Source organism: Methylomonas sp. LL1 (genome assembly GCF_015711015.1).
Lineage (GTDB): Bacteria > Pseudomonadota > Gammaproteobacteria > Methylococcales > Methylomonadaceae > Methylomonas.
Window position 1 is genome coordinate 4,379,990 of the sequence record NZ_CP064653.1, and the last position, 57,290, is coordinate 4,437,279.

The following is a 57,290-nucleotide window of genomic DNA, read 5'->3' on the forward strand; positions in this document are numbered from 1 at the left end:
ACGGTTTCGTGCGGGTCAACGAAGAGAAAATGTCCAAATCATTGGGTAATTTTTTCACCGTGCGCGAGGTGTTGAAGCAATTCCGGCCGGAAGTGATCCGTTTCTTCATCCTGTCCAGCCATTACCGTAGCCCGTTGAATTATTCCGACGAACAACTGGACGATGCCGGTGCGGCACTGACCCGTTTGTATACCGCGTTAAGAGGCGTGGGGATTACCGATGTGGCTATCGATGCAGAATTCAAACAGCGCTTCGAGCAGGCGATGGATGACGATTTCAATACGCCGGTGGCGTTAGCGGTGTTGTTCGATGTGGCTCGAGAATTGAATAAAGCCGAAGATAAGCAGATTTTGGCGGCAACTCTGAAACAGTTGGCGACGATCCTAGGTTTGTTGCAGGACGACCCTGACAGCTTTCTGAAGGGTGGGGCAAGCACCGATGGTCTGACCGAAGTCGAAATCGAACGATTGATCGAAGCCAGAAAAGCCGCAAAAGCCAACAAAGACTGGTCTCAGGCGGACAGCATACGGGATCAATTAAAAGCCCAAGGCATCTTATTGGAAGATATTGCTGGCGGCCTGACTAGCTGGCGCCGCGAGAATTAAAGGCACAGTATGACTGAAATCAAAGACAAATCGGTGGAAACCTTCCTCGGTGAACTGGCCAGCAAACAAGCCACGCCCGGCGGCGGTAGCGCGGCGGCGGTGATGGGGGCTCAGGCAGCTGCCTTGGTCAGCATGGTCTGCAATCTGACCCTGGGCAAACCCAAATACGCGGCAGTCGAAGCCGACATGCAAGCCTTGTTGGCCGAATCCGAAGCCTTGCGAGTGACATTGATCGGCATGATCAAGGCCGATGTCGACGTATTCGATAAGTTGATGGCCTGCTACGGTTTACCGAAAGCCAGCGATGAGGAAAAAGCCCAACGTAGCGCCCAAATCCAGTGGGTATTGCGGGAAGCCACCGAAGTGCCGCTGGCTTGCGCCAAAGCCTGCGCCAAGGCCGTCGAATTAAGCCGGGTGGCGGCGGAAAAAGGCAACTTGGGCGTGATCAGCGACGCTGGTGTGGCGGTGATGGCGGCTTACGCCGGTTTGAAAAGCGCGGCCTTGAACGTGCATATCAATGCGGCCAGTTTAAAGGACCGTGAATTTGCCGAAGCTAAATTGGCGGAATTGCAAGCCATCATGCAAAACGCCGATACGGAAGCGGAAGCGATTTATCAAATCGTCCAAGGCAAGTTGTAAACAGGCCATGGGTTTGGCGTATACTGATAAGCAACACTCGGCGTAAAGGTTAGCCGCTTATCGGCATCCGCCGATTGCAACCTATTCATCTGGCTGTTCCGGTTTCAGTTTTTCCAAGATACCCTGAGCATCGATTAAAGCCACTTGACTGATCTCGCTGCCGGTCATACTGGCGGCGACACAGACGGAAAAGGCGCTATCCAGCGCGCTTACCACTTCGCCCAAACCTCGGCACAAGTATTGGTTGCAGACGTTCGAGCGGATGTTTCTCGGCAAGCAACAGCCGTTCTCGGCATGGTAGATACAGCTGTTTTCGTGGCTGATTTCGGGCAGGTAAGACAGGTAGGTTTCGACGATGCTATCTTCATTTAGGTCGGGAGCTTCCCGTTGCCTGCGGACTATGGTGGCGGGCTCCAGCCAAGCCGCATTGCCTCCGGTATTGCAGCAGTGGCCGCCGCATAGTCCGCAAATGCTCCCAAGCACCGGGAGGGTGGCTTGGCCCGGTGAAACTCCGCTGGTCGTGGCGCGGGTTTCCGTGGCTATCGATTCGTCCGCCTCCCGTTGTTCCCGTGCCTGTCTTACAACCTGCTCCAGATGCCGGCGGTGGGCTTGGATGCGTTTGCGGCTAAGTGGAATCAGGCTCTGCTGGTTGCGAGGCAGTAGCGCGATGGCCGCATTTGGAGGCCATGATTCAGGCAGTGACTCACGAACCCGCTGCAAAGTCGATTGGCGTCTCAGATCTTCCTGGTAAGCGACATCCTTGCGCCGGCATTCCGGGGCGTCGCATAAGCCGCGCCTGACTTGTAAAACGGTCAGCTTAACGCCACAGCCACGGCATCTGCCGGGTTTTATCATCGGTTGAGGCGCAAACTGAATGACCATAGGCTGTTCAGGCGCGCGCAGCTCCGGAATTGAGCGTTGATTACCGCTTAGCCATGATGGTCGACATGGTTTACCAGCGCGGCCAGCGCACTGGTGTAATCCGGTTCGTCGGCGATTTCACTGACCAATTCGGTGTAAGTGACTTGATCGTTTTCGTCGATGATCACGATGGCTCGCGCGGTCAGGCCGGCCAAAATGCTGTCCAGCAGCTCGACGCCGTAATCATGGGCGAAGCTGGAACGGAAGCTGGATAGGGCCGTGATATGTTTGATGCCTTCGATTTCGCAAAAACGGGCCTGGGCGAAGGGCAGGTCGGCGGAGATGGTTAACACCACGGTATTGTGTAGATGCGCGGCCTTTTCGTTGAACTTGCGGGTTGAGGTGGCGCAAGTCGGCGTGTCCAGGCTGGGTACGATATTCATCACCTTGCGTTTGCCGGCGAACTCGGCCAGACCGACGTCCTGCATTTTACGGTTAGTCAGTTTGAAGTCGGGGGCTTTACTGCCGATAGCCGGCAGATCTCCAACGGTACTGATCGGTTTGCCTTGGAAAGTGATGGTTGCCATAACGATGCTCCTGAGTGGGTATGATTTTTAGGCACAAGGCATAAGTTGAGTTAGCATTTACCGAATCGCTATAATTTTTCGCCTTTCGCCGTTCTTATTTTTTCCGTTTGCTGAAATCGATCAATCGTTTGCGCTTTTTGACCTGCCGATCGCTCAACTTGTTTTTCTGGCCGTGGAAAGGATTTTCCGGCGACTTGAATATCAGCCTGACCGGCGTGCCTTTCAGTTGCAACTGTTCTCGGTAATAGTTCATCAGGAAGCGTTTGTAAGCGCCCGGCAGGGAGTCGGTTTGCACGCCATGGATTACCACTACCGGCGGATTTCGACCGCCCTGGTGGGCGTATTTCAGCTTGATGCGGCGGCCGCCGACCAAGGGTGGTTGGTGCGAGGAAACGGCATCGTTCAAGATTCGGGTCAATACCGGTGTCGACATGTCTATCATTGCTGAATCGTACAGGCTATGCACCACGTCGAACAACTTACCGACGCCGCTACCGTGCAAGGCTGAAATCGGATGTTTCTCGGCAAAGTCCAGAAAAGTCAGTTTAATTTCGATCTGTTTTTTGACGAAGGCCCGGTGTTCGGCATCCAGGCCGTCCCATTTGTTCAGGCCAATAATCAAGGCCCGGCCGGCTTCCAGCACCAAGCCCAGAATATGGGCGTCCTGATCGGTGACGCCTTCGCGGGCGTCGATCAAATAAATCACCACATGGGCTTTTTCGATGGCTTGCAGCGATTTGATGATGCTGAATTTTTCCACCGTCAACGATACCTTGGCGCGGCGGCGCATACCGGCGGTGTCGATCAGGGTGAATTTTTGGCCGTTACGTTCGAACGGGATATAAATACTGTCGCGGGTGGTGCCGGCTTCATCGAATACCACCACCCGTTCCTCGCCCAGCAGGCGGTTGACCAGGGTCGATTTGCCGACATTGGGACGGCCGACGATGGCGATGGCGATGCCGGGATCCTGTTCTTCAAATTCATCTTCAACCGCTGGTATCAGGTCGTCGATACGGCCCAGCAGTTCATGCACATTACGGCCATGGGTGGCGGCAATTGGCACTGGTTCGCCCAGCGCCAGACTGTAAAAATCGTGGGTGACGGTGTTGCTGTCGATACCGTCGATTTTATTCACCACCAGCACCACCGGTTTGCCCAGTTTGCGTAGCATGTCGGCAATGGCTTCGTCGGAGGCGTTGATGCCGTCGCGGGCATCCACCATGAAAAACACCACGTCGGCTTCCTGCAAGGCGATCTCGACCTGCTTCTTGGCGAAAACGTCGATACCTTCCAGGTCGTCGGTGATGCCGCCGGTGTCGACCACCAGGCAATCGCGTTCACCGCGCTTGACTCGGCCGTATTGGCGGTCGCGGGTCAGGCCGGGATAGTCGGCGACCAACGCCTCGCGGCTGCGGGTCAGATAATTGAACAGGGTGGATTTGCCGACATTGGGTCGGCCAACCAAGGCGATGACTGGTAGCATAAGTTATCTCGCTTTCAAGGCCGCGAGGGTGCCGTCTTTTGCGTAAATGTACACGGTGCCGTCGACGATAACCGGTTTGGCTTCGATCGGCGAACTAGTGAGCTGAGTGCGACCGAGCTGCCTGCCGTCGCTGGTGGATAGCCAATGCACATAGCCTTCAAAATCGCCGACCACGACATAATTGTCGTAGGCCACGGCGGCGGTGAGCTGGCGGTTGTGTAGGTCTTTTTGTTTCCACAACGAGGCGCCGTTGCGTTGATCGAGTTGCGACACCTCACTATGAGTGTCGCTGAGATACAAGTATCGCCAATCGGTGCTGATGCCGGTATAGGATGAAATGTCCGGGTTACGCCAGATCACGTCGCCGTCCACTTCCGACACCGACGAAGTGCCGCCCTGGAAGCTGGAAATATAGATGGCGCCACGGCTAGCCACCGGATCGACGTCCAAATCCACCAGACGTTCGACTTCGGAGCGGCCCGTCGGCATGGCGATGGTGGCTTCCCACAGGCTCTTGCCGTCGCTGAGTTGCAGGGCTTGCATCTTGCCATTGGCCGAACCGATGATAACGGTGTCTTCGATCACAACCGGGGCGCCGGCTCCGCGTATGCTCAAGGCCGGTACGCTGCCTTCGGAGAGCCATAACTGGCTGCCGTCTGCTTCGCGCAAGGCTATGACCTTGCCGTCAGTGGTGCGGACGATGACCATGCCCTTGGCAGCCACCGGTACGGCTTGCACTTCGCTGGGTACCAGTGAAATCCACTTTTGTTCGCCGCTGGCAATATCGTAGGCGACCACTTCACCGGAGGTGCAACCCATGATCACGGTTTGCCTGCCCAGACCGGGGCCGGCGGAAAATTCGTATTCGCTTTCGGACTCCCAAACCAGGTCGCCGTTAACGGTGTTGCGAGCTTGCAGCGTGCCTTGGCGATCGGCGGCGAAGATTCTGTCGTTTTGAACGGCGGGTATCAGTTTCAAAAACTGCTTGTCGGCGCCGTTGCCGACCGATTCCTTCCACAGCACGTCGATCTGCACTTCTGCGGTGTATTCGGTTAAAAGCGCGGGCGGATCGGCGGTATCGTCCTCGCCGAATATCGTATCCGACAGTCCCGAGATCAAATCGCGTCCCGCATCCAGCCCCGCGCAACCCGAGAGCAAGGGCAGGCAGGTCAGTAACATCCATAGTGCGCGAAATTTTTTGGGCTCGGTTATCAGCATGATGGTGGTTTGAATGGCGATGATTATTTCGCGGCTTCCGGGTTAAAGCCCGGTGTGGCAATGTCGTCCAGTTTGAACTGGGTCAATGGCGTTGCCTGTCCGCTTCGGATGGCGCTTTGATAGGCGTTGCGGGCTTCGTCCAGCCTGTCCATCGCCACGTACAAATCGCCTTCCAGTTCGTCATAACTGGCGGCGAAGCCTTCGGCGCTGGCCGGGTCGACTTCTGCAATCAGTTTCAAGCCGGGTTCGTATTGACCGCTTGCCAGCATCAGCTGAATCAAGCGTAGGCGGGCAACATGCTGTAATTCCTGACTACCCGGATTCTGCAGTTGTTGCTCCAGAATGGCTTTTGCCGCTTCCAGATCGCCCTGTTGTACTTTGCTTTTGGCTTTTTGCAGCGCCGCGAAATGGCTATAAGCCAAGGAACCGTGCTCGACGGCCAGTTGATCCGCCAATTTATCGACGGAGGCGTTATCGTTGTTGGCGCCGCCGACCAGCAACTGCTGATACATTTGCGAGGCTTGGCTGCGTTGTTCCAATTGATGGTTTTGCCAGAAATTCCAGCCGGCCACCAGTACGACGGCGGTTGCCACGCCGGCAATCAGCGAGCTGTTATTGGCTTCCCACCATTTTTTTAACTGTTCGACTTGTTCTTCTTCGGTATCGTAAATTGCCACGGTATGTCTCGCTTAGTTTTTATGCAAAAGAGGTTTGTCGGCGTGCCATTGCTTTAGCGTTCGCAATAAATCGTCATGGCTCAAGCTGATTTGTTCTTGTTCGATACGTAACGATTTTAACGCCACTTCGCCGCGTTGGGCTTCTTCATCGCCTATGATAATCGCAAACGCGGCGCCTGACTTATCGGCTTTTTTAAATTGGCTTTTGAAACTGCCGCCACCGCAATGGACTTGGAGTTTCAAGCCGTCTATCGCATCACGTATTTGTTCGCTCAACAGCAGACCGGCTTTTTCGGCCGCCTCGCCGACGCGTATCATGTAGACATCGACAACTGGTTCGATGGCTACCGTATCGAGTTGTTCGACCAGTGCCAGTATCCGTTCCATGCCCATCGCAAAACCGATCGCGTGATTGGCCTTGCCGCCCAGTTGTTCGATCAGGCCGTCGTAGCGGCCGCCGGCGCAGATGGTGCCTTGTGAACCGAGTTCGTCGGTGACCCATTCGAACACGGTTTTGCCGTAATAATCCAGGCCGCGCACCAAGCGGGTATTCAATTCATAGCAGACGCCCAGATCGTCCAGCATGGTTTTCAAGCTGTCGAAGTGCCGCAGGCTGTCTTCGCCCAGATGATCCAGCAGCACCGGCGCCTCGCTCAGCATCAGTTGCATGTCCGGGTTTTTGCTGTCCAGGATGCGCAGCGGATTGGTCTCCAGGCGGCGTAAACTGTCGTCGTCCAGCACATCGATGTGCTGTTTGAAATACTCGACCAGTTTTTCCCGGTAGGCGGCGCGTTCCTCGGTGGTGCCGAGCGAATTCAATTGCAGTTCGACTTTATCGCGTATGCCGAGTTTTTTCCAAAGCCGGTCGGTCAGCAGGATCATCTCAGCATCGACGTCGGGGCCGGGCATGCCGTAGGTTTCCACTCCTAGTTGATAAAACTGGCGGTAGCGGCCTTTTTGCGGGCGTTCGTGCCTGAACATCGGCCCGTAATACCATAACCGGTGGCTTTGGTTATGCAGCAGGCCGTGTTCCAGGCAGGCCCGCAGACAGCCGGCCGTGCCTTCCGGGCGCAGGGTCAATGAGTCGCCGTTGCGGTCGTCGAAGGTGTACATTTCCTTTTCGACGATGTCGGTGACTTCGCCGATCGAACGTTTGAACAGTTCGGTTTTTTCCACGATAGGCAGGCGGATTTCCTGGTAACCGTAAGCGGCCAGGACTTGTCGGGCATGTTGTTCCAGCCACTGCCAGTACGGGGATTGTTCGGGCAGAATGTCATGCATTCCGCGGATGGCTTGGATAGCCTGTTGTTGTTTTGCCATAAATGTTTATCGATGCCGGATTATTTGCTGATCGCGGTTTTGACTTGTAGCGCCTCTTTGGAGGTCGGAAAAGCGGTGAGTAATTGTTCTTTGTAACTGTCGGCGCCCTGTTGGTTACCCAGCGAGCGTTCCGTTTGAAAAGCAAACCATAATGTCTCCGGGCTGTGTTTGGCAACCGCCAGATAACGTTCCAAAAACGCGCGCGCCGACATGAACTGCTGTTTGTTATAACTGATTTTGATCATTTCCAGCAGGGCCGGCGAATATTCCGGGTTGCCCTGTAAGGCTCGGCGGAAATACTCCTCGCCTTGCACTACGTCATTTTGTTGTATCAGACAGATGCCGATATTGCTCAACGCCAGCCAGGGCCGTTTGTTCATCGGCGCATCCAACGATTCCCGCAGCATCGCCATGCCTTGTTCATGTTTACCGCGTTCGCATAAAAAACGGCCGTAGTTGTTTTTGATACTGAAATTGTCGGGGGCTTTACCGATGGCCGATTGATAATAATCGGTGGCCTGTTCGTCGTCCTTCATGCGCTCGTAAAACACCGCCAGCGCATTCAGGGTTTCAGGGTTGCCGGAATCCAGGTCATAGGCTATTTCCAACTTTTCCTGGGCGACGTCCAGCATGCCCATATCCAGATAACGTACGCCCATTTGCAAATTAAGCGTGGCTTTTTCACTATTGCTCATGCTGCTGCCGCCGAAGTCGGGTATGAATGCGCAGGCACCAGCTAAGGCGCAGGTGGCGGCAAAAACGAGCAGGCGCGCGCCATGCTTAAATAGCATGGGGGGCTGTCCTTGCCGCTTGCAATTTTAGATGGCGGCGGCTTTTATCCCGTACTTGACCGACCAACTGACCGCAGGCGGCGTCTATATCTTCGCCGCGGGTCTTGCGGATGGTGGTGACGATGCCGGCGTTATGCAGCACATCCCGAAATTTAAGGATGGCCACGTTTTTTGAGCAGCGGTATTGCGATTGCGGGAAAGGATTGAAAGGAATCAGATTCACTTTGGAAGGCACGTTTTTCAGCAGTTTTACCAAGGTTTTGGCGTCTTCCTCACTGTCATTGATACCGTCCAGCATCACATATTCAAACGTGATGTGCTTACGCGGGCCGTTTTGGGCATAAGCGCGGCAGGCGTCCATCAATTCCGCCAGCGGATATTTGATGTTGATCGGTACCAATTGATTACGTAATTCATCATTGGGGGCGTGCAGGGATACCGCCATGCTGACATCGCAAACTTCGTTCAGGCGGTTCATGGCCGGTACCACGCCGGAGGTGCTGATGGTGACCCGGCGTTTGGACAGGCCGTAGGCAAAATCGTCCATCATCAGATTCATCGCCGCGACGACATTGTCGAAATTCAATAACGGTTCGCCCATGCCCATCATCACCACATTGGTGATGCGGCGTTCGCTACCCAGGCGTTGCTGGGCCAGATACAACTGGCCGATGACTTCGGCCGTGCTCAAATTGCGGTTAAAACCTTGCTGGGCGGTGGAGCAAAAGCTACAGGCCAAGGCGCAGCCGACTTGCGAGGAAATGCAAAGCGTGGCCCGGCGTTCTTCCGGGATGTAAACGGTTTCCACCTTGTTGCCGCAATGGGTTTGCATGGCCCATTTGCAGGTACCGTCGGAGGCCAATTGTTCGGCGACGATTTCCGGTGGTTGGATGCAGCAGTTTTCCTTGAGATAGCCGCGCAAGGATTTGCTCAGATTGGTCATTTCGTCGAAGTCGACCACGCCTTCCTGATAGATCCATTTCAGCAGCTGGGTGGCGCGAAACGGTTTTTCGCCCAGACCGACAAAAAAGGTCTGCAGACCTTTCCTGTCGAAATCCAGCAGATTGATCAGCGCCGGTTTAACGGATGCGGTCGCAGAGTTCATCGGCGGAGAAGAAGTAAGCGATTTCCCGAGCAGCGGATTCTGGGGAATCCGAGCCGTGCACGGCATTTTCGTCGATGCTGACCGCGAAGTCGGCGCGAATGGTGCCGGCCGCAGCTTCTTTAGGATTGGTTGCGCCCATCAGTTCGCGGTTTTTCAGGACCGCATTTTCGCCTTCCAAGACTTGGACAACGACGGGGCCGGAAATCATGAAGCTGACCAAGTCTTTGAAGAAACCGCGTTCTTTATGCTCGGCATAAAAGCCTTCGGCTTGTTCTTGGCTCAGTTGCAGCATTTTGGATGCGACTACGCGCAAACCATTTTTTTCGAAGCGGCTGACAATTTCTCCAATCACGTTTTTAGCGACAGCGTCGGGCTTGATGATAGAGAAAGTACGTTCAATTGCCATTTTTTAAAACTCCAGTTGAGGTTAATGATAAAAATTTACTGAATTATAACCTGTTTAGATCGACAGTTTTTCGACCCGGCGGTTGTCGCCGTAAAACCAGTTCACCAGCATGCGGGTGCCGGTAATGGCGGTGAACATAGAGGTCAGGATACCCAGGCATAATACCACCGCGAAACCCTTGACCGGGCCGGTGCCGAAGCCGAATAGCAACAGCGCGACCAACAAGGTGGTGACGTTGGAGTCCAAAATAGTGGCGAAGGCTTTTTCATAGCCGACGAAAATACTGGCTTGCGGGCTGTTGCCGTTGCGTAGTTCCTCGCGTATGCGTTCGTTGATCAAGACGTTGGCATCCACCGCCATACCCACGGTCAACACGATACCGGCCATGCCCGGCAGGGTCAGGGTGGCTTGCAACAGCGACAGAATGGCGATCAACAGCACTACGTTGAAGATCAGCGCAAAGTTGGCGATCAAGCCGAAGGCGCGGTAATAGATGATCATGAACACCACCACTAGCAGGAAGCCGACTTGAATCGAGGTCATGCCTTGATCGATATTTTCCTGGCCCAAGCTAGGTCCGACGGTGCGCTCCTCGACGATTTCAACCGGGGCCGCCAACGCGCCGGCTCTCAGCAATAGCGCCAAGGTGCGAGCTTCCTGAGGACTATCCAGGCCGGTGGTTTGAAAGCGTTTGCTGAAAGAATCGCGGATGGTGGCGACGCTGATGACTTTTTCAACTTTTTCTTTATGTTGAACTTTTTTGCCGTCGACCACCTTGGTTTCCGATTTGTATTCGATGAATACCACAGCCATCGGCTTACCGATGTTTTCCTGGGTAAACTTACCCATTTTTTTGGCGCCAACGCCGTCCAGCGTGATGAATACCGCTGCTTGGCCGTCCTGGTCCAGGCCGGAAGAGGCATCGGTGATTTGGTCTCCGGTGACTATCACCGAACGTTTCAACAGTACCGGAGCACCGTTTTTATCCTTGTATAAACGGCTGCCGACCGGCACATGGCCTTCAATGGCCGACTTGACGTCATGTTCGACATCCACCATGCGATATTCCAGGGTGGCGGTGGTGCCCAGCAGTTCCTTGGCGCGCGCGGTGTCCTGCACGCCGGGTAATTGCACCACGATACGGCTGCTGCCTTGTTGCTGGATGATAGGTTCCGCTACACCCAGTTCATTGACCCGGTTGCGCAACGTGGTGATGTTTTGGTCCAGCGCGGATTTTTTGATCGCAAATATTTCGCGTTCGGGCAGTGTCAGCAAAAATTCATTGGGCCCGGTTTCGGTCAGGTCCAGATTATGGAAGTCCTTGTTCAGCACTTCGGCCGCCGCCACACGGGCTTCCTCGTTTGGCACAACGATTTTAATACCGTCGGCTTCCTTGCTGACAGATTGATAGCGGACCTTGGCGTCTCTGAAAGCGCTACGGATGTCATTGCCATAACGCTCATCGGCTTGTTTCAACGCGGTATCCATGTCGACTTCCAGCGTGAAATGCACGCCACCGCGCAAATCCAGGCCCAGATACATCGGTTCCGCGCCGAGTATGCCGAGCCAGGCGGGAGTAGCCGGCGCCAGATTCAGCGCAACAGTAGCGCGTTCGGACATTTTGTCGCGCAGCATGTCCGCCGCTTTCATCTGCTCGTCGGTATTGTTAAAACGCGCCAGAATTTTGCCGTCCTTGAATTCGAACGATTTCAGCGTATAACCGGCGGCTTTGATGCTGGCGGCGACTTCGTCGGCTTGACTTTGTTGCAGCGGAGTGGCGTTGCTGGAAGCAAGTTGTACTGCCGGATCGTTACCGTAAAGATTGGGTAAGGCATAAAGAATGCCGAAAATCAGAACGGTCAGGACTAGAATATTTTTCCAGAGCGGGAAATGATTTTGCATGGGTTTCCGTTAAAAGCAGTGACAGCCTTGCTGCGACTAAGGATCGGGGGTTCGATTGTTATGCGGGTTCGTGAAAAAACTTAAACTTTCGGTTTTTTGTTTAAGGTTTTATAAGTGCCCTTAGGCATCATGTTGGCGATGGCATGGCGTTGAACCTGAATAAAGCTGTTGTCGGCCACTTCCAATTTGACGAAGTTGTCGTCCAGTTCCGCCACTTTACCCAGAATGCCACCGGTGGTGACCACTTCCGAGCCTTTGTCTAGCGCCGCCAACATTTGTTTTTGTTCCTTGTTGCGTTTGGATTGGGGGCGAATAAACAGAAAGTAGAAAAATATCAGAATACCTAATGGGAACAGCATGCCTTCAAAACCGGGTTGAGTGGCTGCTGGCGCGGCTTGCGCCATGGCATCAGAGATAAAAAAGCTCATTGTCATCCTCTTAAAATTATTATCGTCGTGTTGTAATTCGATTCCGGTACCTAACCGGACAGCGTGGCATTATGCCACACTAGAAGTGCTAAACGCATTTCCGGTTGATTTTGCAAGTGTTATCCAGCATAACGTCCAATGTTTTCGCCCAATTTTACCGGTTTACCGGCAACAAAATCATCGTTCCAGGCGGTTTGGTTTTGACCAAACAACACGATGATAGTCGAGCCCATGTTAAAGCGGCCCATTTCCGCGCCTTTTTCCAGTACCGGGGCATCGGCTTGGTAATGCCAGGTTCTTGGTTCGCCAATGCTGGGCGGTGTCACCACGCCATGCCAGACGGTTTCGACGCTGGATACGAAAATCGCGCCGACCAGTACCAGCGCCATCGGTCCGGCTTCGGTATCGAAAATACAGGCGACGCGCTCGTTGCGTGCAAACAGGTTCGGCACGCCATCCACGGTGGCGGCGTTGACGCTGAATAAACGGCCCGGAATATGCACCATTTCCCTCAGGGTACCGGTTAGCGGCATATGCAGGCGGTGATAATCCTTGGGCGAAAGATAGATGGTGGCGAAGGAGCCGTTTTTAAAGGCCTGGGCGCGCTCGGCATCCCCGCCCAATAATTCCAGCGCCGTATAATCGTGGCCCTTGGCTTGAAAAATCCTGCCGTCTTCGATAGGGCCGGCCTGGCTGACTACACCGTCCGCCGGGCAGGCAAGCGCATCGAGGGCGGGGGCGATCGGGCGAGCGCCGTCTTTTAATTCGCGGGTAAAAAAATCATTGAAGCTGGAATAGTGATCCAAATTCTGGAATTTGGCCTCGTTCATGTCGACGCCGTATAGACGAATGATTAATTTGATGAACAGATTTTTCCATGCCGGGTTTTGGCAATGGGTCAGTTTGGACATCAATCCCGACAGAAAATGATGGGGCAGGACGTATTGGGGTAGAACGGTAAAAATATGTTTCAAGGTCATGATTCGGAGTCGGGAGTTTTTCCGCTGATAAAGTAGGCAAAGGCGATGACTTCGGCGACGGCGATATACAACTGCTGCGGAATTTCATCGCCGAGCGGCACTTGCGCCAGTATTCTGGCCAGTTCCGGCTCGTTTTGCAGCGGGACGCCGTGCTTTTCGGCAATCGCCAGAATTTGTTGAGCGGTCAACCCTTCACCCTTGGCGGTGACTTTCGGCGCATTTTTGCCGTCGTATTTCAGCGCGACGGCAATGTCGGCGTTATAGTAGGTTTTGCCGCTCACGGTCGCTTAGGGCAGGTTGACCAGTTCTGGCGGCTGCCAGGCCGGATTACGGTGCTCGGCAATCACGGTGGTGTAAATGCCGCCACGTACGTTGAACTCGGCCCGCAAGCGCATGAAGTTGGGTGAAATCGCCGCGACGATATGGTCGAGGATTTCGTTGGTGACGGCTTCGTGAAACGCGCCGCGTTCGCGGAAAGTCCACATGTACAGTTTCAACGACTTCAATTCGACACACAAATGGTTTGGAACATATTCGATTACCAATTTGGCAAAGTCAGGCTGGCCGGTCATCGGACACAAGCAGGTGAATTCCGGAATGTCGATCCGGATGGTGAAATCGCGCGCGGGTCTGGGATTTTCGAACGTAGTCAGGTCGGAACTGGGTTTTGTGGTCATTGCTAATTTGTGGTTAAGGTGAATAGTTTAAGCCGGCCCGGTTTTAAACCCAAAGCCGCTGGAGATGAATTTTAACAGCTAACAAACCGGAAAAAATTAAAGTTTAACTTCAAGGGCTTGCAAGGCTGTGGCGGATTTGTGCGCCAGGTATGTTTTTTAAAATCTTTTGGCAATCATGCCTTGCTAAATTGGAGTAGAATCAAGCCATTAATTTGAAATGTCTGACTAACCAAGAGGAGTCGACCATGGACATCAACAGTGTAAATTTAAAGCAAAATAGGATAGCCAACCAGCCCGCGCCAGCCAGTCCCAAGACGGTCGGAACCGACAAACCTGACGACCGGAAGGGCACGGATAGTAGCGCGGCTAGCGACAGCGTCGAGCTATCCAGTGAATCACTCAGGCTAGCGAGTTCTACAGGCGTAAAAGACATGAATAATCAAATTCCCGATCAACAACAGGCTCGGAAGTTGGTGGATCAAATGGTGACGAGTATCCGGAGTCAGCCGAATCAAGCACAAAATGCCTTCGGAACTATGTCACAAGCCCAGGTCGGCGCGTTATTGGCTTAATTTTGGGGCTAATCAAGAGCCGTCAATCGACGCTACAGGTAATTTCTCCTAATTGATCAGTCAATATCAGCATCCCGAAAAGGAACCATTCGAATGCGGGACTTTCATAACAGCCAGGGCACTAATTTCCAGGTGCCCTGGCTGTATTCGATATAAGCCTCGGCAAATTTCTGTTTTAACATCCGCTCTTCCAGTTCGATTCGAGAATTAAAAGCCAGGAAAGTCGGCAGGCTGGTGCAGGCCACGGCCATGACATCGCCCATCGCCAATCCCGCCGCCGCCAAGGCCAGCAATAAACCGGTATAAGCCGGATGCCGAACCCAGCGATAAGGGCCGTTCGTGATAAGTTTGTGCTGCCGTTGGATAGTGACGTGGCTAGTGAAAAAACGTCCAAGTTGCGCAATTGCCCAGTATCTGAGACTTAATCCGCCGGCGAACAGCAGCATCGCCAACAGCTGTCTGGGCAAATAGCGAATCGGGATCGGCAGCCAGGCCAGTTGTTTAAACCAGAACGCAAAACCCAGGCCGGCCAAAACACTTAACCATAACAGCCATTGCGAACGCCGTTCGCCGGACACGATAGTCTTGTGGTTTGGTCGCAAGTTGCGCGCCAGCCGGATTTCCGCAATCACCCAAAGCAGACAAAGTATTAGCCAAATGATGCGTACCGATGTCATGAATTGCCCTCCGGCACGGGTTGATTTGATGGGCAGGCGGTCGTGGCCGCTGCTCGTGTAAAATACCTCAATTTGCCGGTTGTCATGGAAAAAATCATCGAACTGAAACAGGTTTACAAAGCTTATCCGCAGGCCGGCGGTTTGCAAACGGTGTTGCATGACATCAACTTGGATATTTTCCCCGGCGAGTTCGTCGCCATAGTCGGCCCTTCCGGCAACGGCAAATCGACCCTGCTGAATCTACTGACCGGTATCGATCATCCTAGCCAAGGCGAAGTCGTCGTCAATGGGGCGGCCTTGCAAAAATTAAGCAACGAAAAGCTGACCTTGTGGCGCGGCGCCAATGTCGGCATCGTGTTTCAATTCTTTCAGTTGCTGCCGGCCCTGAGTCTGTTGCAAAACATTGTGCTGCCGATGGATTTTCTCGGCAAACTGAATAAACGCCAGCGCCGGGATCGTGCCCTGCAACTATTGGAGCGGGTAGGGCTAGGCGATGAAGCGCATCGTCTGCCCAGCCAGGTGTCAGGCGGCCAGCAACAGCGGGCCGCAATTGCCCGCGCCTTGGCCAACGATCCGCCGTTGATCGTGGCCGACGAACCCACCGGCAATCTGGATGCCGCCACCGCCGAATCGGTGTTCGATTTGTTTGCTCATTTGCGCGATCAGGGCAAAACCCTGGTGATGGTCACCCATAACGAGGCTTTGGCCGATGCCGCCAGCCGCAAGTTGGAAATCCGTTCCGGCCGCATTCATGCCGACACCTCGCCGGCTTTCACCGATCCGGCGGGCATTTGAATACGCTGTGGCATAAAGTCCGGGCCGACTTATGGCTGTCGAAATCCCGCAGCCTATTGGCCATCGCCAGTATCGCCATCGGCGTATTTTGCGTCGGTACCTTGTTCGGCATGATCGATCTGCAATTAAGCAAGATGGACGCCGCCCACCGGCAATCGCAACCCTCGCATATCAATCTGATATTGCGTGGCGATGCGGACAACGGCTTATTGGAACGGATCAAAGCCTTGCCCGGCGTGGCAGGTATCGACAGCATGACGCCGGTGACGATGCATTTCAGGCGATCCGGCCAAACCGAGTGGACGCTGGCTACGCTGATGATCCGGCCCGATTATACCGATCAGCGCTACGATCAAACCGGCTTGGACTCGGGTGCTTGGCCGTCATCCGGCCAGGTCGCCGTTGAAAACTTGTCGGCGGCATTCGGCGGTTTTAACATCAGCGATCAGCTCGAATTCCAAACCGTTGAAGGGACTAAGACCTTGCCGATAATCGGCATTGTTCGCCATCCGTTCGTCAAACCGCCTAAATTCGGTGGCCAGCCGCACTTTTTTGCCGATGCTTCTTCCTCGGCATTATTTGGTGTGCCGGCCAATAGCTTTCGGCAACTGTTGGTGCAAATCACGCCGCCTTATAGTGCCGATCGAGCCCGTGCCGTCGCCGTCGATATTCGTAACTTACTGGCACGGCATCAATTGGCCGTTAATGTCAGCCTGTTGCAAGACCCCGATAAGCACTGGGGGCGGCCTTTTCTGGCCGGCGTCAATGGCGTGTTGAAAATCATGGCGCTGGTTTCGCTGGCCTTGGCCAGTGTGCTGATATTGAACACCATCGCCGCACATATCGCTCAGCAAACCGACCAGATAGGTGTGATGAAAGCACTGGGAGCCAGAACAAGCACCATAGCGGCCGTTTATTTCAGCGAAACCCTTTTGCTGGCGCTGGTCGGGGTTCTATTGGCTTTGCCGTTCAGTCTGGCCGCCGCCTACTTCAGTTCCTGTCAATTGCTGGGCTTGTTCAATATCGATTGCGGCAGGTTCGAGGTGTCGAAGCGCGCTATTTACTGGATGGTGCTGGGAGGTTTGCTGGCGCCTGTGTTGGCGGCGGTGGGGCCGGTTTTGCGCGGGGCCTCCATGACGGTGCGCGTGGCTATCGCCAGCTACGGTTTGGGCGCTGATTTTGGCTACAGCCGCCTGGATTCATGGGTGGAACGTTTCGGCGCCCGCTTTCTGCCGACATTGCATGCCGCCGCGCTGGGTAATTTGTTTCGGCGCAAGGCCAGGCTGGTGCTGACTCAAGGCGTCTTGATCCTAGCCGGCGTGATGTTTTTAGTGTTGATGAGCCTGATAACTTCGCTGAATTTGACCCTGGACAATGAAATGGCGCGAAGCCGTTACGCGGTATTGCTGGGTTTCAGTATCGACCAGCCCGAATCAAAGGTGGTCGAAATTGCCGGACAGATCGCGGAGAGCGGAAAAGTGGAAGTTTGGCGGCGCTTACCGATGGAAATGTCCAAAAACGGCCGGGCCTTACGGCAAAAAGGCAGTTTGGGTGCGCAATTGTTGGCGCTTCCGGCGGATTCTAAGCTATACCGGCCCTTGATCGAAGCCGGCCGTTGGCTGAACGCCGACGATGCCGGGCAACGGCGATTGCTGATCAGCGCCGATAGCGCCGAATTGAACGGCATACGGGTTGGTGACTGGCTGGATATTACGATCGGAGCCGCCAGTCAAGCCTGGCGGGTGATTGGCACCTATCGCTGGCTGGCGGGCGGTAATCCGACGGTCGAGCCGGTTTATGCTAGTTTGGAAACGCTAAGGGACATTACTCCAGGTCCTGAAATGGCCTCGTTTGCCTTAATCGACGCGCCGATTACCGATTTGAACCGGGAAGCCGACTATTTGCGGCGCTTAAAACAAGCTTTCCAACAACAGGGCATCGAGCTGAATGCCTACGCCACTCAGGCCAAACTGGCCCAGCGCCAATTTGCCCGTAACCAGTTCAATCCTGTCATCGGGACTCTGTCCGGGCTGGCCTGCATGATCGCCGCCGTCGGCGGCATCGGTTTGTCTGGCGCGCTGGCCATCGGCGTGTTGCAGCGTACCCGCGAGATCGGCGTGCTTCGCGCCATCGGCGCCTCCTCCAAGGCGGTATATCGGCTGTTTATGCTGGAGGGACTGTTGCAGGGTATCGTCGCCTGGCTGCTTAGCCTACCGTTGGCCTATGTTGCCGCCGAGCCGGTTTCCCGCCAATTAGGCGAGATCATGCTCGGAATACAACTGGATTTTGCCTTCGACTGGTGGGCGGTCGGCTATTGGTTGGCCATTTTGTCAATGCTCGCCTGGCTGGCTTCCTATTGGCCGGCGCGAAAGGCGGCCGGCTTGACGGTGCGGGAAAGTTTGGGCCATTGAGCCGCCGCATGTCCGGCACCGATTACGGGTGCTCGGTAAAAAACGGCCGAGTCGCAAAAAGTGTGTCCGCGAAACGCTGACCTCGCCAGGACAGACTGCGTTTCAGCACGAAATCGAAGCGAAACGGATGGTAATCCTGCAGGACCAACAGCGGCTCGACGGCGTCTTCCGCCAGCAGGCCTGCCTCGGCCAGGGTTTTGGGCGAGATCAGCGGCAAAATGCCAGTCAACGGATAGTCTGAACCGTACAACAGGCGGCTGTGCCAGCCGGTTTCGGTCAGCAGGGTTTTAATCACTTCGGGGTCGCGGTTGCGTAATACGATCGCGGAAATATCGCCGAACAATTGCTGCCGCCACTGCTTTTCCGCCATCAGTTGGGTGAAGATGTCGAAGCTTCTGACTTCCCGCCCGTCGTCGGCAATGTCGGTGCCTATGCTCGCGCAATGGGCGATCACGACTCTTACTCCGGCATCCAATGCCCGCCTCAGGCGCAATGGATTGCCGAACAGAGGTTGGTTGGCGCCATGAACGGCTTTTTCCTCGCCGCCATGGCTGATGATCGGAATGTTCAGCTTGGCCGCCGCCTTATAAAACCGGTCGCATTGCGGCGAAGCGGGATCGATGCCCATCGCCGGCGGCAGCCATTTCACCGCCCGCGCGCCGTTCGCGGCGGCCTGTTCCAGAACCGCCACGCAATCGGGCCGATAAGGATGGATGCTGGCGACCCACTCGAAACGATCCGGATACTGTTGCGCCAGCGCTCGGGCATATTCGTTGGGTACGAAAAACGAGGTGTTGGCATGGTCGGGATCGCCGCTGGCGCCGTGCGCGCGGTCGAAAGCAAACAGCATGGCCTTGGCCCCCTTGGGCAGGGTATCCAGCAATGCTTGGAGGCGCTCGACGAAGGCAATATCTTGTGCGCCGACATCGCCGATGCAGGCGGCGTTGGCGTAAGCCCAGTGCTGTAGGGTTTGAATCGGATGCCGTAGCGGTGCGTGCATGTCCGGGCTTTGAGTAATGCCGCTGCCGCCATCGCCGGAACCGACGATGTGGGTGTGGCAATCCCACCAGTCGGCTGGGTCGATGCCTTGCCAGGCGGCCGATTCCAACGCCGATACGGGGGTGGCGGCCGGGTCGAGGCAGGGATTGGTCAGCCGAAATAATGCCGAAGCCGGGGGGCTGGCCGTCACCAGGCCGGCGGCGGTCAACTTTAGAAAGCGGCGGCGCGAGCCATTGGCGGGGATGCTGGAATTGCTGCGGGAAAATGATTTCATGCCGGCGAGGGTGTTTTTACGTTATGGCGCTAGGATCGGAGAAATGATGCCGGCTGTAAAGAACTAAGATGATTTTTGAGAAAGTCTGTACTCATTGTCAATGCCAAATATGTTGATCGCGAGCGGAGTCGAAGCGAGCGCTTGACTTTGGTTTCACTCAGTAAATTGTTTGGATTGGGTATATTTATTGCCAGAAATCGCTATCTAGCGGCCCGATAACATAAATCACAGGAACCGATTACAACCGTTTTTCGAGGCCACGTTTACTGAGAGCGACAAAAGTACACAAATACGAGCATTATCTGGCTCATTGTGATCAATGATTAACCGTATTCGACCCGTTGCGGTCTATCGTTCATTCTGATTCAATGGGCAATAGTCAGATGATCATCAGTCATAACCTCCTACCGCCGATGATATACAGAAGGGAAAATCATATGCCGATGCGAAAGTATGCCGTCATTGCAGTTACTGCGCTGATTTTGATTTCTTGCGTCACCCCGCGTGTCGTCGAGAAACCGGCGGTGCCAGTTGACTTCTCGCGATTCAAAAGTGTCTCGTATGTCGTTCACGACGCACCCGACACCGAATATAGCTCAAACCGGGACTATGGTAAGGAAATACTGACCATTTTTGATGCAATGCTTGGCAACAAGCTTCGTTCAATGGGGTTTAACGTGGTCGATCCGAAGCATTCGCCCGAGTTATCAATTGACGTGACAGTCAAAGCTGTTAAGCCTGGTAGCGCCGCAATGCGGTTTATTATAGGATTCGGGGCTGGCCGAGCCGTCCTGCTCTACGACGCACTATTTCTTGACGCAAGAGGAAATCGGTTGGCTCTGCTCGAAGGGGGCCGGTCTCACACAGGAATGGAGTTTGGGGAGTCATTTGCGGGAGATGGGCAAATCCAAGCTATCGCGGTCTCACAATCTATACATCAGATAGAAGAATTCATCCGAAACAATTGTTCGTTACCGTGAACAATGAATGGGCGAAGGATTCAAGTTTTGCAATCACACATCGATCCTGCCTAACATTGCGCTAAACCGGAGCGCGGTTATATTACGTTTTTATTCTTCAGCTTCCCGTGCCGCACTCGGTTAGCTCTGCGTCAAGCGGCTGCGTTTTGGTCCTGACCTACTATTATTGGAACGAGATCGATAAACAGCTTCTGGTCGAACTTGCTCTGTCAGAATTGAAGGAGCAAAACCGACCCAAAAGAGACTATTGCTTTAATTATGTCAACGACCGCAAAGGGATAATAAGCCGATGTTGGGTTTGCAGAAGTAGACTGGGTTGAATGATAATGAAACCCAACTTCGAAGCTGATAAATTTTGTCATCCAAGAAGCATTTTGCATGAAAAGAACTCGGTAATTTCAGAGCATCTGTTGGGTTTCGCGTTGCTCTACCCAGTCACGACCCTGTTTTGAGAGTAGCCCTCTCCTGAACGAACATTAAAAGCGGTTGCAAAGATGATACATCATCCAAATATTCCAGAATCAGCTCGACAATTTCTTGAGCACATATCTACAGATTATGTAATCGAGTCGCTTATCCTCTTTGGCTCCCGTGCTATCGGAGACCACGACGAACGCTCTGATGTCGACATTGCGGTATGCGGTCCGGCAATCAGTCGCTTGGAGTGGGCAAGACTTCGTGCGGCAGCTTATAAAGCAAACACGCTCTACTGGGTATCGTTGGTTCACTTCGACAGGAATCCACCATCATTGAGGGCAAGAATAATAGAAACAGGAGTAGAGATATATGTCCAAACGAAAACTACAAGATAGCTTAGACAACTTGGAGAAAGTGCTAGAAAACCTCGAACGCGCTGTTCTGATCCCCAAAGACAGAGAACTTGTTGCAGAGGGTACAATCCATCGGTTCGAGATGACCATCGAGTTATTCTGGAAGACACTCCGGCGTGCAATTCAGTATGAAGGGACACGCGTTCAGACTTCTCGGGAAAGCTTGCGCGAGGCTTTCCGTTTGGGCTGGCTTCACGATGAGCAGGTGTGGTTGGATATGCTAGATAGCCGTAACACAACGTCCCATGAGTATCTCGCTGAGCAGCTTGCAGAGGACAACTACGATGATGTTGTGAAGGTAACGCCAATCATTCGACAGGCATTTAACCTACTACGGTCTCGATACCCAAAGAGCACCTAACGAATATCATCTTGGGATGGAGCGGGAGGTGTCCTTTTTTGCAGCTCCCTGGCGTCCGGCCCTTAAAGCTGTTGTTAGCGCTACCAAATCTATATCAATCACAGGGAAATCAGTATGACAGATGTGAAGTTGCCCGCCATTATCGGAAACACCATGCTAGCGCTCGATCAACTTACGATCGCACTTGGTGTTCCACGAGACATTCTTGCTTCTGCGGGTGAAATAGAAACTGCATGGAACAATCTTCCAGGTGTATTGAAGAAGATTCCTCCTGCTTTACGCACCGAAGGTATGGCGCGAATGTGCGTTGCAGTCGCCTCTGGCCTATTTGATAGTGCAATCAACTACATCTGGAACTCATCAATAATTGAGCTGCGAGAAAAGGTTAAGCGGTTTGGCTTAAATGTCGTTGAACAAATCACGGGAAAATCTAACTTCGACGACCAATCGCTGTTGGATTTAAAGGATGCTGAGCTTCTCAGTCTTTGCTTAAAACTTAATCTCATTACGGAGGATGGCTACTTCTTTCTTGACCACTGCCGGGATATAAGAAATAACTTCTCCGCTGCGCATCCGGTAGTCGGAAAGATCGATGATCATGAGTTCATCGGCTTCGCAAATCGCTGTGCAAAGTACGCGCTCGGGAATGAACATAACCCTGTGGGAGTTGATATTGCTGCCTTTATGGTGGCAATAAAGGGCGGGAAATTTTCCGTTGAGCAGAAGAATCAATGGGTGCAAAGAATTGGGAAAACTCATGAAGCGCAGCAATATCTTCTCTTTGGTTCCCTGCATGGAATATTCAGCGATCCGAGTAGCAATGAAGAAGCACGAGTTAATTCTCTTTCAATCGCGGCTGAATTTGCACCTAACTTCACCCCGAAGGCAAAATCTGACTTAATAAATCGGCATCACGACTATATTGCCAAGGGTGATGAAAAGCGACATAAAGCATCGCAGCAATTCTTTGAAAAGCTAGGTATGCTTGCGCTGCTTGGTGAGCATGAAGTTCATTCCCTGTTGTCGAATGCGTCTAAACGATTGATGGCTGTTCACCAGGCATTCGATAATTTCTACAACGAGCCGCCGTTCGCCGAACGCTTGTTGCAACTATCGCAACAGGCAGCGATCCCCGATACCGTAAAAGAGGAGCTCGTCACCACTGTAGTCACTTGTGCAATCGGCAATGCGTATGGCGTGTCTAACGCTGCTGTTCCCTACTATCAAAAGATGGTCAAAGGGTTTTCACCAAGTGAAGTTGAAATCATGTTGAACTTGCCGAATGCAAAGACAATCGCGGGAGAGCGAATAAAACATTATGCCTCCTGTAAGAATCGTTTTAAAGGTCTCGTTAACTTAATTGACCCATCTACAGTTCCAGCTAAGGCAGGTGCAGCATACAAGCTGTGGACAAAATAGCGCTAAATAATCATTCCAACGGCTTGCACGAAAAGCCGTGCAAGTCGCTTACTTCAATTTAGAGCAATTTCGAACATAAACCGGCCATTTAAAAATCAACATCGACGGTCAGGAATTGGCCGGTTTCGAACCTTCGACGTACCTACACCTGCGGTGTGTTTAAACAAAATTCAAACGGGTTCCAACTCTATTTATACATTTTTCCCAAGAGCGGCGATGCCGAGCCTTCATGAAGGTACTATAAGGAAAAAGGTATGAGCAGCAAAGCTGCTGTAGCCATTTTCACTTAATCTGGTTCCTGGCGCCTGGATATTCCCAGCTAATGTGGTCCCGAAAATAGGATGTAATCGGTTTCTGTGGTTTATGTAATTGGGCCGCTATAGCTAACGCAATCAAAACAAAGTCGCGGTATGCGCCGCAATCATTATTCAACGGGGACGACAACATCCGCTGGAACCGCGCAAAAACCGGCCAAGGCCAAAGGCATCGCTTATAATTCGACATTTGCTATTTGAGATGAGCTCCGTGGTAGATGAAGCCTTAATTTCTCGTGTGTTGCTGGTGGAAGACGAACCGGCGGCGGCCAAACAGCATTTGCAGGCCAATCAATTGTATGCGGTTTTGTTGGATTTGCCCCTACCTGACTGTTTCGGATTGAATGTAGTCGAAGTTTGTCGCCAGCATACCGTTCCCTTACCGATGACAGTGTTGGCCAAGGGTGCACAGGTTTGCCACGTCACGGGCCAATCCAGCACGGCCGATTTCGGCGACAATATCAGGATGTCATGAAGCCTAGATTACTCGCAGCCATGCTGGCACTGCTATTTTTTTCCGGCATTGCTGTGGCCGCAGAAACGGTCAGGATAGGCGTGCTGGCGTTCCGCCCCAAGGATCAGACACAGAGGCAATGGCAGCCATTGGCCGACGGGTTGAAGCGCAAATTGCCGGATCATGAATTTGTGATCCAAGCGCTTAATTATCATGAACTCAGACGGGCAGTAACTAATAACCAGTTGGACTTGGTTTTCACCAATCCGGCCTATTATATTTTTCTGAAATACCGGCATGGTTTATCCGCGCCATTGGCCACACTAGTCAATTATCAATCCGGCAAACCGATTTCCGGTTTCGGCGGGGTGATTTTTACCAAGGCCGATCGTGCCGGCTTGAACCGTTTGGCTGATATTCGCGGTAAGACCATTGCGGTTACCGAGAGGGGGTCGTTCGGCGGCTACCAAATGCAGGCTTATGAATTGGTGCGGCATGGCGTGAACATCAGCCAGGAAGCCAAGCTGTTGATCACCGACATGCCGCACGACAAAGTGGTTCGCGCCGTTTTGGATGGCCGCGCCGATGTCGGTTTCGTCCGTTCCGGCGTGCTGGAAGCCATGGCGCAGGAAGGCAATATCAATTTGGCGGATTTCAAGATACTGAATGAACAACGCCAACCCGGGTATTCGACTTTGTTATCCACCCGTGTGTATCCGGAATGGCCCATCGCCGCGATGCCCCATGTCGATATTGGCTTGGCCGGCAAGATAACCGCCGCGTTGCTGACGCTGGAGGATGATCCGTCACTGACGGCCGCCATCAAGATTCAGGGCTTCGTGATTCCGGCCGACTACGCGCCGGTGGAAGAAGTGTTGCGCAGCCTGCGAGTTTCACCGTTTGATGCGTTGCCTGAAATCACCATTGCCGATTTATGGCAGCTGTACCGCTGGCAAATTATGGGCGCTTGCGGGGCCGCGCTGGTGATTGTTTTTCTGGGCGTGCGCTTGCTGCGGGTCAATCGCCAACTCACGGTCAAGCAGCAATTAATCAAGGATCAATCTCAACGTATCAAGGCCAGCGAACAACTGTGGAAATTTGCCTTGGAAGGCGCCGGCGATGGGGTTTGGGATTGGCAAATCGAGACCGGTAAAACCTATTTCTCCCCGCGCTGGGTTGAGATGCTGGGCTATCAACCGCATCAGTTCGCCAACGACTATGATACCTGGTTCGCCCACATCCATGCCGATGATGTCGATATGGTGTTGGCGACCTTGCGCGAATATCTGAATGGCAAGACCGCGTTGTATCAGGTCGAATTTCGAATGCGCTGCAATGACGGCGAGTATAAATGGATACTGGCGCGCGGCATGGTGGTGGAACGCGCGGCGGACGGCAAGCCGTTACGCATGATAGGTACCCATAGCGATATCAACGAGCGCAAACAGTTTCAAATTACGCTGCAGAGCAGTTTCGACCTGTTGCACAATCTGGCTCGGCAGATTCCCGGCTTTATTTATCAATACCAACTGTACCCCGATGGACGCAGCTGTTTTCCGTTTGCCAGCGCGGGCATAGAGCAGATTTACGAAGTGAGTGCGGAGCAAGTGCGCGAGGATGCCACGCCGGTCTTTGCGGTGTTGCACCCGGACGACGTCGATGGGGTTTGGGCTTCGATTCAGGCCTCGGCGCAAAACTTGCGGCCATGGCATCACGAATATCGGGTCATCCTGCCTAAAAGCGGCTTGCGTTGGTTGTTGGGCAACGCGCGGGCGGAACGGCTGGCGGACGGTAGCGTGCTTTGGTACGGCTATGTGTCCGACGTGACCAACCGCAAGGACGACGAACTGCGTTTGCAACGGCAAACCGAAGCCCTGCAACGGTCCAATGCCGATCTGGAACAGTTCGCCTACAGCGTATCGCACGACATGCGCCAGCCGCTACGAACCATTGCCGGCCATTTGCAATTATTGGAGCGGGGCTTGAAAGACAGCATGGACCAGGAAAATCTCGATAATTTGAATTTTGCACTGGATGGCGCCAAGCGCATGGACGCGATGATAGTGTCGTTATTGGAATATTCGCGCGTCGGCCGCAAGACCGAGCCGAAGGCGGCGATTCCCAGCCGGGAGGCGCTGGACGAGGCCTTGTTTTTCCTGGGACCGGTGATCAAACAAAGCGGCGCGGCGGTCACGCCGCATGGCGAGTGGCCGCAAATTTTCGCCAGTCGCGACGAATTGACCCGCTTGTTCCAGAATCTGATCGGCAATGCACTGAAGTACCAGGCTGTGGGGAGCACGGCGAGGATCAGGGTCAACTCTGAAATTAATAACGGTCTCGAGTGGCGGGTTGCCATCGAAGACAACGGCATAGGCATAGCCGCCGGGCAAAGCCAAAGATTGTTTCAGTTTTTCAGCCGGCTGCAAGCGCGTAGCCGGTACGAAGGGACCGGCATGGGACTGGCATTGTGCCGGCGTATCGTCGAGCACCATGGTGGGCGCATTTGGGTTGAATCGGCGGGCGAGGGTCAGGGTTCGACCTTTATCTTTGTCATTCCGCTCGAACAAACAGCGGTGGCGGACTCGGCGAGCGGCAGCCCATGACTATCGCTACTTCAGCTAAAGGTCGGAACCGCTCGGCGTATTCGCACGGGTTGACCTTTTTGGTGTTGTTCATCACCCTGGCCGCCACGGTGGCTTCATGGCATTCGGCCCAGCGTGATTTGCAGCGCGAAACCCGGACTTATTTCGATTTCAGGGTACGGCAGCTGTTGGAAAACATGCAGGAACGGTTGGCGGCTTATCAGCAGATGTTATATGGCACACGCGGCCTGTTTGATGCCTCGGATACGGTCAGCCGCGGCGAGTTTCGCGATTATGTCGCCGCTTTGCGTCTGGAACGGCATTATCCGGGCATACAGGGCGTCGGTTTTTCGTTGCTGATTCCGGCGGCCGACAAAGCAAAACATCTGGCCACGATCCACAAACAGGGTTTTGCCGATTACAACCTTCACCCCGACGGCGAGCGCGAGATTTATACCTCGATTATCTATCTGGAACCGTTCGAGGGCAGCAATTTGCGTGCTTTCGGCTACGACATGTTTACCGAACCGGTGCGCAACCGCGCCATGGCATATGCCCGCGATTATAACGGCATAGGCATGAGCGGCAAGGTGACGTTAGTTCAGGAAAGCGATAGGGATGTGCAGGCCGGTTTTTTGCTTTATTTGCCGGTCTATAAAACCGGTCTACCTCACGACAGCGAACAACAACGGCGCGAAAACCTGCTGGGCTGGGTCTACTCGCCGTTTCGGATCAATGATTTCATAGCGGGCGTGGGCGGCGAGCGTTCCGGCGATTTGGCCCTGGCAATTTACGATGGCGATGGCATCGGCGAACAAAGCCTGATGTACGGCCAGCCGGTTTCAGAGCCTGAAAGTCAATGGCTGAATACTATTCAACGCCTTGACATCGGCGGCCATGGTTGGACATTGGTGGTGCGTGCCGGCAGTGATTTTCAGTCAAGGTTGCCGCATGATAAACCCCGGTTAGTGGCGGGGATCGGCTTGTTGATGAGTTTGCTGTTGACCGTGTTGACCTGGCAGTTGGTCAACGGCCGCGGCCGTGCCTTGCTGTTGGCCAGGCAAATGACTGAGGAATTGCGCGACAGCGAAAGCCGCTTTCGATTGATGGCCGATTCGGCGCCGGTATTGATCTGGGTGTCAGGTACCGATAAGCTGTGCTTTTGGTTCAACAAGGTTTGGCTGGATTTCACTGGCCGTACTCTGGATCAGGAATTCGGCAATGGCTGGGCCGAAGGCGTGCATCCGGATGATTTGCAGCATTGCCTGGATATTTATATCGGCCATTTCGATAACCGGCAGCCGTTTAGCATGGAGTACCGGCTGAAGCGGCATGATGGCGAATACCGCTGGTTGTTGGATAACGGTATTCCGCGTTTCGACCATGAAGGCCATTTTGCCGGTTATATCGGTTCCTGTATCGACATCACCGAGCGCAAATTCATGCAAAGCGCCCTGGAGGCGCGCAACGCCGATCTGACGCGGTTCGCCGAAGTGTCCGCCCATCATTTGATGGAGCCGACCCGGCGGTTTGCCAGCTATACCCAACGCTTGAAAAAGCGTTTGTCCGCTTATCCGGACGCCGCCGGGGACGAGGAAGTTCTTATCGATCTGTCCACGTTGGAAGGCGATGCACTGTTGTTGCGCAGCTTGATTCTCGATATTCAACGCTATCTGTCAGCCGCCGAGCCGCGTGGCGAAGTGCGATTATTGGACAGCCGGGCCATTATGGCGGAAATAAGTAGAAAAATGGCGGCCAAACTTCAGGCGCTAGGCGCTACGCTGACTGTCGAGGAATTACCGCCGGTAATGCTGGACCGTCCCCGCTTGGCCGACCTGTTCAGCCTGATTTTGGATAATACTCTTCGGCATGGGGTGCCGGCCGAGAGCCGAAATCCTCTGCATATCATTCTCGGCGGCCAACGCGAAGGACATGTCAGCCGCTTTTTTATCAGCGATAATGGCCCGGGTATTCCTGCTAAGTACCAGACGCGGGTGTTCGAGATTTTCGAGCGGCTGGGGCCGCGCACGGCCGATAGCGGCACCGGTATCGGTTTGGCGATTGCCAGGCGTATCGTCGAAAGCCGCCATGGCAGGATAGGCTTTAAACATTTACCGCGGGGCGGCACCTGTGTCGTGTTCGAACTGCCCGATGGAGAACAACGTGATACATGACAATACTCCCCCATTTGACATTTTGTTGGTGGAGGATGAGCTTTCGGATGCGCATCTGATCAAGATGGCGATTCGAGAAAACAAGGTCTGGTGCCGGTTGCACCATGCTATCGATGGAGTCGAGGCCCTGGCGTTTTTGCGGCGGGAAGGCGAGCAATATAAGCAGGTACCGCGTCCTGACTTGATTCTGCTGGACCTCAACATGCCGCGCATGAACGGTCGCGAGTTTTTGGCCGCCATCAAGGCCGATGACGCGCTGGCAACGATACCGGTGGTGGTGTTGACGACTTCGGAAGTCGAACGCGACATCGTTGCCTCTTATAAGCTGGGCGCCGCCAGCTATATCACCAAACCGGTCGACATCGAGCAATTCATCGATGCGATCCGACAACTGGACAGCTATTGGTTTACCTTGACCCGGCTGCCGAAAAAAGAATGACTATGAAAAGTGACGTGCCTTGCCGGATTTTGTTGGTGGAGGACGATCCCGCCGATGCGAACCTGGTCAGGCTGGCGCTAAGAGCGTCGTCCCGTGTTTTCCCGATAGAGCTGGATTGGGTCGGTAGTCTTGCCGAAGCCAGGCAGCATTGCCAACAGCGTTTGCCTGATTTAATGCTGCTGGATTTGTCTCTACCCGATTCTCAAGGGCTGGAAAGCTTACACAGCCTGAGGCAATGGCTGGTTGCCTTGCCTATCATCGTGCTGACCGGTTACGACGATAACGAATTCGCATTGCAAGCGTTGGCGCAGGGAGCTCAGGATTATCTGGTCAAGGGCCGGTTTGACGATGACGGTTTGGTGCGGACGATTCGCTATGCGCTGAGTCGAGCAGCCTTGGAGGCGCGGCTGCATGATTCGGAAATGCGGATGGCATTGGCCCTGGACGGCGCCAAGCTCGGGCTTTGGGATATGCATGTTGCCAGTGGCCGGATGGTCTTCAATGTCTATTGGGCTCAAATGCTGGGTTACGAACCATCGGAGTTAGCGCCAGAATTGTCGACTTGGGAGGGACTGGTGCACCCTGACGATAGTGCGAGAGTCAAGGCTGCGCTGGAACCTCACTTGCAGGGAAAAACCGCCCAGTACGAAAGCGAGTACCGGCTGCGGCATAAGGACGGGCATTGGGTCTGGATTTACAGTACCGGCCGGGTCATGGAACGAGATAGCGAAGGACGCGCCATACGGGCCGTGGGGATTCACCAGGACATCAGCCATCGCAAGCAGGCCGAAGCCCGCGACAGGTTGCTGGTGACCGCGCTCGAGGCTGTGAGTCTGGGCGTGATCCTGACTGACACCGAGGCGCGAATCGAATGGGCCAATCCGGCCTTTGCCACGTTAACCGGCTATACGCTTGAGGAAACGGAAGGGCAAAGGCCGGCTGAGTTGATCAAGTCCGGTTGCCAGGATTCGGCTTTTTATGAGGCCATGTGGAAAGGCATACGTAGCGGTAAGTCCTGGCATGGCGAGTTGATCAACCGGCGCAAAAATGGCGAGCTGTATCATGAGGAGCTGACCATTGCGCCGGTGCCGGATGAAAACGGCATCATTCAACATTTCGTTGGGGTCAAGCAGGATATTAGCGAACGCAAACGCATGGAAGCCGAACTGCTGGAGATGGCAACCACCGATCCCTTGACCGGACTATACAATCGCCGTTATTTCATGACCCGGCTGGAGGAAGAGTTATCGCGCATGCAGCGCTACGATAGCCATCAGGCCTCGGTGTTGATGCTCGATCTGGATCATTTCAAGCTGATCAACGACCAATACGGTCATGCGATTGGCGACGAGTTGCTCAAACATTTTGCCGGATTGATGCGGCAGGAAGTGCGAAAAATTGACCGAATCGGCCGGATGGGCGGGGAGGAGTTTGCCATATTGATGGCGGATACCGACCTGACCGCCGCCCGTTCCTTTGCCGAACGTTTACGTCAATGCCTAGAACAGGCGCCACTGCAAACCGGCGGGCAACGTATCGGAATAACCGTCAGCATAGGCGTCGCCGCGCTCAATATCGGCGATGTTGATCCCGATGGCGTGCTGATTCGCGCCGATCAGGCCCTGTATCGCAGCAAGGCTTGCGGGCGAAATCAGGTGCGGGTATTCAGTGCCGGCCTATAGTCTTATGGCCAACCGGAATCCCTCGTTCAACTTCTACAACCAGCCCGCCCGCCTCAGTCGCCAATACAGCAACAAACTACCTATCAACACGCCGATTACGACTAGAGGATAGCTGTATTCCCAATCCAATTCCGGCATATGTCTGAAGTTCATGCCGTAGAGGCTGAACAACATGGTGGGAATCGCCAGGATCGCGCCCCAGCCGGCCAAGCGTTTGACCACTTCGTTTTGTCTGACGGTTTCGAAGGTCAGATGTACCTGCATCGCGGCGATCAACATTTCGCGCATGCCGTCGATCGCCCGATCGATGCGGGTGATGTGGTCGGCAATGTCCCGAAAATACAGGCGTACATCCATCGGGATGTTGATCTCATTCGAGTGCATCAATACGTTGCAAATATCGGTTACCGGCATAATGACGCCCTGCATTTGAATCAATTCGCGTTTCAATTCGTACAGGCCTTCCATGGTTTGCCGGCTGGGGTGATGGGTGAAGATGGCCGATTCCAACGCATCAAAACGCAACTGCAAGCCATCCAGTATCGGCATGTAGTTATCGACGATGAAGTCCATGATGGCATACAGTGCAAAGCCGGGCCCTTTGGCCATTTGATGCGGCAAGGCTTCACAGCGCGCCCGCACCTTGCTGTGGCTTAACGAGGCACCGTGGCGGACCGTCACCAGAAAATGATTACCGACGAAAAAATGGGTTTCGCCAAATTCAATACCTTCATTAACCAAGATGGCGGTATGCAAGACGATAAACAGCGAATCACCATATTCCTCGATTTTTGGCCGTTGATGGGCGGAGTGGGCATCTTCCACCGCCAGTTCATGCAATCCGAAGACGTCTTGTATTTTGGCCAGCAATTGCGGGTTTGGTTCACGTAAACCCAGCCAGATAAAACTATCTGGCTGCTTGATGGCATCGCTGATGTGTTCAATGTCGACGTCGCCCGCGCTGATTCCGTGTTGATAAGCCACGCCTTTCATGATCATGTTGTTATCGCTAGTGCTTGGCAAGAGTTAGCTCCTGAGTTTTGGGGTTGTTCCGGCCGAGAAAGCTTAGGTTAGAACAAATGAAGCTGTCAGTATGGAGAAGGATGAGTGGCAAAGTCAAAAACCGTGCGGTATTTGATGTGTTGTTGGCTAGAGGTTTTTAGAACCGCAAGGCGGGCGGCAATCTTGGGGACGGGGTGGTTTGAGGATGATGAGGTTCAATCCTTGCGGTAATGAACGTGATTTTATGTGGTTATCGCGACGGATAGCGTAGGAATTGGCTCTTGCGTCGGAGGGCAGGTATCTTCGACAACCGGTCATGGTTTTCACCCTTTCGGCCAACCGTAAGCTGTTCAAATTCATTCCCGGCGAATTTGTGCTTGGTCAAAGAGAAAGTATCTAAAGAAGGTCACTCGAATGCCCGCAAAGTACTGGCGGTTTTGTGGTGGGGGACTGTAGGGTTTTCCTTTCCCTACAGGCCGGTGGTTATTTTTCAATCGTCCCTAAAGCTAGGCCAATCCCGAGCCAAACTCCCGGGTAATGATTTCTTTATGTTCTAGCAAGAAATCTCTGTGCCTAGACGATTTCTGCGCAGCAACGTGAATAAGCCAAAAGCGGAACCAATCAACCATCCAGCGCCAGGAACGGGTACGGTCGTAATAGCGCTTACTTGAATGGGGCTTGTGGTAGCAATCAGTGAGCCGGTTCCAAAGCCGAGAGAATTTGCCAGTCCAGCCGCGGAAAAGTAAACACTCTCATTACCTAACGGGTTAAATAATGAGCCAAAGCCGCTTAACTGTAAAGTGGTAAAGCCTAGTGTGTCGGCGTCAAAGGCAAAGTTTTCTAGTTTTGCAGTCAACAAGTCTCCACTTATATATACGCCTGGTAGATTTGCAAAGGGATAAGGTATTTCTCCTGAAATTGATAAAGTGCCTGTATTGGCTTTGTAAGAGCCGTCAGCCGAAAAAAGCGCCGTTAAAATAAATGTAGCGGGATGAGCGGCAGTAGATGTAACACTAGTAGAGCCGTTATTGAAGGTTATGGGCGAGTCGGCATTGGTTGCGGCGAATAAATAATTGTCACTACCGATGTTAAATAGGTTGATTTGCGCGTCGTTGGTGAAATTGGGGTTCCCGGAATCAGGGATGCCGGGTAAGCTAATCGTTGAGGCGTTGCTCAATGGCGAATAAGAAATCAGTAATGCCACTGCGCATGCTGCAAATTTTTTGAATATAATCATAATTACCACCTTAGTTAGTTGAACAAAAAGCTCCCTCTACCGGCAGGGTAGCCGTGCTTAAATTTTAATCATTTAAAATCAATATGATGATAATTTCTATTTCATGGTTTATTAATTAAATCCTAAAATGCGAAACGGCCGCATATTTAACCAGTTGATAGGCATATAGATTATAAGGATCAAGCTAACTTTAAGCATGAATGCCCTGCCTCTCCCGGATAAAACTATATATCAATTATCAACCTGCATGTAAGATAAGGTGACTTTTAATTCAATTTTAATTCAATTTTAATTCAATTTTAATTCGCGGTTTGTTTTTGTTGGTATTTAGTTTGCTAATCTTTATATTGTTGGCTGTTTTTGGTGTGGTTTTTAACTAAAATTAATTAATCAATATTGAATAACGTGTATTTATTTTGGATTGATGTTAATGTGGTCGGTTTGAATGTGCTAGACAAGATTAAGACAGTCGATTTCGACTTAAGCTGTCCATAAATTACTCAATCACTTCTGCAAGGGAATGGAAGTTATGCCATGCTGGTAGTCGAAAGGCGAGGCAGAAGGATATAACGAGCCCGGCGGCCTTGTAGGCGTGCTTTCTCGTAGCGTGTGTGGCGCGGGGTTCACCTTCGGCAAGCGCCAAATCGATGGGACACAAGGGCTTAGGCGCACTGGTTTAAGCGGTTCCTGTTTCAAGGTAATGGTCGAACACCGGCTACAAATGACAGTTGTCGACGCAAAGCGAAAGGCATGAAGCAGTTTCGGATTCATGAAGGCGCAAATTAACAGGAATAAAAAAGACGTAGTTTGCATTCTAGGTGTTCGGTTTGAAGCTATCGTATGTCATAAAAATTACTGTGAAAGTAAAAAACGGGAGGGTGCGGTTGCTTGTTGGACGGGCGTCGGCGGCAAGGATGCGGCTCGACGCCTCTCACGGCTCGTGTCCAGCAAGCAAGCGTGACCCTGGGACGCTCTCTTTCATGGACTAGGGTGATCTGAGTTTTCATGAGCGTTAGGCTGGGGAATACTCAATGGCCTTTTGACATCAAGGTTTTTCAAGCAATGTGCTGAATAAATTCGAAAATAATCCATTCAATATAGCCCAGTGGTCGCCTTCTCAAGGCAGGTTGGCCACCTTACTCCAGCAAATCGAGAAGCCTATGGGGAAAACCATGCGATCCAAACATCACACCACTTATGCCGCCATCCCTTTTCTAATCTTCGGTATGATTCTGATAACGGCATTTTTTCTGAAGTATTTTCAGCCAAGGCTCCCGGAGGTGTTACAGCACTGGGCGGAGCATCTGTCGATTGCGTTGATAGTTGCGGTGGTCATCGGTTTGACCTATGAATATACCTCGCATTTATTTCGCGAGGAGATACTGAAAAATCTGCTGCACGATAGCCAGGAGCAGGTCTACCAAGCCTTGCAAGCCTATAGCGTGCTGACGCCGGTTGAAGTATTCCGTTTATTGAAGGAGATAGCCAGCCAGATTAACCAGACGCCGACGCTGATGTATCCGGCGCGGCCGGAAAGCAACGAATACACGTTCACCGAAAGCATGGATTTTTTCGACACGTTGGTCAATATGCGGCCCAAGGAAATCGTCAATATTCTCGGTACCTGGATAGAACCCAAAAGCCACAAGAACCTGAAATATTTGGCCAGCGATTTCATCGGCAAATACCAATTGACCGAAATCGCCGAGGAACTACGCCGGCAAGCGGAACCGATATTACAGATGGGCAATCTGACGGAGGATGATAGAGGTTGGGTGTTGAATTACGTTTGGGCCTATTCGCGTTGCGAGAAGCCCATGTATAAAACTTTGGGAGATGTGATGCGCACCACTTCCGATCATGAAATCGAAAAGTGGATTTTGTTTCTGCCGGTGCAAATGCCGTCGCTTGAGCTTGCCAATATGGTCAACGATTATCTGGAGCGGGATACTTCCATCGCCGACGATAACTTGTTGTTGGTGATTCAAGCGGTTGCTTCCTTGCATCGCGCCGAAATGACCAATGGTGTAGCCTTGCTGAAGAAATTTCCGAACCGTTTCGGCCCTCATCATCAGGACGATGTAGAACGGATTTGGCGGAATTACGCATTGGAGCCCGAGGAGTTGAAAGGCATTTTTTTGCAGGCGTGATTTTGGTCGAATTATCCTCAATCAACTCTCTTGGCATATTCCCTTTGCCTTCGCTCATCGTTGGCATGCATCAAAATCGTGCTGGTGTAGTGATAACCAAAATGAATGTAATCAAACAGCATTTAAGTCCGCCAAAATTTTATCCCCGACCAATTGTCCCGACAGCGTCACCATCGGCATGCCGCCGCCCGGATTGACACTGCCGCCGACAAAATACAAGTTCGAAAACCGGCTGCTACGTTGCGGCGCCTTGAAGCCGAGATTTTTAAACCGGTCCGCCACCACGCCGTAAATCGAACCCTGGTTGGAGTAATACTTGGCTTGAATGTCCAGCGGAGTCCAGTATTCCTCGGTGACGATGTGTTGCCTAAGATCGCTCAGCCCCATGCGTTCCAGCTTGATCAACACCCGCTCGCGCAGAGCCAGATAATCTTCCGGCGTCAGCGGTTTATCGGGATCGATGTGTGGGATGTGCGGCAGGATTTTGATGATCTCGCAACCTGCCGGTGCCTGTGCCGGGTCGGTTTTGCACGGGGCGACCAGATAAATGGTTGGGTCGTCGGACAAGCGGTGGTGTTTGAATACCGCATCGAAGTGTTGTCGCGGATGGTCCGAATAAAAGAAGTTGTGGTGCGCTAGTTGCGGGTAAATACGGTTCACGCCCAAATGCAAGACCAGGCCCGAGCAACTCGGTTCGAAACGCTGCATTTTTTTCAGTTCGGCGGCAGAACTGTGCAGCAGCTTGTCCATGGCCGGAATCACTTCCATGTTCGACACTACGATGTCGGCCGCCAATACCTCGCCATTCCGCAATACAACAGCGCTGGCGCGCGAAGCTTGGGTTTGAATTTCCACGACTTCGGCGTCCACGCGGATTTTTACGCCCAATTCCAAGGCCAGTTTTTCCATGGCCAGCGCCATGCCGTACATGCCGCCCTTGACGTACCATAGCCCATATTGGTATTGAATATACGGTAACAGATTCATCAGCGCCGGCGCGTCGTAAGGCGAGGAGCCGACGTATTTGATGAAGTAATTCAGGATGTCGACCAGCTTGGGATCGGAAATAAAGCGGCGTACGCCTTGGTCCATCGAACGGAATACATCAAAATTCAGGCTGCGCAGCGGGCCGTAAAATTTGATTAATTCCCAAAAGGTATCCAGGCCCTTGGCGAAATAGCCGGCTTCGGTTTCGCTGCCGAGTTTTCGCGAATACGCCATGAAGCGTTCAAATTCAGCTGCGGCATTGGCTCCCAGTTTGTCCAGTTCCCGGCGTTGCTTATCGGCGTTCTCGCACAGGTCGATCACCGTGCCGTCCTCGAAGAAGTTGCGCCAATGCGGCTCGACTTTTTCGATGCCGACATAATCGGCCATGTTTTTGCCGACCCGAGTAAACAAGGTCTCAAAGACATGCGGCATGGTCAGGATCGACGGCCCCAGATCGAAGGTAAAGCCGTCCTGGGTCAGGATGTTGAGCTTGCCGCCGACCTTGTCGTTTTTTTCCAGCAGTTCGACCTGAAAGCCTTCGGCAGCCAGCGAAATGGCGGCCGACAGTCCGCCCAGACCCGCGCCGATCACGACGACTGTTTGGTTGTTATTATTTTGCTTCATCAGTAATCCCGTTTCCATGACAACAATATTTTTAAGTTTTGCCAGCGTTGAGTTAGATCGAAAGCCGAATATTCCTTGAAGGCTTCCAGTGCCGGCCAGTTGCGTTTGATACGCTGAAACAGCGAGCCGCCGCCGTAGACAAAATCGATGAAACCCTTGAACTGTTTATAGCTAGTATCCGAATAAGGGAACCAATTCGGTTCCTTCGCCAGACTACTGCGGCTGGTTAAACCGGATACCGGATAAGTAAAGTTACGCAAGCCCTCGGCGCCGTGATAACGGCCGAAACCGCTTTTTTTGACACCGCCGAATGGCAGTCCTGCGTGACCAATGTTTTTTAGCACATCGTTAATCACCCAGTTACCGGTCTGCAATTGCGCGGCGATGCGTTCGGCCTTGGCTATGTCGCTGCTCCAGATGCTGGCGTTCAAGCCCAATTCGCTGTTGTTCGCTAGGCTTACCGCTTCGGTTTCATCGCTAAATCTCATCAGCGGCAGTAAGGGGCCGAAGGTTTCTTCGCGCATCACTCGCATGCCGTGATGAACATTCCATAACACCAGTGGGTTTACATAATTGCCATTGCGTTGCAACGGGCCGGAAGCTTGCGCGCCTTGGGCGATGGCGTCGTCGTAATGCGCTTGCACGATGTCGAACTGCTTTTGGCTCGTCATTGCCCCCAAATCGCCCCGCGAACCATGGCCGACTTGTAATTGTTTTAAGCCATCCAGCAGCATGGGTAAAAACTGGTCGAAGCAGTCATTTTGTACATACAGGCGTTCGATTGAGACGCAGGCCTGGCCGCTGTTACTGAAAGCGCCATATAAAGCCGCATCGCGGGCGCGGGTTAGTTGGGCGTCGGCAAACACCAACATCGGATCCTTGCCGCCTAGTTCCAGCATTACCGGGATAGGATGTTGCGCGGCGCGTTGCATCACGGCGCGGCCACTATTCAAGCCGCCGGTGAAAAATACCAGATCCGGGCCGGCGTCTATCAGTTTCTGGCCGACGCTGCCATCGCCCACTAGCCATTGCACCAGATTGGGCGGCAGCTCCAGACGCCGGCATAAATCGACGATCAATTGGCCGATCGGCAAGCTTAATTCGGATGGTTTCAAAATCACGGCATTGCCGGCATATAAAGCCGTCAGCAGTGGCGCCAGTGATAATTGAAACGGGTAATTCCACGGGGAAATCACTGCCACGACGCCGTAGGGTCTTCGCTCAATTTTGGCGGTGGCACCGGGAAAGGCGAATGGCGAAGTGGCTATGTCTTGCGTTCGCAAAATCGAGGTTGCGTGTTTCTCGTAATATGTTGCCAAATCCAAGATTGGGTAAATCTCGCCCAGCAAGGCTTCGGTCCGCACCTTGCCGGTGGTTTGGACGATGATGTCGCAAAGGTTGTCCAATTCCGACAGCAGCAGCGGCAGCAATTTAGCAAGGATTTTTACCCGGGATTCGGTCGGGACACGCGCCCAATTGTCGGCGGCGGTTCGGGCGGCCAGCATCTGCCGATGAATCGTGTCGCTGGTACTCACCACAAATTCGCCCAGCAGCCGGCCGTCGATAGGCGAAATGGCCCGCAGCATATTCACGCTCAAGCCTTGGCTTTTTTCAGCCAGGCAGTCGGATTGATCTGTTTAAACGGCACCCGGTGTTTTTTGGAAATCAGATTGGATGAAATTCGCGCCGATTCGTAGATGGTCGGCAAGCCACTGCCGGGATGGGTGCCGCCGCCGACTAGGTAGCAATTGTCCAACTCTTCGAAGCGGTTATGCGGTCGCCAATACAGCATTTGGCTGAATTTATGCGACAGGCTGAAAGTGGCGCCCTTGTAAACATGTTCGTCGCTTTCCCAACTGCCGGGCGTAATGATTTTCTCGCATTCGATATGCTGGCGAATATCGGTCAAGCCCAGGCGGGTGCCCAGTGTATCCAAAACTTGTTCTCGGACCTCCTGGCAATGCGTTTGCCAGTCGATGCCGCTGTCGTTGTTGGGCATCGGTACCAGCACATATAGCGCCGATTTGCCGGCGGGCGCCAGGCTGGCGTCGCTTGCCGTCGCATTCTGCACGTAAAACGAAAAATCCTGGGTCAATGTCTTGTTGCGGAAGATGTTGCGGATATTGGTGGTGTAATCCTTGGCGAAGACGATGGTGTGGTGCGGCAAGTCGTAGACCGTGTCCAAGCCCAGATAGAGCATAAAGGTGGAGCAGGAATATTCGCGCTTCTCCAGCTTTTGCCGGTCGTATTTTTGTAAGGTGCCGGGTTCGACCAAGTGGGTCATCGCGTGGGCAAAATCGGCATTGATGATCACTTCGTCACCGCGTACGTGTTCGCCGTTTTGCAGTTTCACGCCTTTGACGCTGCCGTTTTCGACGATCAAGGATTCGATTTCGGCATTCAGGTGAATTTCGCCGCCGGATTCTTCAATCACTTTCGCCATCGCCGCCGCGATGCGGTTCAGGCCGCCGGCGACATGATAAATACCGTAATCGTGTTCCAGATAGGGCAGCATGGTAAACAGGGCAGGGCAGTCCCAGGGCGACATGCCCAAATATTTGGATTGAAAGCAAAACGCCAGCCGCATTTTTTCTTGATCGAAATATTGGCCCAGATTGTTGAACACGCTTTTCGGGAAGGCCAGCCAGGGCAGGGCTTTGATCAGGTCCAATGATAAAAATGAGGCCAGGTTGGAATAGTCGCGGGTGATGCAGGGATAGAGCCGATTGAAGCGGTTGCGCTCGTTGTCCATGAAACGGTCGTAGCCGCCGGTGCCTTCGTCGAACACCCGATTCAATTCGGCCCGCATGTTTTCCCGGTCTGAAAACACCGACAATTGGCGGTCGGCATAGACCAGACGATACATCGGGCTGAGCGGCATGAATTCGAGGTAGTCTTCGCTACTCCGTCCGCACAATTCGAACATTTCGTCCAGCACGCCTTTCATCAACAAAAAGGTAGGGCCGGTATCGAAGCTAAAGCCGTTCATCCGGATCGCCCGATTACGGCCACCGACATCGGGGTGTTTGTCGAAAACCGATACCTTGAAGCCACGATGGCTCAGTAACATTCCGGCGCATAACCCGCCAGGTCCGGCGCCGACGATGATGATGTGTTTTGAGCTAGCCATACTGTTGATGTTCCGGTAATTTGCCAAGGCATTGACTAAAAAATTCCTAATGTACCAGCAAAACCCGAAACCGCCATTTAATGTTTGATGCTCCGCCGAATTGATCGGATATCGATTGAAACATGTGGTCCGGCCATGCGGCCTAGCCAACTCTCATTTGTCGGAATGATCTGGCTAAATTAAGCAATTGATGTGAAGATTGAGCCATTCAAAATTGCCTTAAGTTTTATTCGATTCAAATATGCCCGATATTTCAGAATACGGCCACAGCAGCAACTTAATCGGTGTGGCGACGCCGTGCATTGTTCACCATATTTTTAATGAAAATCCCAAGCCGTTGCATATAGCCGGTACCCGCGAAGCGGCGCCAGGCCTGTTCGATCAATTGGCCGAACAGACCACGGTCGAAGCTTGCGGCCGGATATTTCAGGACTATATGTGCGTGGTGTTCGGTTTCGAAACCGAGCAAAGGCTGCGCGACGACCCCCAAGGCAGGCGCCGCTATCGCAACAGCTATCTGAAATTGATTCAAGATTGGGGGCTGGATTCGAATAACGCCCAGGGCGCGGTTTTGAAGGGCTGGGTGGAAAGCCGCTTCGGCCTGTTTCCCAATTATCATAAACAACAGATCACCAGTTTCCTGAGCCGGGACTGGGTTATTTATATCGAAGAAAAGATGAACAGCCGTTATCACAATAATTGCATCTATATGCAATTGGATCTGCTGTACGAATATTGCCAGTGGGTCATCGAACGCTTCCGAATTCCGGCGGCAACCCATAAAACCCTGTATCGGGGCGTCAATTCCCTGGATGATTGGGTGGTAAAGGAGCAGGATAAAACCCATAAAATCGTCCGATTCAACAGCATAGTTTCGTTTACCGATGACCGCTGCATCGCCAGCGAGTTCGGCTCCTATATTCTGGAAGTGGAAGTGCCCATGGTTAAGCTGATATTTTTTAACGATTTGTTGCCGCATCATGCCTTGCATGGCGAGTCGGAGTATTTGGTAATCGGCGGCGATTATCGGGTCAAGGTGCAACGGTAATGTCGAGAGAATCGGTTTCCAATAGGGCATTGGGCGCGTATCTGGGCTTTGCTTGCGGCGACGCGCTGGGAGCGACGGTCGAGTTTATGTCAGCGAAACAAATCCAAAAACGCTACGGCGAACATCGGGATATGGTGGGTGGCGGATGGTTGGCGCTGGATGCCGGGCAGGTTACCGACGACACCCAGATGTCGCTGGCGCTGGGGCAAGCCATCATCGATCATCAGGGTTGGAATCTCCGGGCGGTGGCCGATAATTTTCTGGCCTGGCTGGACAGCGAGCCGCCGGATGTCGGCAATACCTGCCGGCGCGGAATTCTGCGCTATCGCGATAGCGGTTTGTTGTGCGGTTCACCGAGCGAGGATGAGGCCGGCAACGGCGCCTGCATGCGTAACTTGCCGGTGGTGCTGGCGACTTTGAACCGGCCGGATCTATTTGAACTCTGGAGTCTTCAGCAAAGCCACATCACGCATCACCACCCGCTATCGGATGCCGCGACCTTGGCGCTGGGGCGAATGGTTAGTCTGTTAATTAACGGGCAAGGCCCGGATGCCTGCCTACTGGAAGCCGAGCGTTTAATCGCGGTGCACGCCGAATTCGCTTACAAGCCGTATCCGGAAAAAGCCTCGGGCTATATCGTCGACACCGTACAGACGGTGCTGCATTATTTTTTCAATAGCGACAGTTTCGAATCTTGCCTGATAGCCACCGTCAATCAAGGCGGCGATGCCGACACTACCGGCGCGCTGGCGGGAATGCTGGCGGGTGCAAGATACGGCGTCGAACAAATTCCGCCGCGCTGGCTGGAGCGGTTGGATGGCGTGGTTGTGGAACGGATACGGAGGCAAGTGGAGGAATTACTGCGGTTGGCGGAAATAAGTTAATGACAACATAAATCTAAGCCGCGGTTTCCGGGCGGCTTGGCTGTTGGAACTAAAAAAACTCCACGCCGCCTTTTTCCCGGCCATTCGTGGTTTTTTCGATTAAACCTTGCTCGATTAGCGATTCATAAATACAGACCTGGTTTCTGCCATGTTCCTTGGCATAATACAGGGCTTGATCGGCGCAACCGATCACATTATCCGAACCTTCTTGGCTGGTTATCTGCACCACGCCGATGCTAACCGTCACATGTCCGACTTGGGGTAATTCATGGCCCTCGATATTGTGCCTTAAGCGGTCAAATGCCGCTTTAGCGGCATTCAATCCACACGCTTGCAGCAGAATGACGAATTCCTCGCCGCCGTATCGATAAATAAGGTCTTCGTCGCCGCGAATAACTTTTTCCATCTGTCTGGCCACCAAGATCAAAACCTCGTCGCCAAATAAATGCCCGTATCGGTCATTGACGGTTTTAAAGAAGTCAATATCAATAACGCCTAGCCAAAAGCCCATGGGATCTTTTTCGCGTCTTAACAGGCGGCGGCAATTGGTTTCATTGTTTTTAATCAATAGGCGGGTTATTTCCTTGTCGAGAGTTTCCCTGTTTAATAATTGGGTTAACTTATCTCGCTGATAATGCTCGATTAATTCTAAATAATTGGAGTAAACCTTGAGCAATCCATGCGCGGTGCGCAGGATGTCGAAGTCGGGGCTTTCTCGGCATTCTTGAATCAAAATGGCGAAAGCGCCGTTATTATGGTCCAGCGCCGGATAAATCAGATGCGTGACTTTTCCGCTTGGGTCCGACACTTGTTCCAGTCCTCCGGACAAAACGGCGGCTTTAATGCCGTTTTTCAGATGTTCGGAAATAACGTGCTGTTTGGCATGCGTACCGGTGGTTTTGATTACGCCGTTAACCGAAAACGCCAATAAGCCAACCGTAATGACGGGTTTGGTTGAAATCACTTTATATAAGTGAAATTCTTGGCCGACAGCCAGTTCATTAAGGGTTTTTAATAAACTTTCCTCAATAATTTCCGGGTCATAATGGCGGGTGATTTCGGCCAGGCTATCAATAATATGAAGGGTGCTAATGTTTTTCATCGGTAATCTGATCAGTGTGCGCCGAGACCTTCGATATAAACCAAACCTCATCCGAAACGGTAAGCAACGAACCGGAAACGGCGTTGCTTGCAGGTTTTTCAGTGATGTTTTGCCCTATAAGCAATACCGGATAACCAATGGCACAATGCCGTTAATGATGCCTGTTGCCGAGCGGTTGCTCATGTAGCCGATTTACCTACTCTGAACGAATTGTAGATGATTTTATCGCCGCCGCCCGATGAGCATTAGACGGCGACTCCAAATAGGGCGCCGACAGCCGCGGTTAAAGCCATGGCCGATGCGCCCCAAAAGCCTACCCTTGCGGTGGCGGCCAGCAGGGAGGCGCCTCCGGCGCGGGCGGACAATGCGCCCAAAAATGCCAGAAACAATAGCGAGCCGCCGGGAACGCTCCAGAGTAATGCCGGCGCCGGAGCTAGCAGCACTATCAGCAGCGGTAATCCCGCGCCGAGCGCAAAACTAGCGGCCGATGAAAATGCCGCCAGTACGGGGCGGGCGGCCGATGTATCGGTAATGCCCAGTTCATCCCGGCCATGCGCGCCGAGTGCGTCATGCTGCATCAATTGGGTGGCGACTTGCGCGGCCAATGCGTGATCGAGCCCGCGTTCGACGTAGATAGCCGTCATTTCCGCGTGTTCGTGTTCGGGGTCGGCGGCCAATTCCTTGCGCTCCCTGTCTAAATCGGCGCGTTCGCTATCGGCTTGCGAACTGACCGAAACGTACTCGCCGGCGGCCATCGACATGGCGCCGGCTACCAAACCGGCGATGCCGGCGATTAAAATACTGTGTTGAGCCGCACCCGCGGTCGCCACGCCCAAGATCAGGCTGGCCGTGGAAACGATACCGTCGTTCGCGCCGAGCACTGCCGCGCGCAACCAGCTTATGCGGTGAATTCTGTGTCTTTCGATATGCATGGCGCCGCTCCGGCTAAGATGGTCATGGCTGGATTATCGGTGAATTTTCGCCGGCTAAAAAATAATTTGACATTTTTGATTGTCAGGGCATACATAATCAGTTTAACGCAATCGCTTTTCGGAGGAATTGTTATGTCTCAACCAACTTATCTGGATTCCGTGGATCATCCCGTTATTGCAATCGTGTCAGGCGTCGATCGAGAAGTCGAACGGGGCGAAGATATTTTGATGCTGGGCTATAGCCTGGTGTTGATGGCGCCGATTTTCGCCCCGATTGCGCCGCCCAAGGTGCTTTTACCGTTGATGGCGTTGGCGTTTGTCATATCGGTCTGTCTGGCCAGGATGAATTTTTTGGGAATAGGGCGAAAATTATCCGCCGCGATGGCTGTTCAGGAAGGCCATGACTTATCGTTGTTGCGCCCGATTACCGATATTTTTGCCGAGCATCCCAAAACTACATTGACCGATGGTTTCAATCCGCTGAAAAATCCGATGCGTACCGCCAAAAGTATCCTGGGGGCGATGATGATCAATCCGTTCTGGATGCCGATTTTTTATATGCTGGGTTTGCAGTTCGCGGAAGATAAACAGCTTAGTTTGTTGAACCAGGCCGTGATCGACGTGGAACAAAAAACCGCTCATTGGCGTTAGGCACAATATTTCTCCGCTATTTGCCGCCGGCAGCGGAGGCTGGAAACTCCGGTACCGGCGGCCGATTTTTAGTTTTCTGGCGCCAATCTAATCGGAAGCAAGCCGTCATTTATTGCACTCTGATCAAGTAACCGTCGGTTTTTTCACAGCCGGGTTTGCTATGCGCGGTGACGCTGATACGGACGAAGCCGTGTTGAAAGGGCCGGTCCAATTTGCCGGTTACTTCCAGTCGGCCGCTTTTCTGCGGGGTAATTTCGAGTTGTTTCGCGCTGAAGTGTTCCTTGGTCTGGCCGGTACTGATGTTGACTTCAACCGATGTGGGAACGGTATTGGACGAGGCTACAAAAGAAAATTCGCGAAAGCTTTGCAGATATTTATTGGTCGCCGGCTGAAATTCGGAGAAAGTTGGTTTGACGCAGCTGCTGGAGCTCGAGCCGCTACCGTAGGCGTGAGCGGCATCGATTTGTAAGCTCAGTAAAACCGCGGTGGTGGTTAAGTAGAGGTATTTCATGGCTTGCTCCGCTGTGGGTTATTATTATAAGAGCCCTTAAGATACCAACAATTTGTCAATATGTGAGGAATACCGATGCCATATTTAAAGTTGAGTACCAATGTCGAGATCAGCTCGCAACAAACGCCGAAATTGCTGGCCGATTTTTCCCAGCTATTGGCCAAGGAAACCGGCAAGCCGGAGCGTTATGTGATGGTTGAAGTCACCGGCGGTAAAACCATGCTATTTGGCGGCAATGATCAGCCGCTGGCCTATGTCGAATGCAAAAGTATCGGTTTGTCGCCGGTGCAGGCCAAAACCCTGTCGGCCGCCATTTCTCGGGTATTGACCTCGCAACTGTCGGTGGCGGCCGATCGGATATATATCGAGTTCAGCAATTGTCCGGCCGAATTTTGGGGCTGGAACGGTGCGACTTTCGGTTAAGTCTTGGGCGCGGTTAGCCATAATCCGCGCGCCACGCCTTAAACCACGCCTTAAAAAGGTATGAACAATAGAGCCATGACGTCATTCCGGTAGCCGTCGGCGGTTTTATATTCCCGATAACCCTTGGATGCCGCCATCCCGAGTACGTAACTTTTATCGCGGAATTGGATAATATCCGAACTGCGTTGGCCGGTTTTTAGCGCAAAAAAACTGTCGTCCAAATCCAGGGTTTCTCCCGCGTGTAGATCAGGCCGATTGGCCACGGCGATGATGGCTTTTTTTCTGTCGGCGAACACGGCAAAACAGTCCGGCAAAATTTGTTCTTCCTCGTCTCGCGGCAGAATTTCCAGCAACATCGCTTCAAATTGCGGTTCGCTATCAAATACCAGGCCAATCCCACCCAGCACTTTGTTCGAGTCGGCCAAATCGGTTATCGCCGCGTTGTAAATGTAGGTATGGCGTTGTTGATACAGATGAGTGCGAACAAACGGCGACACGCTGTAACTCTGGCTGTCGCTGTTTTGCAACGCGGCCTGGGCGCCGGTCGAGTGATCGACCCGAGTGCCGATCAAATTGGCCAGTTTGTTATTTGAAACAGCCAGAATTTCCCCGTTCAAATCGTAGACATAGAGATTGGTATACACCGTATACAACGCATTGATATATTGCAAGATCTCGCTGATCTGGTGTTTATCGCCAAGCGAGATGTCCCCATGGGCCAGATTGCGCCTGAATGCCGAGGTCAGCGCCCACCAGCGGCAATCGTTGGCTCTTTCGTACAAATTGCGATCCATGATGTCGACCGCCAGGGCAGCTAGAAAGCCGGCATTATTCAGATGCGACGACATCACCGTCACTTCCTGCAGACTGTTGACCGACGCGGTAAAAATGCTGGCGATGTCCGAGCCGATTTGTTTGATGGCTTCCAGAACCGGCATGAATTCGGCGGCATTCTTGCGGGCCGAGGCAATCTGGCCGTTCAGTACCAGCAAACCCAGGTCGGCGTTGATGTCGGCCGAGGCTTTGCGAATGTCGCGCAACTGTTGCGGAAAGGAACTGGCCTGATCGATGATGTCCGCGTAATCGCTACGGGAGGTTGCCGTCGGATCGGGGCAGAAGGCCTTATCCAGCGGTGTCATCATTTGTCCCCGCCAGCCCAGGCCGTAGAAACCTTGATAACCCGCTGTACGGCGGGTATTGGTGATAAATTCCCGCCGTTGGTGCGGGACGATACGGACGGCGTCCGCGGGACTAAGTTTGGTTTGCAGCGGCAGGGATTGTTCGTCGCTGCTGGCTATGACCTTGCCGTCGGCGCCCAATATACTGATGATGCCGGCATCGCCGCGATCGAGCAAATTAGCGAAAATGCCCTGCATCTCGTCGTCGAATCGAAAGCATAGGCATAACACGCCCAAGGCTTTTGAGCCCTTTCGATCGGTTTCGCTGATTTTGCTGGAATAAATCAGCGCGTGGCGCCGGTTGGGTTGTAGCTCCGAATATCCGAAGCTCTCTAGGTAGTCGCGGTCGCTTGCCAGCGTCTCCGCCAGCAACGGATCGTTGGAAAATTTGACCGGGTTGGATTGATCCAAATGGGCGCGGAGTTGGCCCTGGGTGTCGAACAGCATGATTTCATCGTATACGCTGTATTTTTTGACGTATTCCCGCAGGCGGTTTTCGATGAACTCAATCTGTTGCAGGCTGGGACTCGGTTCGCTCAGAAAAACCCGAATGTCGTCATCGGTCGCCAGGAAACCGACGTCGGCGGTGCGTTCGAATAAATTGCGGATCAGCAAGTCGATAGCCACTTGCGCCTTGGATGAATTATCCAGAACCAGCTTCTGTAAATTTTCGAACAGCAGGTTTTGAGTCAGTTTGCGCTGCAATTCCCCAAATTTGCTTTGGGTGCGATTCATGTCGTCCAAAATGGTGGGGGCGACATTGTGGCTGTTGATTTTGCCGATCAGGGTGATCTTGCCCCACCAACCGTTCAATTGCGCCAATCGGCTTTCGAAGCTTTTGACATCCGGCATGGCCGTCAAAAGTTTGGATTCATGAGATTCCAGGAGTGTAATCATGGGCTGTCTATCGTTAACAAGTTAAATGAGCGGGATGGATGGCATGAAGCGTCTAAGGCTTTCGTTCAAAATAATTTTCTGAAATTGTTTGGATATTTCTTCTCCTTAAATCCCAATGCCATTTTTGCTGATCGAGTATCGCTGGAGGGGCTTTAGCCGCGACCAAGGCTTATCTCGTCGCGGCTGAAACCCCAACTACGCAGCCCAGTCCGAAAACAACTTTCCAAATGGGGCAAATCGAGTGCTTACCGCTAAAAATTTCGCGTTTGATTCGTCTAAGCAGGATTTATACCAATGGCCGCGTTCAGGCCTTCCGTTCAGTGGCGTGCCGAATAGATCAATGAATGCACCAAAAATGCACGTTATGCGCTGATATGGTGCTTGATGGACGGGTTTTAACGGCATTTAGCCGTATTTGGGTTATGCCGCGAAAGCGAAACACTTTGTTTGCGGCTTGCGCTGGTTAGGCGGTTGTGAGTGTGTTAATTTGACGCGATGCCGCTTTCTGCCGACATGCTTATATTTTCCACATTCAATCATCAGGAGATTCCTATGCAAGGCGATAAAAAAGTCATCGAATATTTAAACAAAGCCCTGGAAAACGAGCTGACCGCCATCAATCAATACTTTTTGCATGCGCGCATGTATAAAAACTGGGGTTATCAAAAACTCAACGAAAAGGTTTATCACGAGTCGATAGACGAAATGAAGCATGCCGATAAACTGATCGAACGGATTTTGTTTTTGGAAGGCCTGCCAAACCTGCAAAGTTTGGGCAAATTGTTGATTGGTGAAAATCCCAAGGAAATGCTGGAATGCGACCTGAAACTGGAAAAACTGGCCGAACCCTTATTGCGCGAGGCCATTGCCTATTGCGAAAGCGTCAGCGACTATATCTCCAGGGAATTGTTCGAACATATCCTGGAAAGCGAGGAAGAACATATCGATTGGCTGGAAACTCAACTGGGCTTGGTAGAGCAAATCGGCATTCAAAACTATCTGCAATCGCAGATGTGATTGTTAAGCGATTAATCAAAATTAACCGGCTAAGGATCTGGTTGGAAATAATTTCCCTGAATTGATTGTAGGGGCGATTTTAATCGCCCTGGGCGAATGAATTCGCCCCTACAAGATATTCAAATATCAGGAACTTATTTTTGACGAAATCCTTGGCAAGAATTTTTGGCTAGTGTCATGCAGGCATACATACCCCTAGGACAAATGGATTTCCAGGTCACCGGAATGGAGCGTTCTTGCTTCCTAATTTGGCCTAATAATGCATTCAAGCGTGGAGGTAGCTATCGTGCCAGATCCCTACACGTGATACGTTAAAGTCATTCTTCGAGTCATATGATTAGTTCTGTATACGCTGCCTTGTCGGCACTAGTGATCGTATGGTTATCGCTTCGCGTGATAAATCTACGCCGAACAAAAAAGGTTCGCCTGGGCGATGGGGGAGAACAGGAACTTCAAATTGCTATTCGAGCACAGGGTAACGCCACCGAATACATCCCTATCTCAGTTATCCTGCTGTTACTTCTGGAGCTGAATCATGGCCACATGGTCTTGATTCACATTGGTGGCATTGCGGTCCTGGTTGGGCGTCTGATACATGCACGCGGTTTGTTGACCGAAAATCTTGGTTACCGCGTCCAGGGAATGCAAGTGACTATCTTTACCATAATCGGCTTGGCGCTGGCGAATCTGGTTTATGTTTTGGGTAATGGCTTACAGCTGCTATAGCAAGATGCGCCGGGTTTCAACGATACCTGATAGGTTTCATCGGTGGGAGGATGAAGCAGAGTCGCCCACGCTGTTGTTGATGCGCAGAGTCTGGAACTTTATCCGGTCATGAAGGCCAAGGCGTCTACCCGGCAAGGGCTGTTTTTCGATAAGGCCCGAAGATCGGTGCGGTCGAAGATTCCATCCTGATACAAGCGTTCCTGCCCCGTCTTGATTTCGACAACGGCAATCAGCAGGCCTTCGCAAAGAGCGGGGGCGCCGCCAAACAGGACAGATAACGCGGGGTAAGTATTTCGTTCGTGCGATTGCAAAAAAATCAAGTATCAAGAGGCCGGAACGGTAGAGATATGGAATAGTTCATGACAGGCTGTGCAGGTGGCATCCATTTGTTTCAACGTGGCCGGAATATCGTCCAGCTGATAGATTTGGTTCCGAGACCTAAGGGTTTTCGCTTCGTCGCGGAGCTTGTCGGTTAGAGATCGAACCATCTGCTGTTTGTCCGCATCCAGATTCAATTCCGGTTTTACCGCCACTATGCAGTCCACTATGTTTTCGGCGCCATCGGCGACCTCCAACACTAGCGAACTTGCCTGCCGACGTTGACTGTCCATTTCCGGTTCGGTCAATCTTCTCTCAAATGTCAGATTGTGCAGTCGGCGAATCAAATTCGTCAATTTAGTGCCTTCGATGGCGTGCAATAGGTTCTGGCGGTCGTGGGTGGCCGCCGGTGGTTGTTTCGTGGAAACACAACCGGTCAAGGCCGGTACCAGCAATAGTGCAATGATCCGTGAAGTTTTTTGCATGATTTTCTCCTGGTAAAGTTTATCGCTGGTCGTGGCCGGTGAAGTATGAAGGTAGCGCATGGGCCATGCCCAATCCCAGCTTTGCAGGACTTACACCGGTAGGTAAAAATAATCCAGGAAGCCGGAAGGCGTGGTTTTTAATTTTCAATCGTTTCGGCGACCCTGACCAAAATTATTTTATATACAACATAACTTAGTTCTTTGGAATCAACCTAACCAGAATTGCCGTAAATCGTATTGGCTCAAAAGTAAAGGAATTTGATGGTTATTGTTTGCCGTCAAAAACTAAGACCTATTTTATTGGCCTATGTTGGATAGCGCATAGACCGCAATCTCCCTACTGTATACCCTGAATTTAGGATCAATCGGCGCTAGAAGCCTTGTAAAAAGGCGCGCGACGATAAATATGAGAAGTAGTCAACGGTACCGCAAATACATGACAAATCACCCAGAATCAAAATCTCCAGTTGAGGCAGCGCAAGCCAAACCACTTGCCAAGGTTCTTGAGCAAAGTAGGCAGGCAAAAGATATAGTGGCGGCGTGTGCCGAAGAATTGTCGTCGGTTAACACGGTGCTCAAAGACGAACTCGCGGGTCAAAATCAACCGTCAGGCCTTGAAGAAGCTCTTGAAAAGAATGAGTCGATCGAGTGCGAGGTACAGGCAGTGGACGACCATTTGTCAGCCGTGAACCACGCACTGGAGATAGAGGCCGACTTGCGCCAGAGGCTGGAGCAGCAACTGGTCACTGTCACGCATGAAAAAGCAGTGGCCGATCATGCCGCCGTTCACGATCCTTTGACTGGTTTGCCTAATCGCGCACTGTTCGACGATCGGCTGAAACACGAAATCGCCCAAGTTGAACGTCAGGGCGTGACTTTGGCTGTGATGTTCATGGACCTTGATGGTTTCAAGAAGATCAATGACACACACGGACACGATGTCGGCGATGCCGTACTGAAAATCGTGGCCGAACGTTTGAAACAGGCTACTCGCGAAGGCGACACCGTCAGCCGTCAGGGCGGCGACGAGTTTGTATACCTAATGATGGGCATCGCAGGTGATCGAGACACCATTCCCCTCGCGGAAAAAATCTTGAATTCCATTCAAGAGCCCTGTCAGTTCAGCATAGGCGAACTCATTATCAAGCTGAGCATTGGCATCTCAATATATCCGAAAGACGGCACTACCGGTCCCGACCTGATCAAGAGTGCCGACAAAGCTATGTACGAAGCCAAACAAAAAAAGTCTGGCTACGCATTTGCCCATTGAGTCTGAGTCCCGTTTTGTTTGGTATTCTGAGTGTTAAAGGTGGCATCGTTAAAGCTCCACCAAACTTCCAACAATAGTCAATACACCCCGGCTGGCAATGGTGTAAGCGACTGTTACAACAGCTCATGCCTGGCAATGCTCACAAGTTTTTCAGCGATATTTTCCGGCGAAAGCACAAAATCGATGCAACCACTCGCAATTGCCGTCTCCGGCATGTCCGGCTGAATGGCGGTATCGAGCTTTTGGGCAATGGTGATGCCGCCGGCTTCCTTGATGTCGTAAAGCGCATCGGCACCGTCGCCATCATAGCCGGAGACAATCACGGCAACCAACTTACCGTCCCAGTGTTTGGTCAACGAGCGGAGGAAAACCGTGATGACATCGGGCCAGCCACGAGGCTTCGATATTGGCTTTAAGTGAAACTGGCCATCGGTGACGTGTAAGTCCCGATTGGCTGGAATGATAAACACGTGGTTCGGTTTAATCAGCAAACTTTCCGTGATGAGCTCAACCGGCATGGCGCTGTAGCTCGGCAGCACTTCATGCAGCATGGTCGGCATCTTGGTGATGTGATTAACAATGACTATAGCCACACCCAGGTTAGCCGGTAAATTTTGCAATAACCTAATGTAAGCGTCGAGCCCGCCCGCCGAACCGCCCACACAAACCACGGGAAAATCGTTCACCAAGGCAGCCACTTCGTTTACCCCCGGCTTTTCTAATTCATTAACGGCTTCGTATATATCGCGGACCATGCACGCCTCCTTAACTGTCGATAGACGGCCATCCTATACCTAGCTGATCATCACAACAATGCGCTGGAAAACATTGCACTGTTTTGACTTACACCCAGGATATGTTCGTAGTCGTACAGACCGGCTTTAACAGACGCAGGTATAGTCAACTTAAACCGGAAAGCCTTCCGGATATAACAGAGAACATGACTATGGAAACCCTGGATAAAGCATCGCACTACGCTCACGATACCTTCGATAAGATTGCCCATGCGGCGAACCAGACAGCGGAAGTATTGGGAGAAAAAAGTGAAGACATACTGGATGCCGAGCGAAAATTGATGAGGAACGTACGCCATGTTGTGCGTGATAATCCCATCACCGCTTTGGGTATCGCGGCTACCGCCGGTTTTCTGCTAAGCCGTTTGCTTACTCACCGTCGTTGAATCGACAGACGGTATGATCCCGGCGTGCGCGAGCCAATGCCGTTAATTGATTGGAAGATATGATCGAGAACGGCGCCAGCCCTTTCGGATTTTCGCCGCAGCTGATAGTTGAGAACTCGATACCGCCAAATAAACGCCGCTGGCTGTAAACAGGATTGCAGAGATCCGGCGCGGAACCGCAACTTGTTGAAGCTGCGGATACGGTCGTAACCCTGGCCCAAGCTGCCGATAACATAGGCGGCGATCCAAATAAACACGACTCGGTAAACCTGTCGCCAGCGCTATAGGCTGCAATAGCTTCAGCGTATTGCGCTTTATCGAAGCTCTCAAACGCTGTAATACCCGCTATCGATTATTACACCTATTTCTCACAAGCTGTTGCCGAATGGTCGGCCCTAGGTGTTTGCGAAATTGTTCCGATTGCTGGCGGACCTAGGCAAAAGCCATCGGCGATAATCCGGTCTTGCGCCTTGGCCAACAGCAGAGATGAACCCCATATCCCGAGCTTTTACGCCAACGGTTGGCTCTCGGTTTGTTCCAGGTTCAATACGTCAATTTCAATACTTCGGTACCCATTTCCTTTTTAAAGCTGTCTTCCAAATAAACTCCGGGCAGCATCACCCGTATTGGCCGGAAATAATCTCGATTATGGCGGCCAATAACTCTGCTCTCAAGCATAGACAGTTTGGCAAATCAAGGGCGTGGACATAAACTGTGAAACTTAATTGTATAAAAACGAGGCACCTTGGAGAATCTGATGGCCCCCGAAATTTTGATCACCGTTGCGGCTACGGCCATCCTACAGACCTTGTTCGGAGCGGGCGTGCTGTTGTTTGGCACACCTATTTTGCTGCTGTTTGGCTATGAGTTTGTCGATGTGCTGGCCGTCTTGCTGCCGATTTCACTGAGTATCAATTTAATGCAAATCGCCAAACATCGGGCGCACATCGATTTTTCGTTTTACCGCAACGTGTTGCTGTTGACATTGCCTCCGATAGCCATTTTCCTGTTTCTGGTGACGCATGCCCGGATTAACATCGGCATCGTTATCGGGGTGTTTTTGTTGCTGATTGCGTTGAAGGAATTCTCGGAAAAAATCGCCCGCATGATAAACAGCGTGATGGAATACGAAAAGCCGTATTTTGTGGCGATGGGCGTGATTCATGGCCTCAGCAATCTGGGGGGATCACTGTTGACCGCGTTGGTCCATCATAAAAACTATAGCAAGAATATTGCCCGTGCGACGGTTGCGGCCAGCTATGGCACCTTCGCCTTGGTGCAATTGCTGACCCTCTGGCTGTTCAGCAGCGGGCAAATCGATATATCGGCTAACGAAAATCTGATCTATTTGGTGATAGGGGTGTTGGTATTTGGTTTGACCGACGAAGTGCTGTATGCGCGGATCGATCGCGAGAAATATCGGTTGATATTTTCGGCGTTTCTCGCGCTTTCCGGCTTGGTGCTCATCATCAAATCGGTGATATAAGCAATGAATCAGTTGATCGCTATCGCTTTGGGTGGTTCGGCCGGTGCCGTGGCCCGTTTTCTGGTGGCCAATGGTATTTATGCCTGGCTGGGGCGTAGTTTTCCGTTCGGCACCTTGTTCATCAATGTGTCCGGCTCGTTCTTGATGGGTTTTTTGACGGTATTGCTGATGCAGCGTTTCACGGTGGCCGTGGAATATCGCGCCGCCATTTTGGTTGGTTTTCTCGGCGCTTACACCACGTTTTCGACCTTCGCGCTGGAATCGTTTTATTTGTTCGAGGAAGGCGATCTACGAAAAGCCGCATTGAATATATTCTTGAGTGTCGTGCTGTGTCTGGTGGCTGTCTGGTTCGGCATGCTATTGGGGCGAACAATCCTCGGCGACGGCGCCTATCCTTGGCTGGATGATTTGCCCTATGCCCGGATGATGTTGGGCATAGGGATGGCGTTCTTATTGGCCGCCTTGGCGCAATTCATGTTCCAGCGCTTAAGTATGACGGCCGAGTGGCGCTTGATTACGTTGATTCTGTTGCTGGGAGTATTGACCGTTTCATTGACGCTCTGGCTGGCGTTCAAGCTGTTTCATTTTCAGCTGGAATTGCATGAAATCTTAGGTATTTTTATCACCACCAATCTATTGGGTATGTTGGTGATGTGGTTAGGTACATTATTTGGAAATTGGTTATGGCAACTCAATCTATTACGGTAGCTCGCATTTATCTTCGGGAAGGCGAGCATCTTCTGGCTAAGGTCATCCAGTTCTTGCACGACGAGGAGAAAGTTTCCGGCGTTACGGTTTTACGCGGCGTGATGGGTTTTGGTCCCGATGGCGAAATTCGTACCAGCCACTTAGTAGACTTGAGTTTGGATTTGCCGCTGATCATCGAATTTTACGACCTGCCCGAAAGGGTCGAGAAGGTGATCGACCACCTACAAAACCACATGGGGCTATCTCATGTCGTGAGTTGGTCGGCGGCTAGCCATATTAGAAGTCTTTAAGCACTTGCCGGGCTGAAAACGGCCCGACATGGCGGTAGTCCCGTCTATAAGGCAGGGCAATCGCGCTATGTAGCTTCTGTCCCAAAAAGTAACTTGAAGCGATAGTTGTCGTTTAGACAGGCCCGCAGTTTACGGCGCTTCAAGCTATCTTTAGTTGGACCGTTGTTCCTGAGCAGATTCAAGGCCATCCGTCGCATCAATGCCAGATTTTCGGCGGAATGATCAGTTCTGGCTCGATTGGCGTCTTCGCCAAATTGCACATCCAACACCCAGTGCTGTGAGTTTTCAATCGCCCAATGTTGTCGGACACCTTTGGCAAAGCGCGACAAATCGGTAAATGAGCACAAATAGTAACGATGCTCGACCGAGGTTTTATCGCCGATGATGCGCGTTGATTCAACCCTTCCAACGGCTTGTAGTCCGGCCCAGTCTGGCTTTTGCGTCAACCAATCAATCTGGGTACTCAAGCTATAGCGGCGTATTTCGATGCGCCCGTGACTTTTGTCGATCGTTTCATGGATGGGTAATCGACTTTGGGCATTTTCCGTATCCAGCCAGAGTCGAACGTCTTCGCAAAGCAAGGCGTGATTATCCTTGAGAGCCAACACATAATCGGCTTGCGCCGCGACGATGGTTTGGGCAATGGCTTTTTGGCAGCCCATGGCATCAATCGAGATCAAGGCGCCTTGAATATCCAACATCGACAACAAATCCGGAATGGCCGTGATTTCGTTAGTTTTTTCGCCGACCGCTTGCTGCGCTAATACCCAGCGCGCTTCAGCGGCAAAAGCACTCATCAAATGCACGGCTTTATCTCCTTCACGACTGCCGCGCAGGGTTTTACCATCCAAACAAACTTGCTGACCCGAAAGGCTGGGCAAGGCCGCCCGCACCCAACACTGAAAGGCATCCGCAAAGGCTTTGGGATTCAATCGCCCAAATACATCGCTCAAGGTATCGTGCGAGGGAATGCCGTTCGGTAGTGCCAGAAATGTCCTAAGCCAATCTTCTTTTTCTTCGGCAAACTCTTCCATGCCTACCCAGTCTTCAATGCCACTCAACACCGCGCACAATACAATCATGACAATATCGCCGAGGTTGTGCAGCTTGTTTTTGGTTTCGCGCCGCGGGTCTTCAAGATTAGCCAAATAGGGCATTGGATCAGGTAACATCTGCGTTTTGGGGCAAATCACTATACTAAACGATAGGATCGGGCAAGTGCTACATAGCGCGATTGCCCTGGTCTATAAGGATAGAAAGCGGAAATCCTTTAGCGATTCGAGTAAAATCTCGCTCATTTACCTTCAATTAACTTACAGCTTCCTCCGAGGTTCACCATGCCCCAGTACCGTTCCCGCACAACCACCCACGGCCGCAACATGGCCGGCGCAAGATCACTGTGGCGCGCCACGGGCATGAAAGAGGAAGATTTCACCAAGCCCATCATTGCCGTTGCCAATTCGTTTACCCAATTCGTGCCCGGCCATGTACATCTCAAGGATATGGGCCAACTGGTAGCGCGCGAGATCGAAAAGGCCGGAGGCGTGGCCAAGGAATTCAACACCATCGCCGTGGATGACGGTATCGCCATGGGCCATTCCGGCATGCTGTATTCACTGCCCAGCCGCGATCTGATCGCCGACAGCGTGGAATACATGGTCAATGCCCACTGTGCCGATGCGCTGGTGTGCATCTCCAACTGCGACAAGATTACCCCCGGCATGCTAATGGCCTCTCTGCGCCTGAACATACCGGTGATCTTCGTCTCCGGTGGCCCGATGGAAGCCGGTAAAGTGAACTGGAACGGCCAAACCCGCGCACTGGATTTGGTCGACGCCATGGTGGAAGCCGCCGATGACAGAATCAGCGACGAACAAGTCGCCGCCGTGGAACGTTCCGCTTGTCCGACCTGCGGTTCCTGCTCCGGCATGTTCACGGCCAACTCGATGAACTGCCTGACCGAGGCCTTGGGGCTTAGTCTGCCCGGCAACGGTTCGCTTGTCGCCACACACGCCGATCGTGAGCAATTGTTTCTGCGCGCCGGCCGCACTATCGTCGAATTGGCCAAACGTTATTACGAACAAGACGACGCTTCGGTTCTGCCGCGCTCCATCGCTACATTCGAAGCTTTCCAAAACGCCATGAGTCTGGATGTTGCCATGGGCGGCTCCACCAACACCGTGCTGCACCTGCTGGCGGCGGCGCACGAGGCCGGCGTCGACTTTACCATGTCGGATATAGATGCGATTTCGCGCCGGGTGCCCTGTTTGTCCAAAGTCGCGCCGGCCACTCAAAAATATCACATGGAAGACGTGCATCGCGCCGGCGGCGTGATCGGCATTTTGGGCGAATTGGATCGCGCCGGGATCATCAATCGCGATGTGCCGACGGTGCATGCGCCGACCATGG

General features: G+C 52.5%; 56 protein-coding genes (2 of these 56 running past the window's edge). 27 read left to right on the top strand and 29 right to left on the bottom strand.

Features of this window, described 5'->3' with window-relative positions; genetic code table 11:
* A protein-coding gene (cysS, locus tag IVG45_RS20570) for a cysteine--tRNA ligase (protein ID WP_196435614.1) crosses the window boundary here: on the top strand, positions 1-605 show its end. The gene continues 769 nt to the left of window position 1, outside the view; the window shows 605 of its 1,374 coding nt (coding positions 770-1,374); the start codon falls outside the window, past its left edge; its stop codon occupies positions 603-605.
* 9 nt (positions 606-614) lie between these two features.
* Complete coding sequence (gene fchA, locus IVG45_RS20575; protein ID WP_196435615.1) at positions 615-1,244, top strand: methenyltetrahydrofolate cyclohydrolase; 630 nt, start codon at positions 615-617, stop codon at positions 1,242-1,244.
* A gap of 81 nt (positions 1,245-1,325) precedes the next feature.
* Here the strand turns inward: fchA and IVG45_RS20580 are convergent, their stop codons facing one another.
* The 14 genes from IVG45_RS20580 to queF all read right to left on the bottom strand — a co-directional run bounded on the left by IVG45_RS20580 (position 1,326) and on the right by queF (position 13,682).
* On the bottom strand, positions 1,326-2,126 hold the full coding sequence (locus IVG45_RS20580) for a hypothetical protein (protein WP_196435616.1): 801 nt from the start codon (positions 2,124-2,126) through the stop codon (positions 1,326-1,328).
* 47 nt (positions 2,127-2,173) lie between these two features.
* Entirely contained in the window at positions 2,174-2,692 is a 519-nt protein-coding gene (tpx, locus tag IVG45_RS20585; RefSeq protein ID WP_196435617.1) for a thiol peroxidase, read from the bottom strand.
* Positions 2,693-2,786: 94 nt separating this feature from the next.
* Positions 2,787-4,178, bottom strand: coding sequence for a ribosome biogenesis GTPase Der (gene der / locus IVG45_RS20590; RefSeq protein WP_196435618.1), 1,392 nt, complete (start codon positions 4,176-4,178; stop codon positions 2,787-2,789).
* Between the two features lie 3 nt (positions 4,179-4,181).
* The gene (gene bamB / locus IVG45_RS20595; protein ID WP_196435619.1) at positions 4,182-5,396 is read right to left on the bottom strand and encodes an outer membrane protein assembly factor BamB; all 1,215 of its coding nucleotides are present in this window, start codon (positions 5,394-5,396) and stop codon (positions 4,182-4,184) included.
* Positions 5,397-5,419: 23 nt separating this feature from the next.
* The gene (locus tag IVG45_RS20600; RefSeq protein WP_196435620.1) at positions 5,420-6,073 is read right to left on the bottom strand and encodes a YfgM family protein; all 654 of its coding nucleotides are present in this window, start codon (positions 6,071-6,073) and stop codon (positions 5,420-5,422) included.
* Positions 6,074-6,085: 12 nt separating this feature from the next.
* Positions 6,086-7,393, bottom strand: coding sequence for a histidine--tRNA ligase (gene hisS / locus IVG45_RS20605; protein ID WP_196435621.1), 1,308 nt, complete (start codon positions 7,391-7,393; stop codon positions 6,086-6,088).
* A gap of 20 nt (positions 7,394-7,413) precedes the next feature.
* Positions 7,414-8,184, bottom strand: coding sequence for a type IV pilus biogenesis/stability protein PilW (gene pilW / locus IVG45_RS20610; RefSeq protein WP_196435622.1), 771 nt, complete (start codon positions 8,182-8,184; stop codon positions 7,414-7,416).
* Positions 8,174-9,289 carry a 23S rRNA (adenine(2503)-C(2))-methyltransferase RlmN gene (gene rlmN / locus IVG45_RS20615; RefSeq protein ID WP_196435623.1) on the bottom strand — a complete coding sequence of 372 codons (1,116 nt, stop codon included), beginning with the start codon at positions 9,287-9,289 and terminating at the stop codon, positions 8,174-8,176. Before rlmN ends, pilW begins: the two co-directional genes overlap by 11 nt.
* On the bottom strand, positions 9,264-9,695 hold the full coding sequence (gene ndk / locus IVG45_RS20620) for a nucleoside-diphosphate kinase (protein ID WP_196435624.1): 432 nt from the start codon (positions 9,693-9,695) through the stop codon (positions 9,264-9,266). The genes rlmN and ndk overlap by 26 nt, the downstream gene beginning before the upstream one ends.
* 54 nt (positions 9,696-9,749) lie before the next feature.
* Complete coding sequence (gene secD, locus IVG45_RS20625; protein ID WP_196435625.1) at positions 9,750-11,597, bottom strand: protein translocase subunit SecD; 1,848 nt, start codon at positions 11,595-11,597, stop codon at positions 9,750-9,752.
* A gap of 80 nt (positions 11,598-11,677) precedes the next feature.
* Positions 11,678-12,025 (bottom strand): preprotein translocase subunit YajC, encoded by a 348-nt coding sequence (gene yajC / locus IVG45_RS20630; protein ID WP_196435626.1) that lies wholly within the window; start codon positions 12,023-12,025, stop codon positions 11,678-11,680.
* 119 nt (positions 12,026-12,144) lie between these two features.
* A complete protein-coding gene (asd, locus tag IVG45_RS20635; protein WP_196435627.1) occupies positions 12,145-13,005 on the bottom strand; it encodes an archaetidylserine decarboxylase in 861 nt (286 codons plus the stop codon).
* Positions 13,002-13,286: an EscU/YscU/HrcU family type III secretion system export apparatus switch protein gene (locus tag IVG45_RS20640; protein ID WP_196435628.1), complete on the bottom strand. Its 285-nt coding sequence runs from the start codon at positions 13,284-13,286 to the stop codon at positions 13,002-13,004. Before IVG45_RS20640 ends, asd begins: the two co-directional genes overlap by 4 nt.
* 6 nt (positions 13,287-13,292) lie before the next feature.
* Positions 13,293-13,682, bottom strand: coding sequence for a preQ(1) synthase (gene queF / locus IVG45_RS20645; protein WP_196435629.1), 390 nt, complete (start codon positions 13,680-13,682; stop codon positions 13,293-13,295).
* Between the two features lie 245 nt (positions 13,683-13,927).
* On the opposite strand from queF, the gene IVG45_RS20650 reads away from it, so the two are divergent.
* Entirely contained in the window at positions 13,928-14,254 is a 327-nt protein-coding gene (locus IVG45_RS20650) for a hypothetical protein (protein WP_196435630.1), read from the top strand.
* Between the two features lie 104 nt (positions 14,255-14,358).
* On the opposite strand, the gene IVG45_RS20655 is transcribed toward IVG45_RS20650, so the two are convergent.
* On the bottom strand, positions 14,359-14,931 hold the full coding sequence (locus IVG45_RS20655; protein WP_196435631.1) for a methyltransferase family protein: 573 nt from the start codon (positions 14,929-14,931) through the stop codon (positions 14,359-14,361).
* A gap of 84 nt (positions 14,932-15,015) precedes the next feature.
* On the opposite strand from IVG45_RS20655, the gene IVG45_RS20660 reads away from it, so the two are divergent.
* Entirely contained in the window at positions 15,016-15,726 is a 711-nt protein-coding gene (locus IVG45_RS20660) for an ABC transporter ATP-binding protein (protein WP_196435632.1), read from the top strand.
* Positions 15,723-18,137 (top strand): ABC transporter permease, encoded by a 2,415-nt coding sequence (locus tag IVG45_RS20665; RefSeq protein ID WP_196435633.1) that lies wholly within the window; start codon positions 15,723-15,725, stop codon positions 18,135-18,137. The genes IVG45_RS20660 and IVG45_RS20665 overlap by 4 nt, the downstream gene beginning before the upstream one ends.
* Positions 18,138-18,159: 22 nt before the next feature.
* On the opposite strand, the gene IVG45_RS20670 is transcribed toward IVG45_RS20665, so the two are convergent.
* Positions 18,160-19,410: an amidohydrolase family protein gene (locus IVG45_RS20670; RefSeq protein ID WP_196435634.1), complete on the bottom strand. Its 1,251-nt coding sequence runs from the start codon at positions 19,408-19,410 to the stop codon at positions 18,160-18,162.
* 383 nt (positions 19,411-19,793) lie between these two features.
* Here IVG45_RS20670 and IVG45_RS20675 point away from each other — a divergent pair, with 383 nt between their 5' ends.
* The 9 genes from IVG45_RS20675 (at position 19,794) to IVG45_RS20715 (ending at position 30,645) form a co-directional block, all read left to right on the top strand.
* Complete coding sequence (locus tag IVG45_RS20675) at positions 19,794-20,390, top strand: DUF4410 domain-containing protein (protein WP_196435635.1); 597 nt, start codon at positions 19,794-19,796, stop codon at positions 20,388-20,390.
* A gap of 494 nt (positions 20,391-20,884) precedes the next feature.
* The gene (locus tag IVG45_RS23060; RefSeq protein ID WP_196435636.1) at positions 20,885-21,202 is read left to right on the top strand and encodes a nucleotidyltransferase family protein; all 318 of its coding nucleotides are present in this window, start codon (positions 20,885-20,887) and stop codon (positions 21,200-21,202) included.
* Positions 21,177-21,581, top strand: a complete 405-nt coding sequence (locus IVG45_RS20685; RefSeq protein WP_196435637.1) for an HI0074 family nucleotidyltransferase substrate-binding subunit — start codon at positions 21,177-21,179, stop codon at positions 21,579-21,581. The genes IVG45_RS23060 and IVG45_RS20685 overlap by 26 nt, the downstream gene beginning before the upstream one ends.
* 114 nt (positions 21,582-21,695) lie before the next feature.
* On the top strand, positions 21,696-23,000 hold the full coding sequence (locus tag IVG45_RS20690) for a hypothetical protein (RefSeq protein WP_196435638.1): 1,305 nt from the start codon (positions 21,696-21,698) through the stop codon (positions 22,998-23,000).
* A gap of 516 nt (positions 23,001-23,516) precedes the next feature.
* Positions 23,517-23,789, top strand: a complete 273-nt coding sequence (locus tag IVG45_RS20695) for a hypothetical protein (protein ID WP_196435639.1) — start codon at positions 23,517-23,519, stop codon at positions 23,787-23,789.
* Positions 23,786-26,371: a PhnD/SsuA/transferrin family substrate-binding protein gene (locus IVG45_RS20700; RefSeq protein WP_196435640.1), complete on the top strand. Its 2,586-nt coding sequence runs from the start codon at positions 23,786-23,788 to the stop codon at positions 26,369-26,371. The genes IVG45_RS20695 and IVG45_RS20700 overlap by 4 nt, the downstream gene beginning before the upstream one ends.
* A complete protein-coding gene (locus tag IVG45_RS20705; RefSeq protein WP_230874673.1) occupies positions 26,368-28,524 on the top strand; it encodes a CHASE domain-containing sensor histidine kinase in 2,157 nt (718 codons plus the stop codon). Before IVG45_RS20700 ends, IVG45_RS20705 begins: the two co-directional genes overlap by 4 nt.
* Positions 28,514-28,963, top strand: a complete 450-nt coding sequence (locus IVG45_RS20710) for a response regulator (protein ID WP_196435641.1) — start codon at positions 28,514-28,516, stop codon at positions 28,961-28,963. The genes IVG45_RS20705 and IVG45_RS20710 overlap by 11 nt, the downstream gene beginning before the upstream one ends.
* The gene (locus IVG45_RS20715) at positions 28,960-30,645 is read left to right on the top strand and encodes a diguanylate cyclase (protein ID WP_196435642.1); all 1,686 of its coding nucleotides are present in this window, start codon (positions 28,960-28,962) and stop codon (positions 30,643-30,645) included. The genes IVG45_RS20710 and IVG45_RS20715 overlap by 4 nt, the downstream gene beginning before the upstream one ends.
* Before the next feature lie 33 nt (positions 30,646-30,678).
* Here the strand turns inward: IVG45_RS20715 and corA are convergent, their stop codons facing one another.
* Positions 30,679-31,644 carry a magnesium/cobalt transporter CorA gene (corA, locus tag IVG45_RS20720; RefSeq protein WP_442923361.1) on the bottom strand — a complete coding sequence of 322 codons (966 nt, stop codon included), beginning with the start codon at positions 31,642-31,644 and terminating at the stop codon, positions 30,679-30,681.
* Positions 31,645-32,200: 556 nt separating this feature from the next.
* Entirely contained in the window at positions 32,201-32,884 is a 684-nt protein-coding gene (locus tag IVG45_RS20725; RefSeq protein WP_196435644.1) for a hypothetical protein, read from the bottom strand.
* A 1,172-nt stretch (positions 32,885-34,056) separates the two neighbouring features.
* On the opposite strand from IVG45_RS20725, the gene IVG45_RS20730 reads away from it, so the two are divergent.
* On the top strand, positions 34,057-35,034 hold the full coding sequence (locus IVG45_RS20730) for a hypothetical protein (protein WP_196435645.1): 978 nt from the start codon (positions 34,057-34,059) through the stop codon (positions 35,032-35,034).
* A 111-nt stretch (positions 35,035-35,145) separates the two neighbouring features.
* Here IVG45_RS20730 and IVG45_RS20735 read toward each other — a convergent pair whose 3' ends face one another.
* From IVG45_RS20735 to IVG45_RS20745, 3 genes are read right to left on the bottom strand one after another with little or no spacing between them, the layout of a single operon-like run.
* Positions 35,146-36,645: a phytoene desaturase family protein gene (locus IVG45_RS20735; protein ID WP_230874674.1), complete on the bottom strand. Its 1,500-nt coding sequence runs from the start codon at positions 36,643-36,645 to the stop codon at positions 35,146-35,148.
* A complete protein-coding gene (locus IVG45_RS20740; protein ID WP_230874863.1) occupies positions 36,645-38,231 on the bottom strand; it encodes an aldehyde dehydrogenase family protein in 1,587 nt (528 codons plus the stop codon). Before IVG45_RS20740 ends, IVG45_RS20735 begins: the two co-directional genes overlap by 1 nt.
* A gap of 8 nt (positions 38,232-38,239) precedes the next feature.
* Positions 38,240-39,775, bottom strand: coding sequence for a phytoene desaturase family protein (locus IVG45_RS20745; RefSeq protein ID WP_196435648.1), 1,536 nt, complete (start codon positions 39,773-39,775; stop codon positions 38,240-38,242).
* A gap of 241 nt (positions 39,776-40,016) precedes the next feature.
* On the opposite strand from IVG45_RS20745, the gene IVG45_RS20750 reads away from it, so the two are divergent.
* Together IVG45_RS20750 and draG are read left to right on the top strand one after the other, a co-directional pair.
* Entirely contained in the window at positions 40,017-40,823 is an 807-nt protein-coding gene (locus tag IVG45_RS20750) for an NAD(+)--dinitrogen-reductase ADP-D-ribosyltransferase (protein WP_196435649.1), read from the top strand.
* Positions 40,823-41,707 carry an ADP-ribosyl-[dinitrogen reductase] hydrolase gene (gene draG, locus IVG45_RS20755; protein WP_196435650.1) on the top strand — a complete coding sequence of 295 codons (885 nt, stop codon included), beginning with the start codon at positions 40,823-40,825 and terminating at the stop codon, positions 41,705-41,707. Before IVG45_RS20750 ends, draG begins: the two co-directional genes overlap by 1 nt.
* Before the next feature lie 49 nt (positions 41,708-41,756).
* Here the strand turns inward: draG and IVG45_RS20760 are convergent, their stop codons facing one another.
* Entirely contained in the window at positions 41,757-42,809 is a 1,053-nt protein-coding gene (locus tag IVG45_RS20760; protein ID WP_196435651.1) for a GGDEF domain-containing protein, read from the bottom strand.
* A 245-nt stretch (positions 42,810-43,054) separates the two neighbouring features.
* The gene (locus IVG45_RS20765) at positions 43,055-43,741 is read right to left on the bottom strand and encodes a VIT1/CCC1 transporter family protein (RefSeq protein WP_196435652.1); all 687 of its coding nucleotides are present in this window, start codon (positions 43,739-43,741) and stop codon (positions 43,055-43,057) included.
* A gap of 132 nt (positions 43,742-43,873) precedes the next feature.
* On the opposite strand from IVG45_RS20765, the gene IVG45_RS20770 reads away from it, so the two are divergent.
* On the top strand, positions 43,874-44,392 hold the full coding sequence (locus IVG45_RS20770) for a hypothetical protein (RefSeq protein ID WP_196435653.1): 519 nt from the start codon (positions 43,874-43,876) through the stop codon (positions 44,390-44,392).
* Positions 44,393-44,501: 109 nt separating this feature from the next.
* On the opposite strand, the gene IVG45_RS20775 is transcribed toward IVG45_RS20770, so the two are convergent.
* Positions 44,502-44,903 carry a hypothetical protein gene (locus tag IVG45_RS20775; RefSeq protein ID WP_196435654.1) on the bottom strand — a complete coding sequence of 134 codons (402 nt, stop codon included), beginning with the start codon at positions 44,901-44,903 and terminating at the stop codon, positions 44,502-44,504.
* Between the two features lie 75 nt (positions 44,904-44,978).
* On the opposite strand from IVG45_RS20775, the gene IVG45_RS20780 reads away from it, so the two are divergent.
* Complete coding sequence (locus IVG45_RS20780; RefSeq protein ID WP_196435655.1) at positions 44,979-45,326, top strand: phenylpyruvate tautomerase MIF-related protein; 348 nt, start codon at positions 44,979-44,981, stop codon at positions 45,324-45,326.
* 50 nt (positions 45,327-45,376) lie between these two features.
* Here IVG45_RS20780 and IVG45_RS20785 read toward each other — a convergent pair whose 3' ends face one another.
* Positions 45,377-47,401, bottom strand: a complete 2,025-nt coding sequence (locus IVG45_RS20785) for a cache domain-containing protein (RefSeq protein ID WP_196435656.1) — start codon at positions 47,399-47,401, stop codon at positions 45,377-45,379.
* Positions 47,402-47,953: 552 nt separating this feature from the next.
* On the opposite strand from IVG45_RS20785, the gene bfr reads away from it, so the two are divergent.
* Positions 47,954-48,418, top strand: a complete 465-nt coding sequence (gene bfr, locus IVG45_RS20790) for a bacterioferritin (protein WP_196435657.1) — start codon at positions 47,954-47,956, stop codon at positions 48,416-48,418.
* A 333-nt stretch (positions 48,419-48,751) separates the two neighbouring features.
* Complete coding sequence (locus IVG45_RS20795) at positions 48,752-49,144, top strand: MAPEG family protein (protein WP_196435658.1); 393 nt, start codon at positions 48,752-48,754, stop codon at positions 49,142-49,144.
* Between the two features lie 98 nt (positions 49,145-49,242).
* Here IVG45_RS20795 and IVG45_RS20800 read toward each other — a convergent pair whose 3' ends face one another.
* Positions 49,243-49,455: an FmdE family protein gene (locus IVG45_RS20800; RefSeq protein ID WP_196435659.1), complete on the bottom strand. Its 213-nt coding sequence runs from the start codon at positions 49,453-49,455 to the stop codon at positions 49,243-49,245.
* Positions 49,456-49,467: 12 nt separating this feature from the next.
* A complete protein-coding gene (locus tag IVG45_RS20805; protein ID WP_196435660.1) occupies positions 49,468-49,947 on the bottom strand; it encodes a hypothetical protein in 480 nt (159 codons plus the stop codon).
* Positions 49,948-50,383: 436 nt separating this feature from the next.
* Here IVG45_RS20805 and IVG45_RS20810 point away from each other — a divergent pair, with 436 nt between their 5' ends.
* Complete coding sequence (locus tag IVG45_RS20810) at positions 50,384-51,217, top strand: GGDEF domain-containing protein (RefSeq protein ID WP_230874675.1); 834 nt, start codon at positions 50,384-50,386, stop codon at positions 51,215-51,217.
* A gap of 113 nt (positions 51,218-51,330) precedes the next feature.
* Here the strand turns inward: IVG45_RS20810 and IVG45_RS20815 are convergent, their stop codons facing one another.
* Complete coding sequence (locus IVG45_RS20815) at positions 51,331-51,972, bottom strand: chemotaxis protein CheB (protein ID WP_196435662.1); 642 nt, start codon at positions 51,970-51,972, stop codon at positions 51,331-51,333.
* 185 nt (positions 51,973-52,157) lie between these two features.
* On the opposite strand from IVG45_RS20815, the gene IVG45_RS20820 reads away from it, so the two are divergent.
* From IVG45_RS20820 to IVG45_RS20835, 4 genes are all read left to right on the top strand, one after another.
* Positions 52,158-52,397, top strand: a complete 240-nt coding sequence (locus IVG45_RS20820) for a hypothetical protein (RefSeq protein ID WP_330165372.1) — start codon at positions 52,158-52,160, stop codon at positions 52,395-52,397.
* Positions 52,398-53,154: 757 nt separating this feature from the next.
* Positions 53,155-53,883, top strand: a complete 729-nt coding sequence (locus IVG45_RS20825; RefSeq protein ID WP_196435664.1) for a sulfite exporter TauE/SafE family protein — start codon at positions 53,155-53,157, stop codon at positions 53,881-53,883.
* Between the two features lie 3 nt (positions 53,884-53,886).
* Positions 53,887-54,591: a fluoride efflux transporter CrcB gene (gene crcB / locus IVG45_RS22910; RefSeq protein WP_196435665.1), complete on the top strand. Its 705-nt coding sequence runs from the start codon at positions 53,887-53,889 to the stop codon at positions 54,589-54,591.
* Positions 54,567-54,881: a DUF190 domain-containing protein gene (locus tag IVG45_RS20835; RefSeq protein WP_196435666.1), complete on the top strand. Its 315-nt coding sequence runs from the start codon at positions 54,567-54,569 to the stop codon at positions 54,879-54,881. The genes crcB and IVG45_RS20835 overlap by 25 nt, the downstream gene beginning before the upstream one ends.
* A gap of 65 nt (positions 54,882-54,946) precedes the next feature.
* Here the strand turns inward: IVG45_RS20835 and IVG45_RS20840 are convergent, their stop codons facing one another.
* A complete protein-coding gene (locus tag IVG45_RS20840) occupies positions 54,947-56,053 on the bottom strand; it encodes an ISAs1 family transposase (protein ID WP_196435104.1) in 1,107 nt (368 codons plus the stop codon).
* 165 nt (positions 56,054-56,218) lie between these two features.
* Here IVG45_RS20840 and ilvD point away from each other — a divergent pair, with 165 nt between their 5' ends.
* Positions 56,219-57,290: the 5' portion of a dihydroxy-acid dehydratase gene (gene ilvD, locus IVG45_RS20845; RefSeq protein ID WP_196435667.1), read on the top strand. Its footprint extends 779 nt past the window's final position; 1,072 of the gene's 1,851 nt are visible here — the first part of the coding sequence; the start codon lies at positions 56,219-56,221; the stop codon falls past the right edge of the window.

Excerpts from the sequence above, each read along its gene's own strand:
- fchA (WP_196435615.1), top strand. The coding sequence starts at position 615 with ATGACTGAAATCAAAGACAAATCGGTGGAAACCTTCCTCGGTGAACTG.
- IVG45_RS20580 (WP_196435616.1), bottom strand. The coding sequence starts at position 2,126 with ATGGTCATTCAGTTTGCGCCTCAACCGATGATAAAACCCGGCAGATGC.
- tpx (WP_196435617.1), bottom strand. The coding sequence starts at position 2,692 with ATGGCAACCATCACTTTCCAAGGCAAACCGATCAGTACCGTTGGAGAT.
- der (WP_196435618.1), bottom strand. The coding sequence starts at position 4,178 with ATGCTACCAGTCATCGCCTTGGTTGGCCGACCCAATGTCGGCAAATCC.
- bamB (WP_196435619.1), bottom strand. The coding sequence starts at position 5,396 with ATGCTGATAACCGAGCCCAAAAAATTTCGCGCACTATGGATGTTACTG.
- hisS (WP_196435621.1), bottom strand. The coding sequence starts at position 7,393 with ATGGCAAAACAACAACAGGCTATCCAAGCCATCCGCGGAATGCATGAC.
- pilW (WP_196435622.1), bottom strand. The coding sequence starts at position 8,184 with ATGCTATTTAAGCATGGCGCGCGCCTGCTCGTTTTTGCCGCCACCTGC.
- rlmN (WP_196435623.1), bottom strand. The coding sequence starts at position 9,289 with ATGAACTCTGCGACCGCATCCGTTAAACCGGCGCTGATCAATCTGCTG.
- ndk (WP_196435624.1), bottom strand. The coding sequence starts at position 9,695 with ATGGCAATTGAACGTACTTTCTCTATCATCAAGCCCGACGCTGTCGCT.
- secD (WP_196435625.1), bottom strand. The coding sequence starts at position 11,597 with ATGCAAAATCATTTCCCGCTCTGGAAAAATATTCTAGTCCTGACCGTT.
- yajC (WP_196435626.1), bottom strand. The coding sequence starts at position 12,025 with ATGAGCTTTTTTATCTCTGATGCCATGGCGCAAGCCGCGCCAGCAGCC.
- asd (WP_196435627.1), bottom strand. The coding sequence starts at position 13,005 with ATGACCTTGAAACATATTTTTACCGTTCTACCCCAATACGTCCTGCCC.
- queF (WP_196435629.1), bottom strand. The coding sequence starts at position 13,682 with ATGACCACAAAACCCAGTTCCGACCTGACTACGTTCGAAAATCCCAGA.
- IVG45_RS20650 (WP_196435630.1), top strand. The coding sequence starts at position 13,928 with ATGGACATCAACAGTGTAAATTTAAAGCAAAATAGGATAGCCAACCAG.
- IVG45_RS20655 (WP_196435631.1), bottom strand. The coding sequence starts at position 14,931 with ATGACATCGGTACGCATCATTTGGCTAATACTTTGTCTGCTTTGGGTG.
- IVG45_RS20660 (WP_196435632.1), top strand. The coding sequence starts at position 15,016 with ATGGAAAAAATCATCGAACTGAAACAGGTTTACAAAGCTTATCCGCAG.
- IVG45_RS20670 (WP_196435634.1), bottom strand. The coding sequence starts at position 19,410 with ATGAAATCATTTTCCCGCAGCAATTCCAGCATCCCCGCCAATGGCTCG.
- IVG45_RS20675 (WP_196435635.1), top strand. The coding sequence starts at position 19,794 with ATGATCATCAGTCATAACCTCCTACCGCCGATGATATACAGAAGGGAA.
- IVG45_RS23060 (WP_196435636.1), top strand. The coding sequence starts at position 20,885 with ATGATACATCATCCAAATATTCCAGAATCAGCTCGACAATTTCTTGAG.
- IVG45_RS20685 (WP_196435637.1), top strand. The coding sequence starts at position 21,177 with ATGTCCAAACGAAAACTACAAGATAGCTTAGACAACTTGGAGAAAGTG.
- IVG45_RS20690 (WP_196435638.1), top strand. The coding sequence starts at position 21,696 with ATGACAGATGTGAAGTTGCCCGCCATTATCGGAAACACCATGCTAGCG.
- IVG45_RS20695 (WP_196435639.1), top strand. The coding sequence starts at position 23,517 with ATGAGCTCCGTGGTAGATGAAGCCTTAATTTCTCGTGTGTTGCTGGTG.
- IVG45_RS20700 (WP_196435640.1), top strand. The coding sequence starts at position 23,786 with ATGAAGCCTAGATTACTCGCAGCCATGCTGGCACTGCTATTTTTTTCC.
- IVG45_RS20705 (WP_230874673.1), top strand. The coding sequence starts at position 26,368 with ATGACTATCGCTACTTCAGCTAAAGGTCGGAACCGCTCGGCGTATTCG.
- IVG45_RS20715 (WP_196435642.1), top strand. The coding sequence starts at position 28,960 with ATGACTATGAAAAGTGACGTGCCTTGCCGGATTTTGTTGGTGGAGGAC.
- corA (WP_442923361.1), bottom strand. The coding sequence starts at position 31,644 with ATGATCATGAAAGGCGTGGCTTATCAACACGGAATCAGCGCGGGCGAC.
- IVG45_RS20725 (WP_196435644.1), bottom strand. The coding sequence starts at position 32,884 with ATGATTATATTCAAAAAATTTGCAGCATGCGCAGTGGCATTACTGATT.
- IVG45_RS20730 (WP_196435645.1), top strand. The coding sequence starts at position 34,057 with ATGCGATCCAAACATCACACCACTTATGCCGCCATCCCTTTTCTAATC.
- IVG45_RS20735 (WP_230874674.1), bottom strand. The coding sequence starts at position 36,645 with ATGAAGCAAAATAATAACAACCAAACAGTCGTCGTGATCGGCGCGGGT.
- IVG45_RS20740 (WP_230874863.1), bottom strand. The coding sequence starts at position 38,231 with ATGCTGCGGGCCATTTCGCCTATCGACGGCCGGCTGCTGGGCGAATTT.
- IVG45_RS20745 (WP_196435648.1), bottom strand. The coding sequence starts at position 39,775 with ATGGCTAGCTCAAAACACATCATCATCGTCGGCGCCGGACCTGGCGGG.
- IVG45_RS20750 (WP_196435649.1), top strand. The coding sequence starts at position 40,017 with ATGCCCGATATTTCAGAATACGGCCACAGCAGCAACTTAATCGGTGTG.
- draG (WP_196435650.1), top strand. The coding sequence starts at position 40,823 with ATGTCGAGAGAATCGGTTTCCAATAGGGCATTGGGCGCGTATCTGGGC.
- IVG45_RS20760 (WP_196435651.1), bottom strand. The coding sequence starts at position 42,809 with ATGAAAAACATTAGCACCCTTCATATTATTGATAGCCTGGCCGAAATC.
- IVG45_RS20765 (WP_196435652.1), bottom strand. The coding sequence starts at position 43,741 with ATGCATATCGAAAGACACAGAATTCACCGCATAAGCTGGTTGCGCGCG.
- IVG45_RS20770 (WP_196435653.1), top strand. The coding sequence starts at position 43,874 with ATGTCTCAACCAACTTATCTGGATTCCGTGGATCATCCCGTTATTGCA.
- IVG45_RS20775 (WP_196435654.1), bottom strand. The coding sequence starts at position 44,903 with ATGAAATACCTCTACTTAACCACCACCGCGGTTTTACTGAGCTTACAA.
- IVG45_RS20780 (WP_196435655.1), top strand. The coding sequence starts at position 44,979 with ATGCCATATTTAAAGTTGAGTACCAATGTCGAGATCAGCTCGCAACAA.
- IVG45_RS20785 (WP_196435656.1), bottom strand. The coding sequence starts at position 47,401 with ATGATTACACTCCTGGAATCTCATGAATCCAAACTTTTGACGGCCATG.
- bfr (WP_196435657.1), top strand. The coding sequence starts at position 47,954 with ATGCAAGGCGATAAAAAAGTCATCGAATATTTAAACAAAGCCCTGGAA.
- IVG45_RS20795 (WP_196435658.1), top strand. The coding sequence starts at position 48,752 with ATGATTAGTTCTGTATACGCTGCCTTGTCGGCACTAGTGATCGTATGG.
- IVG45_RS20805 (WP_196435660.1), bottom strand. The coding sequence starts at position 49,947 with ATGCAAAAAACTTCACGGATCATTGCACTATTGCTGGTACCGGCCTTG.
- IVG45_RS20810 (WP_230874675.1), top strand. The coding sequence starts at position 50,384 with ATGACAAATCACCCAGAATCAAAATCTCCAGTTGAGGCAGCGCAAGCC.
- IVG45_RS20815 (WP_196435662.1), bottom strand. The coding sequence starts at position 51,972 with ATGGTCCGCGATATATACGAAGCCGTTAATGAATTAGAAAAGCCGGGG.
- IVG45_RS20820 (WP_330165372.1), top strand. The coding sequence starts at position 52,158 with ATGACTATGGAAACCCTGGATAAAGCATCGCACTACGCTCACGATACC.
- IVG45_RS20825 (WP_196435664.1), top strand. The coding sequence starts at position 53,155 with ATGGCCCCCGAAATTTTGATCACCGTTGCGGCTACGGCCATCCTACAG.
- crcB (WP_196435665.1), top strand. The coding sequence starts at position 53,887 with ATGAATCAGTTGATCGCTATCGCTTTGGGTGGTTCGGCCGGTGCCGTG.
- IVG45_RS20835 (WP_196435666.1), top strand. The coding sequence starts at position 54,567 with ATGGCAACTCAATCTATTACGGTAGCTCGCATTTATCTTCGGGAAGGC.
- IVG45_RS20840 (WP_196435104.1), bottom strand. The coding sequence starts at position 56,053 with ATGTTACCTGATCCAATGCCCTATTTGGCTAATCTTGAAGACCCGCGG.